Source organism: Ascidiimonas aurantiaca (assembly GCF_037646345.1).
Classification (GTDB): Bacteria; Bacteroidota; Bacteroidia; order Flavobacteriales; family Flavobacteriaceae; genus Ascidiimonas; species Ascidiimonas aurantiaca.
Window position 1 is genome coordinate 1 of sequence record NZ_JBBEWR010000018.1, and the last position, 57,671, is coordinate 57,671.

Genomic DNA, 57,671 nt, shown 5'->3' on the forward strand with positions numbered 1-57,671 from the left:
ATACGTTATTAAAAAGCTTTTGTAGGTGCCGTCTGCCTGCAGACTTACCAGAAGGTTTTCAAGGGCCCCGCTGCTACCCTCTCGCAGTACCTGAAAGGTATAGGAGTGGTAACGGTCGCCCACCGACAGATAGGTAACCTGGTCTGTTAAAACGGTAAACGAAGTGGTATCTCTGGCCGTAGGGCTCTTTTTAAAGGTAGAAAGGGCAAGGGTTACGGCTTCTTTTTCGGGTAAATTATCAAAGATAAACTGCTGTACTTCCAGCCCCGGAAGGCCGGCGGCAGGCTGGGAAGTTTCCGGGGTTTCGGTCAATAAGGTATCTTGCTGGCATTGGGAAAACAGTAATACGGCTACCCAAAGCCCTAATAAACGGATTAGGAATTTAGTATGCATTCTTTTAATTTTTTATGGTTAATGAATGCTTGTATCCGGATGCAAAGCAGGTGCAATATATAAAAAAGAAGGCGCTAAGCTTCAATCAGTTAAAAATTAACTTACCCAAACATAAGATAATTACTATAAATTAAATAGATTTTTACTTCATCTGTCTGATTTTCAAAGGTTTTTAAAGCGTAAAAAAAATGTATTCTCTGCGCAATTGTCTTTGTCTTTTTTTAACCCTGTCTGGGTACTGCCTGATGCCGATTGCCGTAATGAAAAAAGGCTTGTTTTCTAATAAAAAACAGTCTCTTTCTTGCTTAGCCATAAAAAACATATGGGGTAACCACAAATTATAGATTTTGCTACTATTTTTCTTATTTATGCATTTCTTTTTTACGTATTTTGGAGGTTGAATTACAGCTATTTTGTTGATATTTTCTCCTGAAAAACACGAAAGTTGTTTTTATGGTTTTGAGTATTCTGATACCTTTAAGGGGTAATTTTAAAATACCCAAACTATGAAAAAAGCAATTTTAGCTGTAAGCGCCCTAATGATTGCCATAACTGCCTGTACATCGCAAAATGAAAAAGATCAGGAAACCGCATCACTTTATGAAGATGAAAAAATGGTCCGCGTTGCAGTGGATAGAACAAAAATTAGAAAGCCCGGAAGCCAGGGCGGGAACTAGAATTTTTGCATCTCTGTTGATCGCCTTATCCGGTTTGGTACCCATATCGGATAAGTTGATCACCCTTGAGCTTGCCAATACTTTTGGTTTTAGTGATACTTCTACCTTTATATGGTCTCTGTGCCAGACCTTAACCCCCATTTTAATGGCGCTGGGAGCCATGATGAAACCGTATAAGATATCGTATTCGGTACCGGTGTATTTCTACTCTATCCAGCTTTACTGGATCTTCCGGCCAGAACTCAGATTTGACAATGTTTTTACTCATATCTATGCTACAGGATGTGTAGTTGCTTTTGTTTTATTGGTAATTTTTATAAACAATGTTTTTCAAAAAATAGACAGAGCCAAGCATGCCAGGATACATTTCCTTGAAAAAGCATTGGATCTCTCTATTGATTTAAATAAAAGGTCATGAATGGGTTTGGTAACAAATACGAAGAGTTAAATGCATTTGTCACAAATGTAAGAGAGCAGTTGCGCACAGGGCACATTAATCACCGGGAAGCCCGTAAGCTGCTGGAGGTGATCTATGAAGAATACCGGAAACTGGAAGAAGAAGAAAATCGTAAAGAAGTACATGAGCTAAATGCCCGGTTACTGGCTAAATGGATGCTTTCCTGAAGTCACTCTTTACGATCGAGCTTTTTTTGTTCTATGTTTCTGATATGCCCTTCCAGCCCCTCTATATTTTTTAAGAGTTTGGCGCGCGCCAGAGCCTGAAGCATTATCTCTATGCTGTGCTCCAGTTCGCTTACTTTGAGTTCAAGGTCATTTACCTTTACTGATGGGTCTGCACCCTCCAAAAGGTTATGTAACAATTTATTGGTATTTTCCAGGTGTGTAATGCGCCGCTCTTTCTCTGCCAGTATGGCTTTAAAAGAGTTTACATCGGTAAGGGCCTCTTCTACTTGAGAAGTTTCCAATACGCTCCATTCTTTACGGTCTATTTTCCATAAAGGCCGGTTAACCAGATTATCCAGACATATCTCATAGGTATTACAAAGCTGGCTTAGATACTCTACCGGAGGTACCGCCTTTTCTCTTTCATAACTGCTCTGGGTTGCCTGAGTTACTTCCATAAGGCTCCCAAACTCCAATTGTGACAGGCGATGTAATTTTCTCAGGTATTTTATATTTTCTGCAATGGTATGGTTCACAGTCCGGATTTATAGAATTTTATATACTTTTACTAGTTAATTATATAATACAGCCATAATTTTTTTGTAAAAGTGAGATTTTGCTGTATTTTTGATACATAATTTTTGTATTTATGAATATTCTACCCTTCACTTATACTTTTTACCATTTTCCATAAGCCTGCCTCTTTATACAACATGCATCTATATACATTAAACGGAGGCAGGTTTTTTATGTAAGTAAGGTATAGAGGTCAGAATACATACTGCTAAACTACTCGCAATTTAAGAATTTAAAAGTTTTGAAACTAATGATTTACTCTTATGATAACTGATGAACAACGAAATCTTTTAAAGAAATACCTGAAAGGTGTTTATGTACAGGACGTTCAGGAAAAACTGAACCGCAGAGGCATCACGAGCCGCCTGGGCAAACCGTACAGTGACAAGATGATAAGCCATGTACTGAACGGGCGTTATGAGAATGCTTATATTGAAAGAGCTCTTTTTGAGGTATATGAAGAGCGTAAAGCCTGGCAGGAAACTCAGGAAGAAAACCGGAATGAGATCCTGGGCCTGGTTCGCATTTCCCGTAAAAATATTCGAAAACGAAAATATTGATTCTTTATACTTCTCTGTTCCCCCTTTACTTCTTTACTCTTTAGGTGTATATTCTGCACTTTCCTGCAAAACCCAGGCAAAAACACCCGCTCCCAGCTTTACTACGGGCCTGTACAATACTGAATTCTGTATGGTATCTTCATCTGCAAATCCGAATGTATTTTGAGTACGGTCAAAAAAAACCAGTACCGCCCCCAGAATAACCGCTATTTTGAGTGCGCCAAAAACACCCCCCAGTAAACGGTTCAGTATGCCCAGTGCAGCAAAATCTGCTACTTTGGTAAGCAGTTTACCGGCATAGCCTATGGCCAGTACTATGATTATAAAAGTTATGGCAAATGATGCGAGTTGAATGTATTTTTCGTCCCAGGCTACTTTCTGTTCCAGATACCCGCCTGCGATATAGGAAAAGTGAATGGCTCCGTAAATACCCAGAATAAGTGCCAGCAGGGAGGTTACTTCTACAAAGAAGCCTTTAATGAATCCGCGAGCGGCCCCGTATAAAATGAGTCCGCCCAAAATGAGATCAAAGAAATTCATTTCTTCATTTTGACAAATATAAAACTTTGTGGGTAATACCTTTGCAACTTTAAAGCTTTGTATCTTTGCCTTTTAAAAAATGCTATGGCCAGAGATGAAAAACTGAAAGAGCGCTGGACAGAACTGGTAAAAAAGCTATCAGACCAGTTTGCAGACGGAGATCCGCTAGATCTGGATGCCATTATTTACCTTATTGGTGTACAGGAACTCGGGCAACTGCACCGCAATTTTAAGAAAGACGAAAAAGTAAACCTTATGCATATTGCCATATGCCGGCTTCTGGAACCCTACGGGTACTATGAATTTGATTTTTTTGATGAAGACGGTTGGCCCCATTATACGCTTAAAGAGTCGCTCCCTCCCCTCAAAGCCGGTGAACAGTCTGTTTTAATGAAAGAGGCTATTGTACAATACTTTCTTGAAAAAGAATACATTTGTTAACCCGTGTTCCCAAACGATAGTGGCCCCATATACCGCGAAACACTACCCGGAGATTTCCCGGTAGAACCGTGGAATACTTTTAGTAATTTAATATTTCTCTTTATCCTTATTTACTGGTCCCGGCGCATTTACCGGCAACCGCAAAAACAACTGTTCTTAAAAGTAGCTATGCCGGTACTGTTCATAGGTTTTATAGGCGGAACTCTCTATCATGGCACACGAAACCATGAAGTATGGCTGCTTATGGACTGGGTTCCTATTATGCTTTTGTGTATGGCTGCTTCTATTTACTTTTTAAGCAAACTAAAACTCCCGAGAATAGTTTTGATAATTATGGCCATCATTCCGGTTATAGTATGGGCGCTTTTAAGAACCCTTACTTTAGAACCAAATTTAAAAAGTGCTGTCGGGTATAGTTTTACCGCTATTGCTATTGTACTTCCTATAGTAGTGCATTTAAAAAAAGTACATTTTAAAAACAGTCGCTATATGGTACTGGCCGTATGCGCTTTTTCACTTGCTATTTTTTTTAGAAGTATTGATCTCATAGCCAATCCCTCTCTGTTTTATATGGGTACACACTGGCTTTGGCATTTCTTTGGGGGGATCGCCGTACATTTTCTCATAAGTTTTATTTATTACGATGCGCAGGGACCACGCATAATTACCCGTACATAAGCACTCTATAAACTGATAATTGTTTAAATTTGCCCTTCAAATTTTGACCTGATGATAGACAAGATTAAGGAGCATATTGAGGAGGTAGAAAAGTTCTCTGCACAGACCCTGGAGGAGATTGAAGCTTTTCGCATTAAATATCTGGGGAAAAACGGATTGCTGAATGCGTTTTTTGCCGAATTTAAAAATGTAGCTGCAGACCAGAAAAAGGAATTCGGACAAACGATCAATCTCTTAAAAAACACGGCTACCCAAAAGGTAAACCACCTTAAGGAAGCTCTCGAGAACCAGACCGAAGAACAGGGAAAATACGGCGATCTTACACGGCCCGGAGACCCTTTGCCGCTGGGAGCACGGCATCCTATTTCTATTGTAAAAAACCGTATTACCGAAATATTTTCACGTATTGGTTTCAACATATCTGAAGGACCCGAAATAGAAGATGACTGGCATAACTTTACGGCGCTTAATCTTCCCGAGTACCATCCGGCACGTGATATGCAGGACACTTTTTTTATACAGACCGATCCGGATATCCTTCTTCGTACCCACACCTCAACAGTGCAGATACGGTATATGGAAAACAATACCCCACCCATACGTACCATTTCTCCGGGAAGAGTATATCGAAACGAAGCCATATCTGCCCGATCCCATTGTTTTTTTCATCAGGTAGAAGGCCTGTACATAGACAAAGGCGTTTCTTTTGCAGACCTTAAACAAACCCTGCAATACTTCACCACAGAAATGTTCGGTAAGTCTAAAATACGTTTACGCCCTTCGTATTTTCCCTTCACCGAGCCCAGTGCCGAAGTAGATGTGTACTGGGGGCTTGAAACCGAAACCGATTATCGCATTACCAAAGGTACCGGCTGGCTTGAAATTATGGGCTGCGGTATGGTTGATCCCAACGTGCTGGAAAACTGCGGTATCGACTCTAAAGAATACTCAGGTTTTGCTTTTGGTATGGGCATAGACCGTATTACCCTTTTGCTCTATCAAATACCCGATATACGCATGCTAAGTGAGAACGATGTACGTTTTCTGGAACAGTTTAGATCGGTTTTGTAAACCCTGTTTTTCTATTTTTTATTGAGAAAGGATATTGAAATACCGATAGTAAAGGATGTACACGTAGCGGTGGTTTACGAATGGAACAAAGATTTCCTTGCCCGTGAATGGAACGCTTATCTCATTAATAACCGTAAAACCGCTATTGAAATGACCATTGTGGTAAGTAAGGGGTATGACGGTACCGTAAAAACCTCGGTAATGCGGCATGGCCTGGGTACGGTAGCCGCAAAAAGTTTTGTGAAAATAGAACTTCTTCAGGAAGAAGTTCTTGCATTGAACAATGAATTTTACCTCACTTTTTTTGCCGATAATAAACTCTACGAAAAGCGTTTTGTATTTGCAAAAAACACTATTTCCCAAAAAGCCTGTGCTTCACTGCCCGTAATGGAAAGTGAAGGCATACTTTGCCCTGAATAGTTTTCTGTTTACGTAAAAAAATTATACTTTCCCATAGGTAAGCACAATGCTGTTTGAATACTTTTTTTAGACATAAAAAACGTTTGTACTTCTGGGGTACCATACTCCTGATGCTTCTTGTGGCCTATTATTTCTGCCTTCCAAAAACCCTGTTTAACGATCCTGCCGCTACGGTTGCAGAAACACAGGAAGGAGTACTGGTGGGCGCATTGATAGCTGATGACGGACAATGGCGGTTTCCCGCACCTGAGCACCTCCCTGAAAAATTCACCACCTGTATTGTACATTTTGAAGACCGGTATTTTTACCGGCATCCCGGTTTTAACCCTGTTTCTATTGTTAATTCGTTACTCACAAATATAAAGGCTGGAAAAACCATTCGGGGGGGTAGCACCCTTACCCAGCAGGTGATACGTTTGTCCCGAAAAGGGAAAAAACGTACCTACTGGGAAAAACTAAAAGAGCTGGTACTGGCCACGCGACTCGAACTGCGATACTCTAAGGATGATATTCTCACCTTATATGCCACCCATGCTCCTTTTGGTGGGAATGTAGTGGGCCTTGATATGGCTTCCTGGCGGTATTTCGGGGTACCAGCTGATCAGCTTTCCTGGGCCCAAAGTGCTACTCTGGCCGTATTACCCAATGCCCCTTCACTCATTTATCCCGGAAAAAATCAACAATTGCTCCTTCACAAACGCAACCGGCTTTTACAAAAACTCTATGAAAGACAGGAAATAGACTCACTTACCTATAGCCTTGCCCTGCAGGAAAAAGTGCCTCAAAAACCATTTTCCCTGCCACAGCCCGCACCTCATTTTATTCAGCACCTAAAAGCTAACCGGCCCGGCACCCGTATAAAAACCACCATTGATCTCTCTTTACAAAACCGAATTAACCAGATTGTGAAAAAGCACTATGAAACCCTTCAGGGAAACGGTGTGTACAATGCAGCAGTTCTGGTACTTGAGGTACCCACCCGAAAAGTACGTGCCTATGTGGGCAACACACCAACCGACAAGGCCCACGAAAAAGATGTAAATCTCATACGGGCCCCGCGCAGTACCGGAAGCCTGTTAAAACCGTTTTTATATGCCGCTATGCTCGATACGGGAGAACTGCTCCCAGAACAGTTGGTAGCCGATGTCCCTGTAAATATTGACGGGTACCAGCCTAAAAACTTTAGCGAACAATACGATGGTGCCGTGAGTTCCGCAAAGGCCCTTGCCAGATCGCTAAACGTTCCGGCGGTACGCCTTTTGCAGCGCTACGGGTTGCAACGCTTTCGCGACCAATTAACCTATTTTAAGCTAGAACACCTTACCCGGCCTGCCAATCACTACGGACTCTCCCTAATTCTGGGTGGGGCCGAAAGTAACTTGTGGGACCTTTGTAAAACCTACGCAGCTATGGCCTCTACAGTAAACCACTACACACAAAACTCATCGCAGTATTTTAAAAATGAGTTTACCGAACCTACTTTTATCTCAGAACAGCTTCCTGATTTTGGAGCTGCTTCTGCTGAAAAGAACATTTTTGATGCCGGCAGCCTTTACCTCATGTTTGAGGCCATGAAAACAGTAAACCGGCCGGAAGGCAATGAATTCTGGGAGTTTTTTGATTCTTCTAAAGAAATTGCCTGGAAAACAGGTACCAGCTTTGGTAACAGAGATGCCTGGGCCATAGGGGTTACCCCAAAGTACGTAGTAGGCGTATGGGTAGGCAATGCAGACGGAGAGGGCCGTCCCGAGGTAACAGGCCTGCAGGCAGCAGCTCCTGTTATGTTTGATGTTTTTGACGGTTTACCGGCTTCTCCCTGGTTTGAAAAACCCTTTGATGCATTAGTGGAATTGGATGTATGCGCCCAAAGCGGACTCCTTCCATCTCCTATTTGTCCTGAAAAAACTATTTGGGCTCCCCGGGCAGGAAAAAGGGCCTCTACCTGCCCGTACCATAAAGTAATACATCTTGACCCTGAAAAACAGTACCGTGTAAATACCTCCTGCCAGTCTGCAGATGCTATGGTGCCTGCTGTATGGTTCGTTTTGCCGCCACTTATGGAACACTACTATCAAAACCGGCATGCAGATTACCTTACCTTACCTCCTTTAAAACCCGGCTGCTTTCATGAAAATGAGAAGATAATGGATTTTATTTACCCCAAAGAAAATAGCATCGTGACCTTGGCAAAGGATTTTGACGGAGAAACCGGAGGGCTGGTGCTTAAGGTGGCACACTCCACACCCGATACTACTGTATTTTGGTATCTGGATCAACAACTTATAGGACAAACGCGGCAATTTCACGAGTTAAACATCATACCCGAAAAAGGCATACACACCATTACCGTAGTAGATATGCTTGGAAATGAAATAAAACGTAGCATTACGGTAAAATAAAATACAGGGCACCCGGCTCTGCACGCACTACTTAATTACACCGGTAACTTACAGCTATTTAAGCTTACTCCCTTTAGCAGCCCACCAGGGGTGGGTTTCCACCAGTAAGCGGCCTGCCTTTACTGCAGGGTCTTCTTTGGCAAGGCTATCTGCCTCGGCATATGTAGGTGTATTATAGATCACAATTCCTGAGATGGTACCCGCATCTTCAAAAGGTCCTGCTATGCTTATTTTACCTGCCAAATGGAGTTCTTCCAGGTATGCCTGATGGCGCATCTGTATATTGGCTGCGGTTACTGAATCCTGATCACGGTTAGGCCCTTTCTTAAGAAAAACCATAAAATACTTTTGCATGACATACGTAGTATCGCCCTCCTGATAAGAAAATGTTTCCGGTTTTTCTGAAACAGATCTGTTCATTGTTTTTACCTCGGTATCTGCAACCGGTGCCTGTTCCTGTTTTTCAGGCTGCCTGTTACACCCGGTTATGATCCCTAAAATGATAATAAGATGTATTACTTTTTTCATAATAATCTATTTATTTCCATGTAGTATATGGATGTTTGCTTAACTGTGAATTGTAATACCTGATATCTCCGGTTACTTCATTCCCTAACCATTCGGGTGTTGGAAATACGGCTTCTTCACAGGGCAACTCTATTTCTGCCAGTATCAAGCCTTCATTAGCCCCCTTAAACTCATCAACTTCATACCAGTAGGTCCCCAACGGTACTTTATATCTTGTTTTCTCAATTTTCCCTTCTTCACATAACGATAGCAAAGACTCTGCTTCTGCCACAGGTATTTCCTTTTCCCATTCAAAACGGCTCATCCCTGAGGTATTAGACTTTCCTTTTACGGTAATATAGGCCGTATCTCCTGTTATACGTACACGTACGGTACGTTCAGGGTGTGTATTGAGAAACCCCTGAACAATACGTTGTACCAAAGTGGCCTCTTCACGATACTTTGTGGTGGTTACTAAAAACTTTCGTTCAATTTCAATCATAGTTACGGTAATCTGCGAGATGGGTTTTTCTTATATTCATTTTTTTGAGTTAGCAATTCTGTAAATACCATCAGAGGGTATTATTCCCGGGGCCTGGGTCCCGTTTGCCAGCTTTATCATGGCGATCGCTACATCACGCGCGTGAATGGAGCGGTATTTTCTAAGAGGGCCCATTAATAAAAAATTAGCTGCTTTAAAAAGCTGTTTCCCTATCCATTCTCCTATACGCTTTTCATTTCTCTTTCCTTCTATAAGTGAAGGTTGAAGTATAAAAATGCGCTCAGGCCCTTTTTCGAGTACGGCTTTTTCCATTTCTCCTTTAAGCCGATTATAAAATATACGGCTTTGGGTATTGGCCCCTAAAGCAGAGACCACTATAAAAGTGCGTATTCCCCTGGTTTTAGATAAGGCCGCAGTATGTACCGGAATCCCGTAATCAATAGCTTTGTATTGCTCTTTATCTGGGGTTTTGGCTGCCGTAGTACCAATACAACAAAGCACTTCATTGCCTGTAAAATGCTTTTGATAACTTTTTACATCTAAAAGATCACAAAGATATTCTTCCAGTTTGGGGTGCTCGTGTTCTGTTTTTCTCCGGACAAATACTTTTACTTTTTCATAACGGTTATCCTGTAAAAGATTTTCCACCAGATAGTTACCGGTTAGTCCCGTCGCTCCCAATACAATAGCGGTTTTAGACATGAGAGGGTATTTATTGCCTAAATATATAGTAATTTTACCAAATGGCACATGAACTTTCTGAGCGGAAGATCATTCATATAGATATGGACGCTTTCTATGCATCGGTAGAGCAAATGGACCAACCGGAGCTTAGGGGTAAGCCTATTGCCGTAGGTGGTGGTGGCAAGCGTGGTGTGGTAGCTGCTGCGAGTTACGAAGCACGAAAATATGGGGTACGAAGTGCTATGAGCGGAGTGGTGGCACAAAAAAAATGTCCGCATCTTATTTTTGTAAAACACCGCTTTGACCGTTACAAAGAGATCTCGTTGCAAATACGCTCTATTTTTCTGGAATATACAGATCTGGTAGAACCTCTTTCTCTTGATGAAGCGTATTTGGATGTTACCCAAAACAAAAAGGGAAACCCTTCTGCCACGCTCATAGCTACGGAGATCAGAAAACGCATTTATGATGAAATAGGGCTTACTGCCTCTGCAGGGATATCGATCAATAAATTCATTGCTAAAATTGCGAGTGATATCAACAAACCTAACGGACAAAAAACCATCAATCCGGAAGAAGTGGTCTCTTTTCTGGAAGCGCTGGATATCAGGAAGTTTTACGGGGTGGGGAAAGTAACTGCTGAAAAAATGTATAAACTGGGCATTTTTACAGGCAGGGACCTTAAAGCAAGATCACTGGAATTTCTGGAAGAAGCTTTTGGTAAAAATGGTAGTTTTTATTATCAGGTGGTACGAGGTATTCACCATAGTAAAGTAAAGCCCGATCGCATACCTAAGTCTGTAGGTGCCGAACGTACTTTTAGTGAGAACCTGAGTAGTGAAATATTTATGCTTGAACGCCTGGAGCATATAGCAGACGAGCTGGACAAGCGACTCAAAAAAAACAAAATTGCCGGAAAAACGGTTACCCTGAAAATAAAATACAGTGATTTTACTTTACAAACGCGCAGCAAAACACTCAATTATTTTATAGCAGATAAAAGCCTCATTCTAAGCAGCGCCAGAGAATTACTGTACCAGGAGAAACTACAAAACTCGGTAAGGCTCCTGGGCATTTCACTCTCTAACCTCAATACAGACAGTGCGGAAGAGCGCCCGCCTGAAAGTATCTATGTTCAGTTAAAGTTCGATTTTTAAGTTTCACATATTCTTAAATTTGCCTAAGAGTAGCATTCTCAGTATCTGCAATATTTATATTATATGTAACAACTTGTTATCTCTGTAACCCGTAATGTATTTACCATACCCTTATCCTGGATAGGCATAGCCGCAAGGCTTATTAACATATCACCTACTTCCAGAAAGCCTTTCTGGCAGGCTATTCTGTTTACGTCTTCAATAGTTTCGTCGGTACTAACAAACTTATCGTAATAAAATGCTTTCACCCCCCAAAGCAGGCTTAACTGCGCCAATATACGTTTGTTAGAGGTAAATACCAGAATATGGGCCTGGGGCCGCCATGCTGATATTTGAAACGCGGTATAGCCACTATTGGTAAGGGTAGAAATGGCACGTGCTTCTATTTCATTGGCCATAAGTGCTGCGTGGTAACAAACCGATTTGGTAATGTAGCGTTTGGTACGAATATGCGGGGGCTCCTGCGGAACTTTTATAAGCGATGAATGTTCTACACTTTTAATAATACTTGTCATTTTCTCAATAACCTGTACCGGATAACTCCCTACGGAAGTTTCGCCGGACAACATCACGGCATCTGCCCCATCCATCACTGAATTTGCCACATCATTTACCTCTGCTCTTGTGGGTGTAAGGCTCGTGATCATGGTCTCCATCATTTGTGTGGCGATAATCACCGGAATCCTGGCTTTTTTGGCACGTTGCACTAATTGTTTCTGAATAAGGGGTACTTCTTGCGCGGGAACCTCCACACCCAGGTCTCCTCTTGCTACCATGAGCCCGTCACAATAGGCAACGATCTTATCAATATTTTCAACTGCTTCAGGCTTCTCAATTTTGGCAATTATGGGTATTTTTACCTCAGAATGCTTTTTAATAAGCTCCTTCAGATCAATCAGGTCGTCATTGTTCCTTACAAAGGAAAGCGCGATCCAGTCCACTTTTTGCTCAATGGCAAAAATGGCATCTTTCACATCTTTTTCAGTAAGTGCGGGTAAAGAAACATTGGTATTGGGCAGGTTGACGCCTTTTTTGGATTTTAAAGGCCCCCCCTGTATTACTCTGGCCCTGACAGATGTTTTTTTATCGGTAGTAACTACTTCAAAAATAAGTTTTCCGTCATCAAGCAATATCTTTTCCCCGGGGTTTACATCTTTGGGGAAAGCTTTGTAATTCATATACACTTTCTCTGCAGTACCCTCAAACGGTTTTCCTGTAACAAAGGTTATTTCATCACCTTCATTAACCACAACTTCATGTGCCATGACGCCCACACGTAGTTTCGGGCCCTGAAGGTCTGCCAGGATAGCCGTATGGTAATCGAGTTCTTCGCTTAGCTCCCGTATCATTTGAATACGTTCTTTTACGGAATCATAATCGGCATGTGAAAAATTAATACGAAACACATTCACTCCTGCCTGAATCATTTTTTTCAGGATTTCCTTTTTACTGGTAGCCGGCCCGAGGGTAGCTACTATTTTCGTCTTTTTTCTGTTAGGCATTCCTTAAAAAATTAAATTATTTTTGGATTTTAGCTGGTTTGGGTCAATACTGTACGCTGTGGTAATATGGGGTATTCTGAGAATACCCTGTAGTGTTTTCTCTAAATTTTTATGCGTATCATCGTAATCGGCTTTCAAAAAGAAGTCGGCTTTGTTATACTCAGGAACTAAAAAAGTGGTTACTGAAGCAGTGTTTTCTTCAAAAAGCCCGCCATCTTCACTTGCGATACGCTTTTCCGTACGGCTTTTATTGGTTACCAGGTGCCAGGTAGTCTCTTCATAGTGGTCTTCCCACTGATAAATAGAAAATGAAGAATTATTTTCAAAGTCAAGATTGTAGGAAAGCCTTTTAAAGCTGGTTTTAAGGTGTAAATTCAGGAAATAAGCCAACCTGTAATCTTCTAAATAGCTGTGAATAGCAATTAAAGAATAGGTGGATTCATAAAAGTCATCTAATAGTTTATAAACAGCCATATACGGTGGTACATACAATTGTAAATATATAATTCTACAGAAGACTGTACAACTTTTAACTGTTGGTTTAATAGTAATTTAAACACGAAAACGTTTTAGTGTCCCCTAACTTTGATCCGTTTGCTTTATTTGCCTTTGAAATACATAATAGGCGCGTTTGGCTGCCTTTTCTTCTGCTTTCTTTTTTGAAGTACCCCGCGCCTTGGCAATCACTTTATTTTCTATGTATAGTTTTACGGCAAAGTGTTTTACAGGATCGTTACCGTTATCTTCATACACTACAAATTTGAAAGTGTATTTTTCTTTCTGGCACCACTCAATTAGCAGGCTTTTATAGCTTATTACTTTGCCTTCGAGTTTTTCTATATCTACATAGGGCTGTATGACTCTTTTATTGATGAACTTTTCGCAGTATTTAAAACCGAGATCCATATAAATGGCACCTACCAGGGCTTCAAACATATTTCCATGAATGTTTTGCCCAAAATGGTCTCGCGGAATTCTGCTATGTAAAAATCTTATAAGGTCAAGGTCTCTTCCCAATTCATTGAGGTGCTCCCTGCTTACTATTTTAGATCGCATTTTGGTAAGGTACCCTTCGTCTCCGCTGGGCACTTCATTAAAAAGATGGTTGGAAATTACGGCACTGAGCATAGCATCTCCTAAAAATTCGAGCCTTTCGTAATTTAGCGGGTTTCCCTGAACGTCTTTTTTGTTAGCAGAGCGGTGGGTAAATGCTCTTCGGTAAATTTTGGTATTACGCGGCTTAAAGCCCAGTATATTTTTAATTTCTAAAAAAAAATTCCCGTCCTCTTGGGAACGGGAATTTAATATTTTATGAATGAAGCCCATTCAACAGGTCTAATCGTCCAGTTTTTTAAACAGTACACATGCATTGTGCCCTCCAAAGCCAAAAGTATTGCTCATGGCAACTTTTACTTCGCGCTCCTGTGCTTTGTTTAAGGTGAAATTCATTTTAGGGTCAATATTTTCATCATAGGTTTGATGATTTATGGTAGGCGGAACAAGCGAATGTTCCATAGCAAGTATTGAGGCTATGGCTTCTATAGCTCCTGCCGCACCCAGTAAATGGCCCGTCATTGATTTGGTTGAATTAATATTCAATGAATAGGTATGTTCACCAAAAACATCCAGAATGGCTTTTGCTTCTGCCACATCGCCCAGCGGTGTAGATGTACCGTGCATATTAATGGCATCTACATCCTCAGGTGAAAGACCTGCATCTGCAAGGCAATTAAGCATTACTTTTTTAGCTCCCAACCCTTCGGGGTGTGGTGCTGTCATGTGATGTGCATCAGCAGATAATCCACCGCCTGCAACTTCTGCATATATTTTAGCTCCCCGGGCTTTGGCATGTTCATATTCTTCCAGAATAAGTGCACCTGCACCCTCACCCAAAACGAAACCGTCACGGTTTTTATCAAAAGGCCTGGAAGCCGTTTTAGGATCGTCATTTCTGGTAGATAATGCGTGCATGGCATTAAACCCTCCTATACCTGCTGCTGAAACTGCCGCTTCAGATCCTCCGGAAACAATAACGTCTGCATACCCCAGCCGTATATAGTTAAGAGCATCTATCATTGCGTTGGCAGAAGAAGCACAGGCAGAAACCGTTGTAAAATTAGGACCTCGAAAACCGTATTTAATAGAAATAAGTCCGGGAGCTATATCGGCGATCATTTTAGGAATAAAGAAAGGATTAAAACGCGGTGTCCCATCCCCTTTGGCAAAATTGATAACTTCTTCCTGAAATGTTTCCAGACCTCCTATTCCGGCTCCCCACACAACTCCTATACGATCTTTGTCTGCATCTTCTACGTTAAGCTTAGAGTCTTGTATAGCCTCTTCTGCAGCTACCATAGCATACTGTGCAAACTTGTCAAGCCTTCGGGCTTCCTTTCGATCGATAAAATCGGTTACATTGAAGTTTTTTACTTCACAAGCAAATTGTGTTTTGAATTTAGAAGCATCAAAATGAGTAATGGGCGCAGCGCCGCTTACGCCATTTTTTAATCCTTCCCAATACTCTTTCAGATTGTTACCAATAGGCGTCAGGGCTCCTAAACCTGTGACTACAACTCGCCTTAATTTCATATTACATTTATTATTTTGCTCCTTCTATATATTGTATTGCCTGGCCTACTGTAGCAATGTTTTCAGCCTGATCATCAGGAATCTGGATATCAAATTCTTTTTCGAATTCCATGATCAATTCCACAGTGTCTAATGAGTCTGCGCCTAAATCGTTTGTGAAGCTTGCTTCAGGTACTACTTCATTCTCATCAACGCCTAATTTGTCCACGATAATCGCTTTAACTCTTGATGCAATGTCTGACATAATCTTTAGTTTTTAAATTTTAATTGTTGGCAAAAATAAAAAACTTTGTTTGAAAACAATATTTTAATTTAAAATGTGACTGTAATTTACTAAATTTTAGAGCGTATGCTCTTTTTCAATGCCATTATCGATAAATATTCTTTCTTTGCCTCAAAATTAAAATAGGGTTCATGGCACGCATAGTAATTTTTGTTTCGGGTTCAGGCAGTAATGCCGAGAATATAATACAATATTTTGAGAATGATACCCGGGTAACAATAGCCGCCATACTTTCTAATAACAGAAAAGCGGGTATCTGGAACAGAGAATGTATGCAACATACCAGTGGTATTACTTTTAATCGTACTTCATTTTACAAAACGGAGCACATCCTGAAACTTTTAAAGGGTATTGATCCCGATTTGATTGTACTGGCCGGTTTTTTATGGAAGTTCCCGGAAAACCTTCTCCAGGCTTTCCCCAATAAGGTAATAAACATACACCCTGCACTTTTACCTAAATACGGCGGTAAAGGCATGTATGGTATGCACATACACAACGAAGTAATAAAAAATAAAGAGAAAGAAACAGGTATTACCATACATTTTGTAAACGAGCAATACGATGAAGGGAAAATAATTTTTCAGAAATCAATAGAGATTACACCAGAAGATACTCCCGACAGTGTGGCAAAAAGAATACACCAATTGGAATATGCGCATTTTCCGGTAATTATTGAAAAACTTTTGTATGGAACTATATGATGTACATATTTATACCGATGGTGCTGCCAGTGGCAATCCGGGTCCGGGAGGATACGGGATTGTTATGGAATGGGTAGGGAAACCCTATGTTAAAGAGTTTTCTGAAGGTTTTAAAAGAACTACCAATAATCGTATGGAGCTGTTGGCCGTTATTGTAGCTCTGGAAAAACTAAAAAAACCCAATACACGTGTAATGGTGTTTACAGACTCTAAGTACGTAGAGAATGCAGTAAACAAAAGATGGTTGTTTACCTGGGAAAAAAATGCTTTTAAGGGAAAGAAAAATGTGGATCTGTGGATACGCTTCCTCAAAATATACCGAAAACACCAGGTATCTATACAATGGATAAAAGGGCATAATGATCATGCCCAAAATGAGCGTTGCGATCGTCTCGCCGTTGCGGCCAGTAAAAAGGAACAGCTATTAACAGATACAGGCTTTGAGACGGGAGACACACTGTTGTAATATGAAAAGTCATTCGGGCATAGTATCTTTGTAATGTGAACAGATGTTTCCCCCATACATGAAAATACAATTGGTTATTTTATCTTCTTTATGTTTTTGCTTTTTGGCACAAGCCCAGGAATGGGAGTTAAAAAGAGATAAAAACGGTATAAAGGTATATACCCGAAAGCTGGACTCTACCAAAATAAACGAGTATAAAGCATTTACACGGGTTAAAACTACGGCGAAAAAAGCGCTCACTGTTCTTACGGACGGGAACCGGCTATGGAAATGGAATCACAAAACTTCGGAAAGTAAAACCCTTAAAAAAATATCGGATACCGAATTTATTTTTTGGATTAAAAACGATTTGCCCTGGCCACTCAAAAGCAGAGATAATGTAGTGAGGGTTACCGTGTCAGATTATGAATCGTCTGGGTATTACTTAGATCTGTCTCCTGACACTTCAGGCATTTTTCCAGAACAGAAAAACAGCATACGTGTAACCAATTTTAAGGGGCACTGGCTTATTGTTCCCAAAGGAGAATTTGTCGAGATTACCCAACAGCTCTACGGTGATCCCGGCGGAGCGCTTCCTGCCTGGGTACTTAATTCGGTAATTACTACAGCTCCCTATCATTCTTTTGAGGACTTGAAGCTACTTCTTGAAAAGTAACCTATATTTGCAAAAAATTCTTAAATGGGGAAATTATTAATTGTAGGTACCGTTGCATTTGATGCCATTGAAACACCTTTTGGTAAAACAGATAAGATATTGGGCGGTGCCGGCACTTATATAGGCTTATCTGCCTCACATTTCCACGTACCTTCTGCTATTGTTTCAGTAGTGGGAGATGACTTACCGCAGTCGTATTTGAAAATGTTTGAAGATAGAAAAATTGATATATCGGGAATTGAAGTAGTAAAAGGAGGGAAAACCTTTTTCTGGAGCGGTAAATATCATAATGACCTCAATACCAGAGATACCCTGGACACCCAACTCAACGTACTGGCTGACTTTGATCCTGTAGTACCTGAAAATTACAGAGATGCCGATATTCTAATGCTGGGCAACCTGCACCCCAATATTCAGATGGATGTAATTAACCAAATGGACGAACGACCTAAGCTCATAATACTGGATACTATGAATTTCTGGATGACCCATACCTGGAATGAGCTTATAGACGTAATTAAGCAGGTGGATGTGGTAACTATTAATGATGAAGAGGCACGACAACTCACTTCTGAATATTCACTGGTAAGAGCTGCTCAAAAAATTCATGAAATGGGGCCCTCTTATGTAGTGATCAAAAAAGGAGAGAACGGTGCCCTTTTGTTTCATGACAACAATATATTCTTTGCTCCCGCATTGCCATTAGAAGAAGTTTTTGATCCTACCGGAGCAGGAGACACGTTTGCAGGAGGTTTTGCCGGATACCTCGCCAAAACCGAAGATATTACTTTTAACAACATGAAAAAGGCCATTATTTACGGTTCTAACCTAGCTTCTTTCTGTGTTGAGAAATTTGGAACCGAAAGACTGGAAAAACTCAAAGAAGACGAAATACAAAGAAGATTGCAGCAGTTTAAAGAACTAACCCAGTTTGAAATAGAATTATCCTAAGATCGTGCCCTGCTTTTTTCAGGGCATTTTTAATTAAAAGCGCATATGAGCGATCATATAAAACACGAGTGTGGTATTGCCATGATAAGGCTTCTAAAACCACTTGACTATTACAAAAATAAATACGGGAGTGCATTTTACGGTATAAATAAAATGTATCTCATGATGGAAAAACAGCATAATCGCGGACAGGATGGTGCCGGTTTTGCCAGTATTAAGATGGATACTGCACCCGGGGAGCGCTATATAAGCCGTATTCGCTCTAATAAAGGCCAGCCCATACAGGATATTTTTTCACAAATAAACCAGAGAATAAACGAAATACTTGAACAAACACCTTCTATACAGGAAGACCTGGAAGCCCAGAAACGCAAACTTCCTTATTTGGGAGAGCTCTACCTGGGCCATGTACGCTACGGTACCTTTGGTAAAAACAGTATAGAAAGCGTACACCCTTTCCTACGCCAAAACAACTGGATGCACCGAAATTTAATTGTAGCCGGTAACTTTAACATGACCAATGTTAATGAGTTGTTTGACAACCTTGTAAAACTGGGGCAGCACCCCAAAGAAAAAGCCGACACCATTACAGTGATGGAGAAAATAGGGCATTTTCTGGATGATGCTGTGGGAAGGCTTTATAAAGAAATAAAAAGTGAAGGGTACACTAAAATTGAGGCATCCTCAATAATAGCCAAAAGACTTAACGTGGCCAAAATATTAAGAAAGGCAGCCAAAAACTGGGATGGAGGTTACGCTATGGCCGGAATGCTTGGGCATGGAGACGCCTTTGTATTAAGAGATCCTGCAGGTATCAGGCCCGCTTATTATTACAAAGACGATGAGATTGTAGCCATTGCCTCTGAAAGGCCGGTCATACAAACTGTTTTTAATGTAGCGTTCAAAGATGTTAAAGAACTGCAACCCGGTAAGGCCATTATCATAAAAAAGAACGGAAAAACCGCTATCAAGGAAATCCTCGAACCATTGCCGCGTAAAGCCTGTTCTTTTGAGCGTATTTATTTTTCAAGAGGTAGTGATGCCGAAATATATGAAGAACGCAAAATGCTGGGGCGCCTTTTGTTGCCGGAAATACTCGAAAAAGTGAATTACGATCTTGAGAATACCGTTTTTTCATATATCCCTAATACCGCAGAAACATCGTTTTTCGGGCTCGTGAAGGAGGCCCAGAATTACCTTAACCATAAAAAAGAAGAACTTATTCTTAAAGAGGGTAGCGGGATTACTCAGGAACGCTTACGGCACATACTCTCTGTAAGGCCCCGTATAGAAAAAATTGCAATTAAAGATGCAAAACTCAGAACTTTTATAACAGAAGACAGTAGCCGGGATGACCTGGTTGCCCACGTGTATGACGTTACCTATGGCGCGGTGGCACCAACTGATAATCTTGTAATTATAGACGACAGTATTGTAAGAGGCACCACACTTAAGAAGAGTATTTTAAAAATGCTGGACAGGCTAAATCCTAAAACCATCATAGTTGTGTCTTCTGCTCCACAAATACGGTACCCTGACTGTTATGGCATAGATATGGCCAGACTTGAGGATCTCGTTGCCTTTAGAGCTGCTCTCGCGTTACATAAAGAACGAGATACATACCACGTTATAGACAGCGTATATGAAAAATGTGTTTCCCAGAAAGATCTGGACCCTTCAGAAATTGACAATTTCGTAAAAGAAATATACGACCCCTTCACCGATCATGAAATCTCCGAAAAAATTTCAGAGTTATTAAGTGATCCTGAAATTAAATCAGATGTGAGGGTAATTTTCCAGTCGGTTGACAATTTACATAAAGCATGTCCTAAAAATCTTGGGGACTGGTATTTCACAGGCAATTATCCTACTACAGGTGGGAACAGAGTAGCCAATAGGGCGTTTATGAATTTTTATGAAGGAAAAAAAGAGCGGGCTTATTAGTAAGATAAAACTTGTTAAAATGCACTTTATCGGAAAAATTTGCATTTTATCTGATTTTTTATTCTAACAAAACACTTTAGTCTACTTTTAGATCACCATAGCATAAGTAGGTTAAGTTCATGGTAAGATTTGGGGCAAAAAAAGGTGGATTCTTTCCACCTTTTTTTATTATAACACTCTTCTAAAAAGATTCTCTTCTTTTCTGTTTTTAAACTGATTTTTAATAGCTTTGATCCAAAATTTTGTTAAATAACATCTTTTTATTAAGAGTATTTAAAAACAATGTTATATATTTGGATCACCATAGCATAAGTAGGTTAAGTTCATGGTAAGATTTGGGGCAAAAAAGGTGGAATTATTTCCACCTTTTTTATTTTCCATATGTATGCAATGCCTATTTATTAGCAGCATAAAGCTCCGCTACTTTGTTCCAGTTAATTACGTTGTAAAAAGCAGCTATATAGTCTGGTCTTCTGTTTTGATAGTGCAGGTAATATGCATGTTCCCAAACATCAAGTCCCAATACAGGAAAACCTCCACAACCAATACCAGGCATTAAAGGATTATCCTGATTAGGTGTAGAGCATATTTCCAGTTTACCTCCTTTATGAACACAAAGCCATGCCCATCCCGAACCAAAACGGGTAGCTGCCGCGTTGGAAAAAGCCTCTTTAAATGCATCAAAAGAGCCAAAGCTATCATCAATAGCATTAGCTAATTCTCCGGTAGGTACTCCTCCGCCATCAGGAGACATTACTTCCCAAAATAGATTGTGATTATAAAATCCGCCTCCATTATTTCGTAGAGCCGCGTTTTTCATATCGAGCCCTTCCAAAATATCTTCAATAGATTTTCCTTCCAGGTCGGTATTGGCAACTGCATCGTTAAGTTTAGTAGTATAACCATTGTGGTGCTTGGTATGGTGTATTTCCATCGTACGAGCGTCCACATGCGGTTCCAGCGCGTCGTAAGCATATGATAGCTTAGGTAATTCGAATGCCATAATTATTTATTTTAAGTTTTAATTAATACTAATGTTGAACAAAATTACGAACATTCTTAAACAATGCATAATAATTAATTGTTAAGAACCCATATAGATTATTTATCTTGCCATTAAATACAAATACCTTTGCAACCTTTTACTATTTATAATGCTTCAGCCGGTTCAGGCAAAACTTTTACCCTGGTAAAAGAATATTTAAAAATTATATTGGGAAGCCCGTATCCAGATCATTTTAAGAGTGTTCTCGCCATTACATTTACCAATAAAGCCGTAAATGAAATGAAAGAACGTATTCTCATGAACCTTAAATCTTTTAGTACCATTAAAGAAGGGGTTCCGGGGAATACTATGTTCGATGCCGTGGCAAACGACCTAAAAATATCCGATACAGAACTAAGTTCACGTGCCACCCGAGCCTTAAACAAAATACTACATCATTACGCACTTTTTGATATTGTAACCATTGATAAATTTAACCATCGCCTGTTAAGAACTTTTGCCCACGACCTTAAACTTCCCATAAATTTTGAAGTGGTTCTGGACACAGCCCTGCTATTACAGGAAGCTACCGATATGCTGCTTTTTCAGGCAGGTGAAGATGCCCTGCTAACAAAAGTATTATTAGATTTTGCACTGGAAAAAGCAGATGACGATAAAAGCTGGGACATTGGGAGAGACCTTTTCAATATGTCAAAATTGCTTCTCAATGAGAACCATACCCAACCGCTTACTCAATTGCAAAATATTTCTTTAGAAGATTTTCACAGCACGGGCGAAACTCTTAGAAAACAGATACGTGAAAATGAATTGCGTATTAAAAATGAGGCAAAAAAAGCACTGGAATGCATTGAGAACCGGCAAATACCATTTAACAGTTTTACGCGTGGCTCTCTCCCCAACTTCTTCAAAAAATTAGCTGAAGGTACCCTTCAGGTAAGCTTTGGATTAAAATGGCAGGAAAATATTGCCGGTGAACCCCTTTATCCTAAAAAAACCGATCTCGATACGGCCGCTCAAATAGAAAGCATACAACCGGAACTGGCACACTATTTTGAAACGGTTAAGGCACTGTTCTACAAAATACGATTCCTGCGCAACCTTACCGGTAACCTCACCCCCTTATCGCTGCTAAACACCATACAACAACATTTACAGATCATTAAAAATGAACGTAACCTTTTAATGATCTCAGAGTTTAACCAGTTAATATCAAACGAGATCGCTTTGCAACCCGCCCCGTTTATATACGAGCGTATTGGTGAAAAGTACAGACATTATTTTATAGATGAGTTTCAGGATACCTCTGCATTACAATGGCAAAACCTGGTACCACTCATAGGCAATGCATTAGAGAGTGAAACCCTGTCGGGGCAAAGAGGTACCCTTATGCTGGTAGGAGATGCCAAACAGGCTATATACCGCTGGCGCGGTGGTGAAGCAGAACAATTTATTAATCTCTATCAATGCCATAACCCTTTTCAGGTAGAAGAAAAAACAGTATTGAACCTCCCTAAAAACTTTCGAAGCTGCCGGGAGATCATTGAGTTTAACAATCGGTTTTTCCGTCATATCGCTCCCCTGCTTACAGAGCCGTCATATAAGGATCTTTTTTTAAACAGCCATCAGGATATTAATAACAGAGAGAACGGATATGTGCATTTTGATTTTATTGAAAAGAACCAGGTTGCTGATGAAGCTATTGCCTATTGCGAGAAAGTAGTAGCGCACATACGGCGATCTGTAGAAGAAGGATGGCAATACAGTGACATCTGCATTTTAACACGACGAAAAAAGGAAGGTAGTATCCTGGCCTCTTACCTTACCGAGCATCATATTCCCGTAGTTTCTTCAGAGTCCTTGTTGGTGTATAAAGACCCAGGGGTACACTTTCTTATAAACATCCTGCAATGGTGCACCCAGCCGCAAAATAAAGAGATCACTTTTTCCTTACTCCTGTATCTCTCGCAAAATAATGAGGTTCCTGTGCATACTTGTATCCAGGAGTATCTCAATAATCCTGTAAAGCTTTTTGAGACCTATAGCTTCTCTCCGGATGCTTTCAGGCAATTACCACTTTTTGAAGCCTTTGAATATGCAGTATTTTGCTTTGTGCTCGGCGAATCTTCAAATGCACATATTCACTATTTTATGGATGAAGTGCTTGAGTTTTCAGTACGTGCCGGTAGCTATAGCGAAGACTTCCTCTCTTATTGGGAAAAGAAAAAAGAAAACCTCAGCATTGTATCTCCACAGGACAGCAATGCCGTAAAGATCATGACCATTCACAAATCAAAAGGTCTTGAGTTCCCCATTGTTATTTATCCGTTCGCCAACACACGTATTAAAGATGAAATAGATGCCAGACTATGGCTTCCTGTTCATGATGAGACCCTGAACCTTCCGGCAGCACTTTTTTCTAAAAATAAGGACCTCGCAGAGTATCATGAAGATTATAAAAAAAGTATTCAAACCTATGAAGCCCAGCAGGAGCTGGATCAATACAACCTGCTGTATGTAGCACTTACCCGTGCCGTATCACAATTATACATAGTATCAGACTACAGTGTGAACAATAAAGGGGAGGAAACCACCAATACATTTTCAGGGTTGTTCATAAACTATCTAAAAATCACACCGGTATGGAACGACTCCCAGCGCTCTTTTCATTTTGGTGAAAAGCCTTTACCCAAGAAACCAGCCTCGGCACCCACGGCAGAAGTGCTTACGTTTTCTTCTAAAAACCCCCTGAACCCGGTCTTTAAAACCATTACCAAAGGAGGTGCGCTCTGGGAAACCTCACTTGAAACCGCCAGAGAAAAAGGCAATTTGTACCATTTGCTGCTTTCAAGAGTACAGTACCACAACGAGCTAGACGATATGCTTGAAGAAGCCGAAAAGGAAGGTATTATTGCCAACGAACGGCCATCCCTTTTTGAAACTTTGAGCAAAGTGATCTATCGCGAAGAGTTGGCGCCCTATTTTAGCCAGCCCTATACCATATACAATGAGCATGATATTTATACGGCTTCGGGAGACGTACTCAGGCCAGATCGTATAGCTATTGACAACCGGGGAAATGCTACGATCCTCGATTATAAAACCGGTAAGTTCTCAGACACCTATACACATCAACTGCAAATGTATGAGGCAGCCCTTACCGAGATGGGGTACTGTGTTAAAAATAAGATATTGGTTTTTATAGGGCCCGAAATAGAAGTACAGTACGTATAAACTTTACTATTTTTGCAAAAAATATTTTTTATGTACGGCAAACTGAAAGAACATCTTCAAAAAGAAATTGAGGAAATAAAAGAAAACGGCTTATTTAAAAAAGAGCGTATTATTACCTCTAAGCAGGATGCGGTTATTAAAATTGCATCCGGCCAAGAAGTTATTAACTTCTGTGCCAACAACTATCTGGGCCTCTCTTCCCATCCGGAGGTTATTAAGGCGGCAAAAGATACGCTGGACAGCCATGGATTTGGTATGTCATCCGTACGATTTATTTGCGGCACACAGGATATTCACAAAACACTCGAGCAAAAGATCGCAGATTTTTATGAAACCGAAGATACCATTTTATACGCTGCAGCTTTTGATGCCAACGGAGGTGTTTTTGAACCCCTTTTTACCGCAGAAGATGCCATTATTTCAGATTCTCTTAACCACGCTTCTATTATTGATGGTGTGCGTTTGTGCAAAGCCAAAAGATATCGTTATCAAAATAACGATATGAATGATCTGGAAAAACAGCTACAGACCGCTAATGAAGACGGGGCCCGGTTCAAGATCATCGTGACCGATGGTGTATTTTCTATGGATGGACTGGTGGCTCCGCTCGATAAAATATGTGACCTGGCAGAAAAGTATGAAGCCCTTGTAATGGTAGATGAATGCCACGCCGCAGGATTTCTAGGTGATACCGGCAAAGGGACACCCGAACTGAAAAACGTAATGGGCCGTGTTGATATTGTTACCGGTACCCTGGGCAAAGCCCTGGGAGGTGCCATGGGAGGCTATACCACAGGTAAAAAAGAAATTATAGAAATATTGAGGCAGCGATCCAGGCCCTATCTTTTCTCAAACTCCCTCGCTCCCAGCATTGTAGGCGCTTCTATTAAAGTATTTGAAATGCTTTCTGAGAATACATCACTCAAAGATAAGCTCCAGTGGAATACCCGTTATTTTAAAGACGGACTCAAAAAAGCCGGATTTGATATAATAGATGGTGATTCGGCTATAGTTCCCGTAATGTTATACGATGCCAAACTTTCTCAGGTAATGGCAGACAAATTACTCGAAAAAGAAATTTATGTAATAGGCTTTTTCTATCCGGTAGTACCTAAAGGTAAAGCCAGAATAAGAGTACAGCTTTCCGCAGCTCATGAGAAAGCGCACCTCGATAAAGCCCTGGATGCTTTTACCACTGTTGGTAAGGAACTTGGCGTTATCTAAAAGGTTTGCGGTTTTACGGTCAAATCAAAAAAATTAATATATTTGTTTTTGTTAATAAAATTTAACAACTTACATTTGTCGTTAATTAACACTTAAAATTAAATAATTAAACATGAAACATCTTAGCAAATTATTAGTTGCTGCGTTACTCTTTGTAGGACTTGGCAATATGCAAGCTCAAGACCAAAACAATCCCTGGCTTGTTAGTTTTGGTATGAACGCTATAGACGTTTATCCTACAAATCAGCCCGGATTAGGAAAATGGTTTGATGAGTATTTCAATGCTAACGATCACTGGAATATCATCCCTACCATTTCTCAGATATCTGTATCACGTTATGTAGGAGACGGTTTCTCTGTGGGCGTTCGAGGGTCATTAAACCAAATTGATAAACTGGGTGATACCCGTGTAGATGATCTTTCTCACTACGCTATTGACGGTACCATTAAATACAACTTAAACGAGTTCCTTAAATTAGGAAAGTTTGATCCTTATGTAGAAGTTGGTGGTGGTTATACCTGGGTAGATGAGATTGGTGCAGGAACTATTAACGGTGGTATTGGTTTCAACTACTGGCTAAGTGAAAACATAGGTCTTAACGTACAAACTTCTTATAAGCATGCTTTCGAAGATTACGGAGTTGAGCATTTCCAGCACCTTGCCGGAATCGCTATTAAGTTTGGCGGTACCGATACTGATGGTGACGGTATTTATGACAAAGACGATGCCTGTCCTGAAGTTGCCGGTCTTCCTGCATTTAACGGTTGTCCTGATTCTGACGGTGACGGTATAGAAGATGGGAAAGATTCCTGTCCTAATGCTGCCGGTCCTGCAGAATTAAACGGTTGTCCTGATGCTGACGGTGACGGTATTGCCGATAAAGATGATGCTTGTCCTAACGAAGCAGGTTCTGCACAATTAAACGGATGTCCTGATGCTGACGGTGACGGTATTGCCGATAAAGATGACAACTGTCCTAACGAAGCAGGTCCTTCTGCTAACAAAGGATGTCCTTACCAGGATAGAGATAAAGACGGAGTTCTTGACAAAGACGATCAGTGTCCTGACATTGCCGGAACAGTTGCTAACAAAGGTTGTCCTGAAGTGACTGAAGAAGTACAGAAACAACTTAACGAATATGCGAAAACTATTCTTTTCGATACCGGAAAAGCCAGCATTAAAAAAGAATCTGAGCAGGTACTTTCTGATATAGTTGCCATCCTTAACGAGTATCCTAATGCCAAATTCTCAATAGATGGTCACACAGACAGCGTTGGTAGTGAAAAACTAAACCAAAAGCTTTCTGATGCCAGAGCAAATTCAGTGAAAAGTTATCTTGTTGAAAATGGTATCAATGAGTTCAGACTTTCTTCAATGGGTTATGGTGAGTCTAAGCCTATCGCTTCAAACAATACCAAAGCCGGAAGACAGCAAAACAGAAGGGTAGAAATTAACTTAGTTAAAGACTAATTTATAAATACCCAAATACCTTATAGAAAAACGCACCGGAAATCCGGTGCGTTTTTTATTTTTATACAATGAAGCCTTTTTTACAGCAAATAGCAGAGACCCTTGTTACCCAATATACACAACTTAGTGATCTGGTACTTGTACTTCCCAGTAAAAGAGCAGGGTTGTTTCTTCGTGATCAATTACTACAACATAACCAGAAAACAGGATTTGGCCCTTCCCTTTACAGTATTGAAACCTTTGTGAAAGAACTCTCCGGGCTTAAAACCGCAGATACTACCGTTCTCCTCTTTGAACTTTACGATACCTACCGGCAACTCACCCCTGAAAAAGAAGCAGAAAGCTTCCATTCTTTTGCCAAATGGGGAACAATGCTGCTACAGGATTTTAACGAGATTGACCGGTATCTTATTGACTCTCAAAACTTCTTTACCTATCTCTCCTCCATCAAAGAACTCAATCACTGGTACCTCAAGGAGGAAAAAACAACACTTCAAAAAAACTATATCCGGTTCTGGCAACGTTTTGGCAATTATTATCAAAAGTTTACAGAACGGCTTCTCGAAAAACAAACCGGTTACCAGGGCCTTCTATACCGGGAAGCCGTAGCCAATATTGAACATTATCTTCAAAATCATTCCGGAAAAAACTTTGTGTTCATAGGCTTCAATGCTTTAAACAAAGCCGAATCTGTTATTATTCAGGAATTTCTTGAATTTGGAAATACCCGCATTTTCTGGGATATCGATCCTTATTTTATTTCAAACCCCGAGCACGATGCCGGCTTTTTTATACGAAAATATCTCAAGGAGTGGAAATACTTTAAAAAGCATCCTCCTGCACTGCCCGAAAGCACTTTTACCCAAGCTAAAAACATTCAGATTACCGGTATTCCCAAAAATGTGGGACAGGCAAAGTACGTAGGGCAGCTTATCCAAAAATGGCAGGAACAGGGTAAAACACTTCAAAATACGGCTATTATATTAGGCAATGAGTTGCTTCTTGCACCGGTTCTCAATGCCTTACCTTCCTCCGTTACCCGGGTGAATATTACCGGAGGGTATCCCCTTTTCCTTACACCCGTAGCATCCTTTTTCAATGCCTGGTTTGAGCTTATTGCCAATCATTCCGCACAGGGACACTATTATCAACATTTGGTAAACTTCCTGTCGCACCCTATGGGAAAAATGGCCCTTTTACACGAAAAAACCGATTATGCCACCAAACTCCTTCAAAGAATACACCATGAAAATCTTGTTTTTGTAGATAGTGACACCCTTACCCGGCATTTTGCAGCAAATACCACTGCGGTTGTAGAGGCTATTTTCCTCACTAACGAAAAAACTCCGGTAAGCAAGATCATACAAAACGCATCATCCCTTATCGCCCATTTAAAAGAAGTGTACCAGACCACCCAAAAGCAACCATTATATCTGGAATACTTATACCGGTTGTACCGGATATTTAACCAAATAGCACTTCTCAACACACAGTATAACCATATTGGCGACCTTAAAGGGCTTAGGCACGTTTTCAAAGAACTCATACACCAGGAAACCATAGATTTTCAGGGAGAGCCTTTACAGGGCCTGCAGGTAATGGGAGTGCTTGAAAGCCGTAATCTGGATTTCGAAAATATTATAGTTACTTCAGTTAACGAGGGCATCCTCCCGTCGGGGAAAACAGATGCTTCTTTCATTCCGTTTGATCTTAAAACCGCCTACGGTATCCCGACCTATAAAGAAAAAGATGCCGTCTATACCTATCACTTTTACCATTTGTTGCAAAAAGCCAAAAACATATGTTTGCTGTACAATACAGAACCCGATGTGCTGGAAGGTAGTGAAAAAAGCCGTTTTTTGTTACAGCTTACCCTTTCCAGGATGCCCATGCATCACATTACAGAAACCACCGTAGCCCCCGAAGTGCATATTGCTACCCCGCCTCCCGTATCCGTAGAAAAAAATCCTTCCTTACTATCCAGGCTTTCAGAAATAGCCGAAAAAGGCTTTTCTCCTACCGCCCTTACCACTTTTATAAGGAATCCGTTAGATTTTTATATGCAATCGGTTTTGGGCATACGCAACGAAGCAGAACTGGAAGAAACCGTAGCGGCCAATACCCTGGGAACCGTAGTACACGATACTCTGGAAGCTTTGTATAAACCTTTTGAAGGGCATTTTCTCCATGCCGATACGCTTTTAGAAACTACACAAAACATAGTAACAGAAGTAAAAAAGAATTTTACAAAAACCTATAGAGGCGGTGATATGAGCCGTGGTAAAAACCTGCTCGTTTTCAATATTGCCGTACGGTATGTAGAAAAATTTCTGGAAATGGAAATAGCAGATCTCCGTGCCGGGGCCTCCATACAAATTATACATCTGGAACAATCTCTTAAAACTCCCGTTCCTGTTCCCGAACTGGATTTTCCGGTATATATTCAGGGCAAAGCAGATCGTATTGACAAAAGGAACGGTACCTTGCGGATCATTGATTATAAAACAGGAAAAGTGCAGCAAAACGAACTGGAACTGTATGACTGGAACCTCCTGACTACCGACTATAAGTACAGCAAGGCTTTTCAGGTACTGGCCTATGCCTATATGCTACAAGACTTATTGGGAACGCACGATACTGAAGCCGGTATCATTTCTTTTAAGAACTACCAGGGAGGCTTTCTCAGATTTGCCGTTAAAGAAGGGCCCAGGGCCCGTGAAAAACACTATGGGATCACTACCGAAACCCTGGAAAACTTCCGGTTACAGTTACAACAGCTTATTTTAGAGATATGCCACCCCCAAACCCCCTTTATTGAAAAAGAAATATCCTGATGAAAAACTACCAAAACCAAATACTGCAAAGAGAAAATAAAAAACCCATATTGTATGATCTCTATCATCCGGGAGATAAAAAAGCGGTGCCTCTGGTGATTTTTTGTCATGGCTACAAAGGTTTTAAAGACTGGGGTACCTGGCATCTGGTGGCACAGGCTTTTGCCAATAACAGATTTTGCTTTGTGAAATTCAATTTTTCACACAATGGGGGTACCGTAGAACAACCAATCGATTTTCCTGATCTGGACGCTTTCGGACAAAATAACTACAGTAAAGAACTGGCAGACCTCGAGGACCTCATAAACCATATTCAAAACACCTATGCAACTCTTACCCATTGCCAGAATATTACATTAATAGGGCATTCCCGCGGTGGCGGTATCGTAACCCTTTACGGGGCCGAAGATGCACGGGTTAGCACCGTAGTGAGCTGGGCCGGGGTTAGTGATTTTAAGAAGCGGTTTCCCACAGGAGACCTTTTTGATACCTGGCAGGAAAAAGGAGTTAGTTATATTACCAATGCGCGTACTCAACAACAAATGCCACATTATTTTCAGTTTTGGGAAGACTTCGCTGCCAATGAAACACGTCTTACCATTTCCCGCGCTGCTGCAGAGCTTACTCATAAAAACCACCTTATCGTGCACGGCACCCGGGACACATCAGTTACTTTTGATGAAGCCGAAAACCTGCACCAATGGAACCCGAAAAGTGAATTGTATATACTGGAAGGAGCCGATCATGTTTTTGGCGCCAGACACCCGTGGAACGAAGATACGCTACCCCCTTTCCTTAAAGATACCGTTAAAAAAACCATTGATTTTATAAAACAGAAAACATCCCGGTCTAAATAAAACAACACACTTCACAGATCTTTCGTGTCCCTTTTTTGACACAGGCTAAAAAAAGTTTGCCACATCTTGCAAACAAAGCAAACATACCCTCTAAAAGTGAGGTATTATAAAGATAATTGAAAAAATATAAGAATTATCATACAGAATAATACCTGTTTTTATATAGGTTTTTTACTACATACAATAAGATTTCGTAAATTGGTATCATTACCACGCATCTCCTCACAGAACGAATGTGTAAATAGCATAGCTATTGCAATGTGAGTATGACACTTGCAGAAGTATATAAAAATCATTATAACTCTAAATCTGATACTATGGCAAAACAAACAGACAAAAACCTTTCAAATCGCTCAGACAACGATTGCGATATTACCAGAGACACCATTCTGGACAAAATGATTGAACGTGGTGTGCGCTCAGAAGAAATATATAATCCCTCCTGGCCACTTCCGTCCTGGTTCTTAAAAGCAGGGGTTGGTATTAGTATCTCCAAACTTGCCGAACGAATTACGGCTAGCCTCCAGAATTCCAATTCCAGAATGGTACATAACCGGGAAAACGCCCAAGGTAACATCAGCGCTGATGTAAAACTGGGTGCGATAGAGCTCAAAGCTACCAAAGACGGCCATATTAACTTTGCTGCTACACTGGAAGGTAGCATTACATACGACCAAAAGAAGATTACCGGTAAATTTAAAATGAAATTTAACCTCGCCGGTATCGATCTGGGTATCTTTAAGTTAGAATCGCGTGATACTGGCCAGCAAATGGTCTATGACCTGAGACTCAACCTAGAAGGGAAAAACATAGACTGGGTATTTTCCAAAATTACTGTGGTTATTCCAAATAAAATAAAAGATGCCCTTATCAGCATTCTTTCCCGTTTCTTTGATACAGAGATCCTGTTACATTCCATGAGTTTTGACAAAAACATGGATATGCCTTCTTTGGACGAAGGAAAATCGGTTACCATAAAATCGCCGTTACCAAAAGCTAAAAACATTCATTATACCACAAATGCCTATTACAACACCCTTATTATCGGGTGGACAGCAGGAACCTCAGGTATGCGTAATGATGATATAAAGCGTATAAGTAAAAATGTATATAAGTCCGGTAGATTCATGCAGGTTGTTTTCTCACCTAACTTTCTGTACGATGAGATATCCGAAGTTTTTAAAGCCTTTTTTGGCCATTTCCCGCTCTTACATCCCGTAAATGCAAAGACGGTATTAATTGGAGGTGGCAATGTATATGGTGTTTCAGTAAATGATGTTAAGTTTAAAGGAACAGATATTGAACTTATTAAAGCCCTTTTTACGTCCAAAGACGCACAATTGGCTGCTTTGGCTCAAGTAAAAGGAAAAAAGTTTGACGTGCATGCTGACCTCGGGTTTTGTATTGATTTCAACATAGGGCCCCTTAAAGGTCAAAAACAGGAAATAAGTGTTCATATTGTAGAAGGCTATGAGCATATACAACTGGCTTGGTGGCAAAAAGCGATCATTGCTGTTTTCTCGGGAGTATTTTTCCCAATAGCTCTGGCCATTGTAGGAGCGTTGGTACACAAAAAACTGGCAGATCTTCGTGACAATACGGTTACTTTTGAATATACCCTTACCGACTATGCCTTACTAAAAGATATTAGTGTAACGCCTACTCCGCACTTTCTGAAAAACTCATACTGGATAGCCGTTAACTTTGATGCTCCCTGATACGGTTCAAAACCACTTACATACAAAGTAAAGCCCCTTAAAGGGGCTTTGTTTTTATAATTCTAACCAACAAATATTTTATAACCAAAACATTAGTAAAACCACCTTATCTTAGCAATTTTAAAAGCTCTGTGGAAACCAAACCTCATGAAAAAAATACTTTTTATTTTGGGCTTAGTGGCCTATAATACCGTATCTCTGGCGCAACAGACCCCCGACCAGATGACTTCGCTGTTCTTTGAGAAATACGAAACCGATACCGATGGCGCCTTTGATTATATTTTTGCTACCAACCCGTGGATGCAAAAGAATAAAGATGGTTCTGAAAAAGTAAAATTTCAAATTCGGGAGTTTAAAACCATTTCGGGAGCCTATACCGGATTTGAAAAAATAAGAGAAACCCGGCTGGGAGAAGGTTTTAAAGTAGATGTATATCTGGTAAAATATGAACGGCAACCCCTGCGTTTCATCTTCAAATATTACAAGGCAAAAGATATATGGGTATTGTACAATCTGAAATTTGACGACAAGATTGACGAAGAGCTTGATAAAGCAAATACCAGTCAGCCATCCTACCGTAACCACTAAGGCCACTATTCTCTCCTCGTAAAACAATGTTGGATGTAAACCATACATACCGGTTATCACCTTACCAAAAAACTTTCATAAGGTGATTACCGTATCCGTTTTTACTATTTGAGGTCGGGACGTGTAGGGCGCACTTCTACTTTGCTGGGGAGTGTACGCGGGTGCATACGCAGTAAATCGGCAATAAGCTGCCCAATATCTTCCGGTTGTATTTTCCAGGCATCGGCCTCAGAAGGGGTGTGGTCATTAAAATGACTCGCTACTGATCCCGGCATGATCACTGTAGTTTTAATATCATACGGCCGAAGGTCCAGCATGGCTGCCTGCGTAAACCCTACCACACCAAACTTAGATGCGTTGTATCCGGCACCTTTGGGAAAGAAATTGGCACCCGCCAGGCTGGCCAGTGTCATATAGTACCCTTTAGAAGCCTTTAGGGCCTCTACCGAGGCTTTTAAGGTATAAAACACCCCGGTAAGATTGGTGTCTATCATTTGCTGCCATTGTGCAGGCGTCATCTCATCTATGGGCGCGAAATGCCCCAGTCCGGCATTGGCCAGCACCACATCCAGTTGCCCCCAGGTATCCAAAATAGCTTGTACTGCTGCCTGTTCTTCTTTCAGTTGGGTTACATCACTGCCCAATCCCAATACTCGCGAAGCATTATCCGTAAGCTGGCGTGCAGCCGTTTCTGCATCTTTCCGGTTACGTCCGCTAATCGCTACCCGCATGCCGGCATCCAATAATACTTTGGCTACCCCAAAACCAATACCTTTGGTGCCTCCGGTTATATAGACTACTTTGTTCTCTAATGCCATGATCTTGTTTTTGTGATAAAGGTAAGGAAATCGTAAAATAAAATCCTCCCCGTGTTGGGAGAGGGTTGGTAGGTGTGTTTTTAGAAATGGGCAAAGAAGAGCCGGGTAAAGGTAGGGGTGGCTTTAATAGCTGCTTTTTGAAATAAACATCATGTTAAAATGCAGCTATTGCTATTACTATTTTGTTGGAATTGTTGGTAACCCGCAGGGTTATCAATGATTTCAATAAAACCATAGTTCAGGAACTACAAATCAACAACACTTTATATTTCTACTTCCTCAGTACCTTCCTCAATATCTTCGTCCTCATCATCTTCTTCATCCAATGGGTTTTCTTCTTGCTCTCGGCTACAAATACTGGAATACGTCTTTCTTGATTGTTCATCCCAAAAGATCAACCGCTCTTTCTTGAATTCCTTAATTATGTCAAAATAGGATGTTATCATTTTTTTACTCACTGCGATCACCAATACATTTGTAGTACGCGTAAGTATGGTGTAGACAAATTCCTCAACTTCATTAGTAGTATTGACAGGGGCTAACGTATCCCAAGTAACAAAGGGTTTCTCCATACCCTTAATTTTTTGGACAATATGTCCTTCCCTTTGTAAGCCAACCTTAAACAATGACAATAAAAAGTTTGACCGCTTTTCCATAACATCCACTTTTTCAATACGGTTATCGTAACTCTTATAGGCTTCAAAGACCTCTTTGATCTTTAAAGCAAGTTCACGTGGTTCTTTGTTATAAATGAAGATAGGTCTAGACCCTGGTGGTGCACCTTTGTAAGGAATGATTTCAAAAACCTCAGTGTTTTCAGCATTCGCGAACTTTTCTTTAATTCTTTCTGAAAGAGGCTTAATGCATTCTCCTACTCTAAAAGGCAAGCGAAATGATCCTCTCAAGAGAATTCTATTAAAGCGTCTCATTTCTTTCTCTCTTGGACGGGGTGGAGTGCGGGCTGTTGTTCCTATGTTGATTGACTGCGCTAAGTCACCAGCTACAGTCAGTCTATTGGGATTCTCGAGCAATGCATAAAATATATCGTAATCAGCGCGGCAACAATCCTGTAATTCATCTACTAAAACATGCGTGAACTTGCCAGCTCCGCCATTGCCTTTATTTAACTTATTGAGAAATCGTTCTCTCCTGATGATGAAGGATTCGCATTGATCTCCGGCTAATAAGGATTTATACCTTCTGAAAATATTAACTACAATTTCCCTTCTTTTCTTGCCACGTTGTAGTTGGGGCTTGGCACCTCGTCCTGTCCTAGGCACCTGTAGATATGTTTTATTCGTATGACATTGCATACCGTACTTTACACGGTGGTATTCTTCCAGTAAGAACTCCTCATCTAGAATACTCTTATATTTACCAGTAGCAAGTCGTTTTTCCTTTGTTATAAGTTGAGCAGCTTCTCTCATTTTTCCTAAATGATATTGCTCATAATCATCTCCTTTCCAGGGTTTTTTGCCGACAACACCACCTATTTTTGTGGGTAAAACATCAAAATGCATGATCGTGATGTTGGGTCTGTTTGATCCTTTAAAAGTGAAGTAACTATGCTGAGAAGCTTTACCTTTCCAGTAATCATAACCTCTGTCGAATTTGGTTTTGTCAGAAAGGATGGCTTCCAGCCAATCACCCAAATATTTTACAAGGTCTTTATTGAATGTGGTCAGCAAAATATTGAGCTTGGGGTTGAATTCATTTCCCTTCTGTTCTACAATATTTTTAACTTTTTCGGTAAGTACTACACTCTTTCCACATCCAGCCGGGCCAATAATTACGACTGGGCTCCGACTAATGGCAGCAGCTCTTTCTTGTTCATCGGTAAGCTGTATTTTCTTTCGGTCTTTTTCTGCTTTTTGATAAATGTCATATTTTTTGGGAAAAGCAAGACCCAAGCCTATTTGTTTCGGTTCTAAAACTCTACCATGCCAAGCTTTATCATCCCATTTGGGTAGGCCATAGAAACGTAGACCTTTCTCATTAAATCTGTTTCGAATATTTCGGACGTCAGTCATTTGTCCCGAAAAAATGGCTTTTGAAAAATCGTTACTTCTTATATTATATTCTTCTTCAGCAAGGCTATCAGCTACTTTATCAATGAGGTGTCGTTTCTGCCAGTTCCCTAGCAGTATAATCTTTTGCGGTTTGTATTTCTCAGCAAGTTCCTTAAATGCATCGGCTATTAATTCCTGATTTTCAGAATGATCGAATAAATAGCTGGCACAAAGCCACACATTATTGAATTCTCTATCCTCTGTATTTACCCACGATATCAATTTATAATCAACATCAATATCTTTTGCATTCGGATAGGCATTGACGAATTGAGGCCATAGGTAATCACGACTGTAAGCCAGCATGAACGGACTAGAATCAATGTTAATTATCTTGACTTGTGGCACGGTTAGCCTCAATGCTTTCATGGCAAGATATGCTAACCCTACTGCCCATTGAATGGCTCCTGTACCAGCACCCAAGTCAAAAACCTCTAATCGTTTCTCATTTTTTGACTCAAGGAGTAAGCGGATATAAAAATCAAGCATGCCGTTCAAGCGCCTACCATGATACCATAGAGAATATGAAAACCCGATAGTCGGCCGATCATAACAAAGGTCACCACCTTTGCTTAATATGCCCATTTCCGAAATTGTCTCATTGACATCAAACGTGAAATAGGGTAAGGATTTATGGTCTTTATAATATTCCTTTGCAGCATTAGCAATGCATTGGTCAAGCAAAGCTTGCTCCCCAAGAATCCATCTTTTTATATCATTATATCCGCTGCTCATATTGGGGCGAAACCTTCTTTTCCAATACCTATTTCAGGGATATGTTTTCGCATCACTTCTAATACGTCCCGGTATTTTTGATCATTCCAACTGAAGTGCTCAATGATCTTCATGGCTTCCTCCCGTGTGCCTGCTACAAACTTTCCCTTTTCGGCATGAAAGGGTTGTATGATGAAACGCTTTACTCCGGTTGCTTTTAATGCCTGGGCAAACGTTTCTGCATCTTCCACGGGAAGCAGGGGGGTTAAAGTAATGCAGGATTGAATACCAGCTTCGGCTAATTCTGAGATAGCTTTTAATCTAATTTTATTAGATGGGCATTGCGGTTCAAAAGCTTTCCTTACTGATTCGCTGTCGGTAGTAATCGTCATATTGACCTGAAGAGTTGAAAACTTACTGAATAGATCAATATCCCTTGTCACCATAGGGCTACGTGTTTGTATTACTAATCGGGGTTCATGATAAGCAGCCAATTCTTTCAACAAGCTCCGAGTCAATTCCAATTCCTTTTCAACAGGCTGATAGGGATCGGTTACACTACCTAGGTAAATGGATTTATTTTTTAAGGGTCGTTTTCTCTTTTTGATGAGCATAGCCAGTGCATTCTCCTTTACATTTACCCATTGCCCCCATTGCTCTTTCAGAGTGTTATCACGAGCGAAGAAAGCCGCATAGCAATATGTACAACCGAAAGAACAACCGGAATAAGGATTCATAGTGAAATCATAATCACCCATAAAACCACTGGCCTTTGTTAGAATGCTCGAAACAGTTTTGTAATGGACATTTGCCTTTCCTATTCGAGATCGCTTAGATTCGTTTTCTTCATCAAACAGACCTCTTTGAATTGGCTCTGAATCCGGCTCCTTGGAATTTTTATGAGGTCTCTTTTTCTCTTTCATGAATGCACAATAGGAATTATTTAGATATAGTACCGAAACTGTCTCATTTCAGACTGCCATTCAGATGTAGCCGTCAGGATGTTTCCAATAAGATCCGAGAAACGAAGTGTTACGGGTAACCCATCACCATAAACGCAAGCATTGTAATTGAGCTTTGTGAGTGCGAGAACATCCTTCAATACAGTCTTTATATCCTCATTCCCTCTGTTGATCTCTACGTACAAAGGGTTAGCAATTTCCAAGTGGTTGGTTGAATCAATACGTGGAATATAGCCTCTCGTAAACAGGTATGCGCTCTGGTCGTCCACAATCCAGCCCAAGCCTCTCATTACTCCGTATTCACACTTCTGTCCATTAGTATCCTTAAACAGCTTCAAACGTTTTCTTGGGTCGCTACGGGTATCCTTTATGACAATTCCATTCAGGCTTGTTTCCGCCCCTCTAATGTCAACGGCATTTTGAAAGCCCCGCCATTCCTCATCATTAAACCTAACTTTTCCATGAACGAATAATTGAGCCGGATAACTTCCACGTTTATCTTTAAAATCATCCAGAGCCATGCCCAGCAAGTGTTCCGCATTGGTCGCATCTAAATGGTAATCAGGGCTATTCTCGCTTTTAAACAAGCCAATATTTCCTCTGAAAATTGTCCCGTCCCCATCCTTTAAGAACATTTGGGCAGCACTGCACACACTGGAATTTTCAGCCTTTTCACTTATACGCTTGAACACTAACCCCACATAGCAGACCTCATCCCGGATGGAATTTAAAGCCCACGGTAATTTGCCCAACTTATAATAAACAGCCACAGATTGTGTCCATGCCAAATGCGCTTTAATGTCATCTGTGTATTTCTTGTTTAGTAGCTTATCTCGAAAATTCAGGGTAGTTTCTACAATAACCTGTATCGGTGTTTCCACCCGCTCCTGCAATAGTCGCGCCTTTAATAAATTGTGGAAATCAGAGGAATCATCTTTTAGCGCATCCAGTTCACGCAATTCATCATCAAAATCCTGAAACATTCCTATCTGCCCTTGATTCAGCGCGTCAATTTTGCTTTGAAGTTTCTTTGAAATATCCAGCCCTTTTGAGCCAAATCGACAATGCAGGTAAATGTCTCTCGGTACGACCACAAACCATATATCAAGCCGCACATCTTCATCCTTTCGAGCCTTGAGAACCTTGGAAGCGTATAACTCTACAATCTTGTTTGTCCGTTTCTTTTTTACCTTTTCCTTCAGCAGATCAGCCAATTCTTTGTCGTCAATCTGGATGGATAGTTCAGGAGTTGGGTTCCACTTTACGCCAAAAGTCGCTTCAAAGCCTGGAAAACTTGGCCGCTGACTTTCAATCTCAATCTCATTCCCGTACATCTTCTTTTTTGAGATCATAGGGGATTGTAAAGATTTGACGAACTCTGAATAACTGGTTATTCCTTCTTTCGTTCCAATTACCCCCGCTTTAAGCGATAAGCTATCAAACTTCTCGTTTGGGCCAAACAAAAGAAGCCCGTCCCTCGGGTCGTCTGCCTTTTGCCCACTGCCGAAAGTCAGCTCCGGCTCTGTCATATAAACCAGGTTACTAACTTTCTTCATAAGTGTGTCTTGACCGGAATGTTACCGGTCTAATGTCTATTACAATGTTTTCCCTTCCAGCCGGAACGATCAGTTCCAAGTCATTTGAAAAGCCAGAAGCCAGATAAAGGGATGCAAGTATTCTTTCATACCAATCTCGGTTAAACCACTCCTTTGGAATAGATCGTCTGGCCTTTATTTGGGCATCTTTATCAAGAAGTCCATTTTCATCAGATACCACCAAATGGTAATGAGTTAACAAATGCGGGAATGGGTGCAACTGAAAAAGGAAGCTAAGGCCAAAACGCCATTTCTGTTTTCCAGCTTTTGAATAAATACGTCTTCCACGCTTTTTAAATGGCTTCAACGAAATATACGCGTCCTTTTTTTCGCCATATTTTGGATAGAATATTTTCTTCTTGCCAGACCCTCTGTAACATCCGAAGTTCTCCAACTGCTCAAAGTGGTCATTAATTGAATAATTGAGTAGCCGTACCAGCTTCTGCGGTGCATCTTTAATCTCATGGCCATCACCGAGGGTGATTGTTTCAAACTCGCCAAAGTCTTTTGTTTCAACAGCTTCTGAATAGCTGTACTTAAAGTCTAAACCCGCATCTAAGAAGAACCCCAAAATGTAATCACCATCTCTCACAAAAGGGAAAGGAATTAGCTTATACAAGCTCTTTTCCTCACCCAGAAACTTGTAAACAAATACGGTTTGGGGGTAAGTCACTCGAAACCAATTCGAGCCATAATATTCATCCCTCTTGATAACCTTGCCCTGAATTTTCTGGTACTCATGCCACTGTTTCAGGACATTGTCGTCTGATACTCCTTTCTCAACTCCCTGTTCCTCCAACTCGCTGGTTAACTCTTGTAACCCCTCGCCCCAATTCTTACTAAAGTCGATGGTGTCCAATGGCAAAATATTCAACGGAAAGTCGTCATAACTGGAATCATCTATTTTGATTGGAAGTATATACTTGTCTATTTGCTTCGACAAAGTTTTGGCCAAAGTAACTTCGCTGTAAACCCCGGTATTCCGGTTGCGCGATTTGTCAATGTAGGTTTGCGAAACAAGCGCAATGAACCGTATCGAATCATCACGCATCTTTAACTCTATTTCATTCCAAAAACTGCTGCCCGCCCGAAGGTTCTTTACATCTACCCATACTTCATAGCCCAACAGCCGCAGCTTTGACGCAAGCCAACCCGCCAAATAATTATCCTCGGGTGCTGCATGACTAATGAACAGAAGTTTTTTGGACATATTTTAAGCTCAATCTCATATTAATTGGGGCGTGCCCCTCGTTCCTCGGGTCGGGCTTTCCGCTATATCTTTTGCTTTCGCAAAAGGATGCCGCTGCAATCCCTATCGTAGGTATCAGCCTTTAGTAGGCACTAACAATTCTCGAATATCTACATCGAGTGCCAAAGCAATTTCACGAAGTCGTTTTAAGGCCAGCTGACTATCATTATTGTAAACTTTTGCAATGGTGATAGGAGCCTTTTCAACCATTTCAGTTAATTATTTAACAAAGTTTTTCCTATAAGTGTCTTTGGCCTTATTTTAACTACATTACGACTTTTTGCAACTACATGTAGTTCAAAACTTTTACTTTTTTTAGCAATCCTCTTTTTATGATAATTTCTTTTCTCTTAAATAATAAAATTTTTACAAAATAATAATTTCTTGTATTATCAAAAAACTATTTGTTGATTAATGCTGATTTAAGCAAAATAATCACTTCCGTTCAATTAAAAAACTTTAATTCACACATACTTTTCATTAGAAAGATAATAAAAAAACCCTCCCGTGTCGGGAGGGTTTTGGTGGAGCATAACGGATTCGAACCCCTGCCTTGCCGGCAGGCAGGGATGACCTCCTGTTTAGAAAACAGAAACTCTAAACTAAATTAGTTAGTGCCTATGTAAGTTACGGGCCCGCCACTCACGGCCCGCACCCGATTTTAAATACTTTTCACGTTTTCGGGCTTCCTGCCTGCTTTCATATACCTCTGAATATATTAATTTCCACGGCCGGAATGCTTTTGTAGATTTGGAAGCGCCTGCATTGTGTTGTTGTAACCGACGTTCAATATCGGTACACATACCTACATAGTACTTGTCAAAATCGTTACTGTAAAGAATATATACCATATACATAAAGCAGAAGGTTTTTCTTTAATAAAAAAACCCTCCCGTGTGGGGAGGGTTTTGGTGGAGCATAACGGATTCGAACCGATGACCTCTACGCTGCCAGCGTAGCGCTCTAGCCAGCTGAGCTAATGCCCCTTTTATAGGTTACATTTTACCACGCAATACCAGTACCGGTACATTGCAGTGGAATTCGCGCTTCAAAATTATATTTTTTTCCCAAAGTTTGGTAAAAAAACCGCGTTTTCTTCTAAAAACACATAACATTTCGGGTTTTTGCACCTGAAAATGTTCCAATACTCCCTGAAACGTCGTAGCATTTTCGGTAGTGGTTAATTTTTCGCTTAACCCTTTCAGGTCTTCATTCAGTAAGAGATCTTCCTCTTTATGTTTGGGTGTTTTTACAAACAACAAATGTACTTCGGCATTAAATATCCTGCTCAACTGCTTTAAAGGTTCCAATACCCATTTTCGTTTCATGATCCCGCTTCTAAAAGCGGTTAATATGGTTTTTGGAACTTTAAATGTATAATTTTCGGGAACTATCAATGCCGGTACTTCCATTTGCTTAATAATACTACCGGAAACCGCACCGAGATAGTTCTCATTTTTAATATCACTATTGGAAGAGACCACTACAAGATCAATATCCAGTTCTTTACTTAAACTGCCAATAAGATCATTAAGGTTTCCTTTGGCGGTTACGGTAATTACCTGTACATCCCGCCTGTTCACCTGCTCGGTAAAACTTTTGGCATATTCTTTGGTTTCGCGCTCTATAATGGCCTCTACCTTTAAAATGCTGCCGGCACGGGAAACCACATTATAATCTGCCAGTACATATACGTTCCCCTTGATAACCTCTGCAAGGTCTATGGCATACTGAAGGGTATGCTGCGGATTTTGTGAAGCTGCCAGGGGTACCAGTATATTTTTCATTACCAGAGATGGTTTTTTTTACTTTTACGAGGCCAAAAATACATAAAAAGAATCAAATAACATACAGATAAAAAAGGCGTAGGTAAAAGATGTTCCCCATTATTCTCACCATGAGAAAACCGGCAACTAAAGGCTATTTTTCTTCCCCCACAAAGCACCCCCATTTTTGTTTGTTATAAAAAAATACTTGCTTCTTAACGGTATTCGGGATTTTCAAAGTTCCACCGGGCACCATCGTCCCAGTCTGTACGTGAATTACCGTAGCTGGGATATCCTCCGTGGCTTTTAAGCATATGTGCCAGGTGCAGCAGGTTATAGGTCATAAAAGTAAGGTTGCGATTGGTAAAATCATTTTCGCGCCCTCCGGAGCCTTCATCCAGATAACTGGGGCCAGGGCCTATTTCTCCCAGCCATCCGCAATCGGCCTGGGGAGGTACCGTATATCCTATATGCTGTAAGGCGTATAAAAGGCCCATAGCACAATGTTTTACCCCATCTTCATTTCCGGTGATCACACAACCCCCTGCTTTCCCATAATACAAATACTGCCCTTTTTCATTGAGTTTTCCGCTCATGCTGTACAAACGCTCTATTAGTTGCGTAGCAATGGATGAACGCTCTCCCAGCCAGATAGGGGTGCCGATTACAAGAATATCGGCCGCAAAGATCCTCTTGAACAATACGGGCCATTCATCTTTTTCCCAACCATGTGCCGTCATATCCGGATACACCCCAAAAGCTACTTCGTGATCTGCCAGGCGAATAGTGTCTATCTGAACTCCTTCTTTTTCCATGATATTTACAGAAAGTTGCATAAGGCCTTCGGTATGGCTCAATTGAGGTGACTTTTTAAGAGTGCAGTTTACGAATACGGCACTCAGACCGGAGAAATCGTGTTTTTGCATGATGGTTTGTTTTCGAGTTAGTTTATCGATTTCTAAAAGTCTTACTTTTTTTCCAAAAAGGCAAATATGCCAACCTCATCTAAAAAGACGGGGTATCTGAAAACCAAAAACAAAACCTTCCCCCGTAGTATCACCCACCAGGGAAGGTATATTACAAGAGTTGCTGTTTAAAAATGATTAGTAAGCACCTACCTTAGCAGGTTTTGCAAGGCGGTATAATTCTTTTTGCTGACTCTGCTCAAACGTAAAGTTGTCTGAATTAAGGCGCCATTGTGTGATGACGTGATAACCGCCCTTTACTGCCTCGGTATATGCCTGTTGCGCAGTTTGATAATCACTTTCAAATTTGGCACCGTAGGCCAACAGTTCTTTCTTAATGCCTGCATTAATAAAAAGATTGGCAGGGGAGAACCCGGAATACAACTGTACATTTACAAAGTCAAAATACGTATTTACCGTTTGGGCATCCAGACGCCCTACTTCGGCAGGAGAAAGAGTGAGATAGTACTTTTTACCTTGCTTTTTAAACTGTTCGCCAATAGCGGTAAACAATAACTTGAACTGATGCTGTGTAATGGAACCGGAAATAGGCGATTCCCAGTCAATGTCAAACCCGTCAAGGTCATATGCCTTCATATAGGCTATAAGGTTGGCTGCAAAATGATCAGCATTCTCCTGATCGGTATATGATGTATTAGAAAAAATATCTGAAAGTACATTTGGGTTACCCCATTCTAACGTCACGGCAATTTTAATATTTGGGTTGTTCTGGCGGGCATCATGAAGAATATAGTCCATATAATCCTGATTGGTAAGCCCGCCCGGATGACTGCCGTCACCCATACGAATGGTATATGAATTTCCATTCCCTGCCGGTACAGTTTTGAGTCCGGTAGGAGTGGTGGTCACAAAACACAGGTAGAGAATATCTACCGCTTTATATACATTATTAGTGATAAGTTCCTGATAGCTGCTACCGGGATCCTTATAGCTAAGACGATGACCGTTTACGACGGGTTCATCTTCATTGAGAAAGATCCATGCATTCACCAGATCAATTGATGTTTTCATAAGAATTTAGGTTTTTATAGTTACGGGCCCTGCTTACAGGGCCCGGTTTGTTTTGGAAATTTCTGATAAAAGGTATCCTGTTAAGGGATACTCTTATACCTTTCGGGGTTCCCGTTATCGTTTCCCGTGAGAAGGCTGTACTCCTTTTCTAATTCGTTCCTGTATTTGTTCCTGATCGGGAATATGTCTTGTAAATACATCCTTATTGACCAATGTAGATTTCCAGTCGCTACTCACCTCGGTTTCCTGAGTAAGCAGCCAGGTGGTGACAATGATCTCTTCGCCGTCAATACTTTGATATTGTCCACTCCAGGTGGTGACAGATTTTGAATTTCCGTAATCATTTTGCCAGACCACTACAAAACCTACTGCCTGGCTCCCGCCACTTTGCGCATCTGTTCTCCCTACAAGGTTGTAAGTGCCTGAGGCATCACCTACAGCAGTTTGGTATGTTCCGGTTATAGAATTCCCGTTGGTAGTAAGGGTCATACACGACCCCAGTTCATTAAACCATTCTCCATCTAAGCTCATGATATATACAATTATTTAATAATTCTTTTTACAAGAAACTATTCAAATATATTTATATTTTTTCTTACAAATAAGCGTATAAATACCTGATTCATAAAACATCTTTGGGTAAGTATATGCTTTTCTATTGCCAAAGAGCGGTATTTAAGAAAACCATTTTATATTTATACACTGCTTTTTTAAGAAAGCCAGTATAAATTCTTTACATCTGTAAAACACACTAATTATTAAACATATATACTTTATGCCACTAGTTACACCTTTAACGCCTGATCATGACCCGGATACACGGGCCCTTGCCGAATTTTTTAATGAGACCCTGGGGTTCTGCCCTAATTCTGTATTGACTATGCAGCGCAGGCCGGCTATTTCCCGGGCCTTCATTAATCTTAACAAAGCAGTAATGGCCAATGAGGGCAGAGTAACGTCTTCCCTTAAGCGTATGATCGCCTGGGTAAGCAGCAATGCTACCGGTTGCCGGTATTGCCAGGCTCATGCCATACGTGCAGCAGAACGATACGGTGCCGAACAGGAGCAACTGGACCATATTTGGGAATACAAAACCCATCCTGCATTTTCAGATGCTGAGCGTGCCGCTCTGGACTTTTCACTGGCGGCTTCGGTAGTTCCCAATCAGGTAGATGAAACTATAAAAGCCGAGCTTTACAAATACTGGAACGAAGGAGAAGTAGTAGAAATGCTGGGAGTGATCGCCTTGTTTGGGTATCTGAACCGCTGGAACGACAGTATGGGTACCACTCTGGAAGAAGGCGCTATTGAAAGCGGAGAAAAGTACCTGGGTAAAGGTGGCTGGGAAGTGGGTAAACATCAGTAAATCTTTATTTTTTTCCGGCTACTACCAGTACCAGTTCTCCTTTTGGCGGGTATTCCTCAAAATGGGTAAGCATCTCAGCTACCGTACCTCTCAGGGTTTCTTCATGAAGTTTGGTGAGTTCGCGGGAAACGGCCATTTTGCGGTCTTCTCCCATACAAACCGCAAGATCTTTTAGGGTTTTTACCAGCTTATGGGGCGATTCGTAAAAAATCAGGGTACGCGTTTCTTCGGCCAAAAATGTAAGACGGGTCTGGCGACCTTTTTTTACAGGAAGGAACCCTTCAAAAACAAAGCGGTCATTAGGCAGGCCACTGTTTACCAGTGCAGGTACAAAAGCTGTAGCTCCGGGAAGACAATCTACAGTTACACCTGCTTCTATACAGGCACGGGTAAGTAAAAACCCCGGGTCTGAAATGGCAGGTGTACCGGCATCACTAATAAGGGCCAGGGTTTCCCCACTGGTTATACGTGCTACCAGTGATGCCACGGTTTTATGCTCATTATGCATATGGTGGCTCTGCATAGGGGTATCAATATCAAAATGCTTTAAAAGTTTTCCGCTTTTTCGGGTGTCTTCGGCCAGGATCAGATCGGCCTCTTTTAAAACGCGAATGCCCCTCAGGGTCATATCTTCCAAATTACCAACAGGGGTAGGTACCAGATAGAGTTTAGCCATTTACGAACGTACTTTTTTTCCTAAAAAACAGGAAATGAGCAGAAGAATAAGAGCTACGAGTGCCGGCCGTTACTCTGCTTTGTCCTATGGTTTCGTGTGCAAAACACGCCAGTACAAAATCAAAGAAAAAACCGGTATAGACCCATTCTTTAAGTGCTTTCCACTTAGGGTACCATATTACCGGAAGCCCCGGCATCTTGGCAACTGCCAGCGGATAAATAATATAAACCGGATAGCCCATATTGGTAAAGGCTTCGGGAACAGCAGCGTGATCACTAAAATACATGAATACCGAAAAAAGCATAAACAGAGTAAACAGGCCGGTAGCCAGCCGGTATATTATACGTTGTAGCTTCATGTTCTATAGTTTAAACCGGGATAGAAAAGCAACTGAAGCATTATTTCCCTGTGTTATGAAAACTTATTTTGTACGATCTCCAGAAAACGCTCTTCGTAAATATCTTTATTCTGCCAGTGATTGTAATCGGGCTTTACCATCGTATTAATAAAAGTAAGAGCTTCTTCCAGGTTTTGTTTAGTATTCAATTGAGAGATCACCCGGTTGTAATCTTCCATACTTTCATTAAACAGGTGTTTTACAAAAGCAATACGGTCGTTCAAACCAATATTAAGACTTTGATTAAGTGTATCGTTTAACGAACGGGTCTTAGTTTCAGTTATGGTATCCCGCTTCGTAAAATCGGGCGTAATGATCTGGGATTCCCGCTTTACAAAAGTAGGTTCCGGAAGAATATCAGATAGAATGTCCTGCAATGATTCTTCGCGAGGCATTTCAGCTACCATATCTTTTATCGTATCCATTACCGGAATAATAATATCTTCTTCATGCGGATTGTTCTCCGGTACCCGCTTGTTACTGTCCATAACCTTATTGGCCAGTTCTTCAAATTTTGAGATCACCTCACTTTTACCCACCAGGGGTTTCAGGTCACCAAAATGCTCTTCTACAAACCTCAGGATAGTGAGTTGTTCATATACCTTTTTGGCTTCTTCCTGTAACGCAATAATGTCTTCTCTTCCTTTAAGCCTCAGAATTTTATGGGCTATACTTACTAATTGGGATTCCAGTTTCTTTTTCATGTATTTTTAAGATTTGGCACAGGCCCTTTTGTTTTATATCTGTATTTTCTAAACTGCTCTACGTATCGTCAAAAACCGTTCCGAAGTTTACCCCTTTTTGCTTTTAAATATTTTAGCGCCTTCCCTACATTTGTAACGAATTTAACTTATGTTTGTTTAAAAGATGTAGAGAAAACAAAGCTGTTTCTGTTTACGTCCTGAAAATTACGAAATGTTTCTCGAAAATACGGTAAATCATAAAGAGCAATTTGGCTGGATTGAGGTTATTTGCGGATCTATGTTCTCCGGAAAGACCGAAGAGCTTATTCGCAGGCTCAAACGCGCTCAGTTTGCCCGTCAGAAAGTGGAGATCTTTAAACCCGCTCTCGATGTGAGGTATGACGATGACCTGGTAGTTTCTCACGATGCGAACGAAATTCGTTCTACCCCCGTACCTGCAGCGGCCAACATCCCTATTCTGGCAGATAGCTGCGATGTGGTAGGCATTGATGAGGCCCAGTTTTTTGACGATGAGATCGTTTCAGTTTGTAATGATCTTGCCAATAAAGGCATACGGGTTATTGTAGCAGGGCTCGATATGGATTTTAAAGGCAATCCTTTTGGCCCCATGCCGGCACTTATGGCCACAGCAGAATACGTAACCAAAGTACATGCCGTGTGTACCCGTACCGGAAACCTGGCACATTACAGTTATCGAAAAGCCAATACCGACAAGCTGGTACTTCTCGGGGAAACCGAAGCGTATGAGCCGTTGAGCCGGGCCGCATTTTACAAAGCCATGCTTCGGGACCGGGTACGTAAAATACAGGTAAATGACCCGGAAGACGTTCCTTCTAAAAAGGATAAATAACCTTTGTATATGCCCGGAGTAACCGAAACCGTTCTTGAAATAAACCTGAAGGCACTTAAGCACAATCTCGATTTTCTGAGATCGCACCTTGCCCCCGATACCCTTTTTATGGCCGTAGTAAAAGCTGCTGCGTACGGTAATGATGCCGTTACTATTGCCCGGTATCTGGAAAACCAGGGAGTGCATTATTTTTCTGTGGCTTACGTGAGTGAAGGAGTTATCCTTAGAAAAGCCGGGATCACCACACCCATACTGGTATTGCACCCGCAAGAAACACATCTGGAAAGCCTGTTGGAGCACTGCCTGGAACCGGGTATTTACAGTTGGCGTATTCTTGAGGCATTTGCAGAACTTGCCCGTATAAAAAACCAAAAAAGCTACCCGGTACACTTCAAGTTCAATACAGGATTAAACCGCCTCGGGTTTTCTGAAAACGACACACCCGAACTGGCAAAATTTATAAAAAGCAATACACAAATAGCAGTAAAATCACTTTTCTCGCATCTTGCTGCTTCTGAAGATCCTTCAGAAAAAGAGTTTACGTTAGGACAAATACACCTGTTTAAAAATATCGCGGTACAATTTGAAAAAGAAACGGGTTTTATGCCCATACTGCACCAAACCAATACCTCGGGAATACTCAATTACCCTGAAGCTCATTTTGATATGGTGCGTAGTGGTATTGGCCTTTACGGATATGGCAACCAGCCCGAAAAGGATCGTTTCTTAAAGCCGGTTACCTCTCTGAAAACCGTGATCTCTCAAATACACAAAATAAAGCCAGGTGAAAGTGTAGGTTACAATCGGGCGTTTATCGCTAAAGAACCGGTTACCATAGCCACCCTGCCACTGGGTCATGCCGATGGTATTGGCCGCCAGTACGGGCATGAAAAAGGGTTTGTTACCCTGCATGGGAAAAAGGCTCCCATTGTAGGCAATGTTTGTATGGATATGCTTATGGTAAACGTTACCGGAATACCCTGTAAAGAAGGAGATGAAGTATTGGTTTTTGGCGAAAACCCCTCTGCCCATACCTTTGCCGCAACTGCCAACACCATCTCCTACGAACTTATTACCGGAATTAGTGCCCGGGTTAAGCGCTTATTTATCAGTTAATTTCTTTTGGTAATCTTATTAAGATTTCTTTAACATTTAAGTTTTTTGTTTAAATTAGCCTAACTAACTTAAAACTATAATATTATGGGTTTTTTTAAGGATTTCAAGTCTTTCCTTTTAAAAGGAGATATTGTAAACCTGGCCACTGCCGTAATTGTGGGAGGGGCCTTTGGCAAGATCGTTACCTCCCTTACCAAAGATATTTTAATGCCGCCTATTGGAGTATTGCTGGGCGGGGTAGAATTTACCGAACTGAAGCTTACCGTACAGGAAGCTACGACCAATGCCGCCGGTGAAGCTGTTGAAGCGGTTACTATAAACTACGGTAGTTTTATACAAACTATTTTGGATTTTGTAATTATCGGATTTTGTATTTTTATAGTATTAAAAGCCTACGAAAAAACACAGAAAAAAGAAGAAGAGGCCCCTGCAGCTCCCAAAGGACCCACTCAGGAAGAGCTTCTTACCGAAATACGCGACCTGTTAAAAAAATAACACGCTACACTGCATATTCTAATTTTGTTAAACTTAACCACCTTTCTAAAGGTGGTTTTTTTATGGAAAATAGTTTTTATTTGGCCTATAAGTACTCGTATAATCAGTAGCCAAATAACCCGGCAAGGCCTGACAAATAGATATAAGGCCTACAGGCCGTATTAAGAGGCTTATTGTAAATATAAATTATTGATAATCAAATTAAAAACTCACGCTTTTCTGTAAAGTACTTGTTTGGGGCATTACCCTTGAGAGCAAGATATTAGACCGGCAAGGATAAAGGAAAATATTATAATCTTATTTATCATCTATTACAATCTTTATCTGGCTTCCTTCAGATAAGTTATGTACTTGTTTTGCAATACTGGCATTAAACGAAAGATTTTCCTTGTAATCTTTAAGAACTAAATTAATCATACTATAATCACCTCCTAAAATAAAAGGGTATTTGGGACAAAGTCTTTTTTCCTTAACTAACTTTTTCCTATCATTATCATTTAAATCATATGCTAAAGATTCTCCATTATAATAATCCAAATCTTTATACAATAAATCTAGCCACTCTTTAAAACTATCTGCTAAAACCTCTTTTTGAGCAGATTCTATATTGAAAAAAATGATTTTTGTATTCTCAAACGCAAAAGCATTTCCAAAAATATCTTGACCAAAATAATGAAGCCCATTAGCTAAGTTTTGATAATATTTTTTAAAAAGCTCATTCATATGAATAATGTTAAACTGGCTTTCCTGATCGCTAAAGCCAAATAAAACCATTGAATTGTGATAAAAATACCCCCCATTATGTACTTTTATAAAATTTAAATACAACTCGTCAGTAATATTGTTAAGCTGATTGCTATAAATAAAATCTTTTCGTTCTACTTTAAAACTTTCATTTTGCATTAATTCATCGTATTTCATTTATCTACTGTGTTTTATCAAAATTTTTTGGTACGATTCTAATTTTATCTCCTGGTTTTATATCCATTCTTTTTCAATTGTTACCCTAAAGAACCTCCTGCGCCTCTATTGAGAGCTTATTCATTTTATAATACAATGTTCAATAACTTATTAAGTGCTTTTTTAAAGTGCCTAGTCATTGCCTAAAAAAATCTAAGAGCTGGTTAGCATTATATAATCTCCCCATTGAATACTTAAAATTATCTTTCTTATTATCTTCAAAAAAACTTGCGCTTATACCTTCTTCATCATGACCCTTTATATTAACAAGATAATTGTTTTCACTAGTAAATAAAGTAACATTACAAATAGTTTTGGCTCCGTGAAGTCTTTTACCTTTTATTAGCATATAGCTATCAAAACTTTCAAGATAAGTTTTCAGCTCATTTATTGACTTATCATCTAATGAATAAGTATTTGCAGGAGCCTTATACTTAACTATTACACTATCTATTTTGATACCCTTAAAAGGATATTGTTTTTTAATATGATCTGTCTCTTGTGTTTTGCAATGATTAAATATCAAAACAAACATGGATAAAAAAATAAAAAATTTCATATATACTATTATTAAATCTAAATATTTCTCTAGGTTGCCCCATCCCCCTTTCAATACGGAGTTTACTTTCTGTATACTAGCACCATCGCCATGAAGCCTTACCCTTTTTACACAAGCATCAAATAAAAAATATTCCTATTTATCCCATTTACTTGATTCCATCCATTTGGTTTTCCATTCTGTCGGAAAGTATTTGCTATTTCTTGTCTCATATGAAAGTTTTGTATAAAAAATTTTATCCCTTACACCTTCAGGAGTAATTAAAAAAACAAAGTTTTCGTTCTTTGGTTTGATAATACTATCGCCTTTATTTGCTCTATTGACAATTTCTTGATTAGGGCTTATTTTGATTTCTTCACCTCCCATTACTTTTATTCTTAAATGAGTAGGAGGTGTATTTCTCACAGAGAATTTTTCTATAATTACTCCACGATACTCTTCTCTTATTTCCGCAACTTTTAATCTTATATTTCCTTTTTCTTTCAATAATGGAAAAATAAAAAAGCCACCCACAAAGAATACAATTGCAATAAAAAAAACTGACAAAACTATTTTATTTATCTTTCTCACTATGAATTAGTGTTTTTATAATACACTAGCTTTCAATAACTAATTATACACTTTTTTTAAAAAGGACCCATTTACTTAAACTGCTATATTATCTAGTACAAAGCTTGCCTTCCATCGAACTTTCCTCTCCATTTATAGATAAAGTTGAAACATAATAATGACACTTACCCTCTATTCTTACTATTCGAGTCAATACTCCACCATTCTCATTAATAATTTTTTGTGTGTCCGATAGTTCCATTTTTGTTTCGTCATATTTCAAACGGTAGGTACAATCATCAATCCATTCTATAATTTCATGAAGTGAATTAGTTGAAAAATTAATTTCTTTAGCAACCTCGGGTAACTCAACCACTTCTTCAACTTGCTGATATCTTTTTCTGGTTACTTTCCACTTCATAATGACTGGTTTTGAGATTTCGGCATAGAACACACCGTCTCTAAAATTGCTACAATCCAATTCTTGCCCATAAATGCTGGAACTTAGAGATAATAGCAAAAAAAACAACAAAATATTTATCCGATTAAAATAAAACAATTGATTCTTCAAAACTTCTTTTTTCATTTTGATTAAACGATTTTCATAAATTCTATAATAACTAGGTAGCAGCCAATAGCGACTAATCCAAAGCAGAATGTAATGAATTTAAAAGTAAACCCCCCTAAATTATGCTTCCTTCTGTACTCACCATACTTGATAAAAATTACCAATCCTGCTGCAATTAAAGCAAACCCTAGCAATAGATTAAGTGTGTCAATCATTTTATTCTTTTTTCTCTTGAACTTTCTTGTCAATCTTTGGTACAACTACCTGCTCATAAAAAAGTATATGCGAATCAATTACAGATTCTGCAAACTCATTAACATGAGGACTCTGCCTTGCTAATGAACTCAAACCAAAACTTATCCCTTCTATAATAGTCCTTTTTGCAGCACTTCTAACATCGCCCTCTAATAAATCCATAGTGATATTAGTACCCGTACCCAGAGTTGAAATTATTTCACCTGTTCCTGCAACCGCAGGTGCTGCCGGACCTGTAGCCACTGAACTTACTACCATTAAATCACCTGTCAATTCAGCAGCGTCAGCAGTATTTCTCAAATCTTGCTTACCTGGTAAAGCTTGATCAACTTGGGCGGCACCCTCCAATACCACTTCAAAATTAGTATCTATTTGTAGCCCCTGTACCTCGTTACTTTGCGTATTATTCTGTATTTCTCTTGCAGCCATATTGCCACTCATCGCATCATTGAGCATATTTGAACCTCCTGTTACCATTTTATCCGAACCACCAAAAAATTGCGATGCCCTAATAATTAAATCTTGGGCAAACTGTTGGCCTAATAATTCTGCGCCTTCGAGTTCAATTCCCATTCCAAGTTTATTCTCTTGGAACGCATACGTAGAGTTATATACATAATCTTTTGCCAACGGATCTACCTGCCAGAACCTTCCGATGGAGGGGTCGCTCATACGGTACTTCCACTCGTGCGTGTTCAGTCCCAGATCCTCGATGAACTCCTGTCCTTGATAGGTCTTCAGATCGTTCTTTACTCCGCTGATATTCGAGTTGTACCCTTTGTGCTGCAACCCGAAAGGATAGTAGTTCTGCTCCCTGAGTATCTCTGTCGCGGGGTCGATATTGCCGTCATTGTTGTCATCTGAGTAGGTCAACCTTGTGTTGCCCCATACATCAATATAACGGTACACATAGTTGTACCCGCCCTGTTCGTCCGGCTCGACATAGCCCTCTGGGTGGGTTATCTGTTTCAGGTTTCCTCCCTCATAAACGAAGTTCCCCACATAGTCCGTGGTAGTTCCATTGCTGTTCACTTTTTGGAGTTTCGTCCTGTCAGCGGCATAAATATAGTCCAACGTGCCAGCATTACTGCCCATTACGGTTACTTGCATGGGTAAATTGAGATGGTTATAACTTATGTTTACAATATCTTTATTATCATCCCGGGTCATGTTCCCGTTACCATCGTACCAGTACTCGGTAGTGGCTTCGGCTCCATCTCTAAAACCGGTCACTGCACTGGCCCCTATGGCATCATCTACGGCCTGTAACCGGTTGCCCTGGTAGCTATACGTTAGATCATCCATCAATCCAAAACTCAAAGCACTTACGTCCCGATGGCCATTCCTTGTCAGCTTTGTGATATTACCCATTTTGTCGTATTGCACTAAGCCCAGAGTATAGTTGGGATTCGAGTGATTCGCGCTTACCAACCGATTCAACGCATCATATTCATAGCGATAATGTTTCAAAGAACTGTCATCATTGGCGGTACGCCAATGGGTCTCACTAATGTTACAGTTATAAAGCGGGGTGGCCCCAGTCTGCGGGTCGTTATACCCAATGCTAAATTGAAGTTTAGCTTTGATTTATTTCAATGAGTCATCATAAGCCTCTTTTAGAGGTTTATTATAAATATAAGTTATTGATAATCAAATTAAAAAATCAAGCTTTTCTGTAAAGCACCCGTTTGGGACACTACCCATCTGTGCTATTTGCTCTAACTTTCACAATGTTACCTTCAGTAGTGATACCTTGACGGCCAATAACATCTCCATGCTTATTTTTTAGTTCGATCACGTCATCCAATTGTAATCCATCAAAATCATTATTAGCCATATCAAAATCACCATTTTCTTTTCTAAAAATATCAGTATTTCCTTTTGTTGATCTTTCTTTTACCGCTCCATCTATAATATCATCAAAAGACTTAACAACATTATCACAGTTTTTTCAATAGCTCTTTAAATTCATTACTAATATTATCACTTATTTTAATTGTTGTACTTGTGTGTTTGAAATTTAATTTTTCAATTAAAACTGTCTGTTTAAAAACACTGTCATTGATTTGTTCTAAAGACACTATGAAATTTCCTGAAGGGTTACTGATTTTACCTTTATTTCTAAGGACATTGAATTCATAAATTACATAGGAACAATCATCGATCCATTTGAGTTTTTCTATAAACTTAATCCCTAATGTTTCATTTTCTTCCAGTTGAATACTATGGTTGCGTTGGATAGTAGTTTTTCCGGCAAGACTATCCACGGAAATAAATGTCCCTGTTTTTATATTATTACATTGAGAATATGCCTTTGCAGCAAAAATCGACAATGTAATCAGTATCAATAAAGACTTCTTCATTTCAAATAATTTTAGCAAGTTCTTTTGCGATTAAATAAAAACCTATAATAATAAATCCTATCCCGCCACTCCTTAACTTAAATGATAATCCCCCTGAACCATGTTTGCTTTTAAACCTTTCATATCCTACAACTAATGCAATTCCAACAAGTAGTAAAAGAAACCCTATTACTGTATTTAATAAATTCATTAATTCTTAATTTTCCTTTTTCTCATTGACTTTATTTTCAACCATGGGAACTACAACATTTTCATAAAATATAATATGTGTATCTATCACTTGTTCCGCAAACTCGTTCACATGAGGGCTTTGCTTACCTAATGAACTCAATCCTCCACTAATAACTTCTATTATAGCTCTCTTTGCTGCACCTTGAACATTACCTTCACTTAAGTCAAGAACTATGTTTGCCCCTGTGCCAATGGTCGAGATAACCTCTCCGGATCCTGCAACCGCTGGTGCAGCAGGCCCAGTAGCAGGCGAACCGATAACCATTACATCACCGGTCACTTCCATACCATTGGCAACTTCTCTTACTGTTGGTGCACCAGGAATGGCATCATCTACGGCCTGTAACCGGTTGCCCTAATAACTATAGGTAAGATCATCCATCAATCCAAAACTCGAAGCACTTACGTCCCGGTGGCCGTTCCTTGTCAGTTTTGTGATGTTCCCCATTTTGTCATAGGTAATACCACTTACATTATAGTTCCCGGTATTATCGGTAGCCCCGGTAATCCGGTTGAGCGCATCATACGTATAGCGATAATGTTTCAAAGAACTGTCGGTATTGGCGGTATGCCAATGGGTCTCACTAATATTCCCGTTATAAAGCGGGGTGGCCCCAGTCTGCGGGTCGTTATACCTAATGCTAAATTGAAGTATAGCTTTGATTTATTTCAATGAGTCATCATAAGCCTCTTTTAAGAGGTTTATTATAAATATAAATTATTGATAATCAAATTAAAAACTCACGCTTTTCTGTAAAGCACCCGTTTGGAACACTACTATCCTTTTTAAAAGAACCCGTTTTAAACATTACTTTACATATTTTTCTATCAAAACCTTTTTTAAATCTGGAAGAGATAAATAAATTAACTCTGTATCAAAACCACAGGATTTTATAAAATACTTTAGATTTTCTTGATTTATGTCATCCTCTTTTGGGTTGTCCGGGTCAGCTATTAACCCAGTGAATGCTATAAAAAGATAAATATCATTTATCTTTTCTTCAGGTTTATCACAAGCTACAGTAAAGTTGTACAAGAGCTTCCAAAAACTTCCTTTAAAATCAAAAACTTCAGGTTTATCTCTTAAGTACTCTAACCAAGCATTTGCTCTAACTATATCTACACTCTGAACATGTTCAAAAGCATATTTAACGAAGTCGTAGAACTTGGGGGTGTTCTCAAACTGTGTACGAGTAACATTCAACTTAGTATTATTTATTAGTACAATCATGGGAGCCATATCTTTCTTATCTTCAAAACTTAACGAATAAGCTATATCCTTGTAATTCTTAAGTTTTTCGTAAAATGTTTGATTTAACATTGCAATTACAAGATTATTAGACTCTTCATCAAGAAAATAAGAATTTAAAGAATTACTATCATTCTTCAAAAAATGGATTGTAATGTTTATCGTATTCTCAACTTCACTAACAACAACTTCATTATGTAACCCCCAACCATATAGCTCTTTTGCTACTTCATTTTCAAAATTAGTTATTTCTTTTTTTGCACATTGATTACAGCTTGTAGATAATATAATTAGTAAGACTAAAAAGTAATTTGTCATATTTAGATTAAATTTATTCATTGCTTATTATTGTTGGACACCTTTTTTTCTTAAAAATTCATTTCTGCCAGGTATCGTTTTGTCGTTTACTGCCCGTTTTATAGAGTCCTCAGTAGTCATTGGTTTCGCGGTAAAAGTATTCATAGATGCTGAGCCAGAAAAGCATATTCCTCCTAAAAAAAGCCACGACCCTTTTAAAGGTGTGGCTTGTGTTTTAGTGGTTTTTCTTTTTCAATAATTTTCAGATAAAGAAAATATATATTATTATGGAACCTATTGCATAAAGAAAAACCAAAAACCCTCTCAAAACCCATTGCTTTCTGTTTTTTTTACCTTCTATAAATTCAGATTCTATCTTTAAATACTTCTTATTGTGTTCAAATAAAAAGTAATGTCCAATTAAAATTAGAAAGACAAAACCAAGTGATATGTAAAGATTGTCAAATGGGGAAGGCAAAGCTAAACTGAATAGTTTTTCAATAAAAAATTGTACAGAAAAAATTATAGCAATAAGACTAAACGTAATTGCCAAGGTGCTATTAAAAGCCGCCATTTCTTTGTTTTTCCATAGATATCTATTCCACATATATATC

62 protein-coding genes and 1 tRNA gene are annotated in these 57,671 nt (G+C 39.9%); 26 read left to right on the plus strand and 37 right to left on the minus strand.

What is annotated here, in order from left to right; all coding sequences use genetic code 11:
- The coding region (locus tag WAO84_RS15820; protein WP_340067033.1) for a hypothetical protein at window positions 1-393 on the minus strand (393 nt) is incomplete at its 3' end.
- A 506-nt stretch (window positions 394-899) separates the two neighbouring features.
- On the opposite strand from WAO84_RS15820, the gene WAO84_RS15825 reads away from it, so the two are divergent.
- Genes WAO84_RS15825 through WAO84_RS15835 form a run of 3 tightly spaced genes read left to right on the plus strand, consistent with a single transcriptional unit; the run spans window position 900 to window position 1,694 of the window.
- Window positions 900-1,070, plus strand: a complete 171-nt coding sequence (locus WAO84_RS15825) for a hypothetical protein (protein WP_340067034.1) — start codon at window positions 900-902, stop codon at window positions 1,068-1,070.
- A complete protein-coding gene (locus tag WAO84_RS15830) occupies window positions 1,018-1,488 on the plus strand; it encodes a hypothetical protein (RefSeq protein WP_340067035.1) in 471 nt (156 codons plus the stop codon). The genes WAO84_RS15825 and WAO84_RS15830 overlap by 53 nt, the downstream gene beginning before the upstream one ends.
- Entirely contained in the window at window positions 1,485-1,694 is a 210-nt protein-coding gene (locus tag WAO84_RS15835) for a hypothetical protein (RefSeq protein ID WP_340067036.1), read from the plus strand. The genes WAO84_RS15830 and WAO84_RS15835 overlap by 4 nt, the downstream gene beginning before the upstream one ends.
- A gap of 2 nt (window positions 1,695-1,696) precedes the next feature.
- On the opposite strand, the gene WAO84_RS15840 is transcribed toward WAO84_RS15835, so the two are convergent.
- Window positions 1,697-2,230 (minus strand): helix-turn-helix transcriptional regulator, encoded by a 534-nt coding sequence (locus WAO84_RS15840; protein ID WP_340067038.1) that lies wholly within the window; start codon window positions 2,228-2,230, stop codon window positions 1,697-1,699.
- 303 nt (window positions 2,231-2,533) lie between these two features.
- On the opposite strand from WAO84_RS15840, the gene WAO84_RS15845 reads away from it, so the two are divergent.
- Entirely contained in the window at window positions 2,534-2,830 is a 297-nt protein-coding gene (locus tag WAO84_RS15845; protein ID WP_340067039.1) for a hypothetical protein, read from the plus strand.
- Between the two features lie 33 nt (window positions 2,831-2,863).
- Here WAO84_RS15845 and WAO84_RS15850 read toward each other — a convergent pair whose 3' ends face one another.
- On the minus strand, window positions 2,864-3,370 hold the full coding sequence (locus WAO84_RS15850) for a CvpA family protein (protein WP_340067040.1): 507 nt from the start codon (window positions 3,368-3,370) through the stop codon (window positions 2,864-2,866).
- Between the two features lie 84 nt (window positions 3,371-3,454).
- On the opposite strand from WAO84_RS15850, the gene WAO84_RS15855 reads away from it, so the two are divergent.
- The 5 genes from WAO84_RS15855 to pbpC all read left to right on the plus strand — a co-directional run bounded on the left by WAO84_RS15855 (window position 3,455) and on the right by pbpC (window position 8,379).
- The gene (locus WAO84_RS15855) at window positions 3,455-3,811 is read left to right on the plus strand and encodes a hypothetical protein (protein ID WP_340067042.1); all 357 of its coding nucleotides are present in this window, start codon (window positions 3,455-3,457) and stop codon (window positions 3,809-3,811) included.
- Between the two features lie 3 nt (window positions 3,812-3,814).
- The gene (locus tag WAO84_RS15860) at window positions 3,815-4,489 is read left to right on the plus strand and encodes a ceramidase domain-containing protein (RefSeq protein ID WP_340067043.1); all 675 of its coding nucleotides are present in this window, start codon (window positions 3,815-3,817) and stop codon (window positions 4,487-4,489) included.
- 51 nt (window positions 4,490-4,540) lie between these two features.
- The gene (gene pheS, locus WAO84_RS15865; protein WP_340067044.1) at window positions 4,541-5,560 is read left to right on the plus strand and encodes a phenylalanine--tRNA ligase subunit alpha; all 1,020 of its coding nucleotides are present in this window, start codon (window positions 4,541-4,543) and stop codon (window positions 5,558-5,560) included.
- Between the two features lie 21 nt (window positions 5,561-5,581).
- Complete coding sequence (locus WAO84_RS15870) at window positions 5,582-5,980, plus strand: hypothetical protein (protein ID WP_340067045.1); 399 nt, start codon at window positions 5,582-5,584, stop codon at window positions 5,978-5,980.
- 110 nt (window positions 5,981-6,090) lie between these two features.
- Window positions 6,091-8,379 (plus strand): penicillin-binding protein 1C, encoded by a 2,289-nt coding sequence (pbpC, locus tag WAO84_RS15875; protein ID WP_422614495.1) that lies wholly within the window; start codon window positions 6,091-6,093, stop codon window positions 8,377-8,379.
- 54 nt (window positions 8,380-8,433) lie between these two features.
- On the opposite strand, the gene WAO84_RS15880 is transcribed toward pbpC, so the two are convergent.
- The 3 genes from WAO84_RS15880 to WAO84_RS15890 are packed head-to-tail and all read right to left on the minus strand — an operon-like array spanning window position 8,434 to window position 10,090.
- On the minus strand, window positions 8,434-8,907 hold the full coding sequence (locus WAO84_RS15880) for a YciI family protein (protein WP_340067049.1): 474 nt from the start codon (window positions 8,905-8,907) through the stop codon (window positions 8,434-8,436).
- A 10-nt stretch (window positions 8,908-8,917) separates the two neighbouring features.
- Window positions 8,918-9,388: a CYTH domain-containing protein gene (locus WAO84_RS15885; protein ID WP_340067050.1), complete on the minus strand. Its 471-nt coding sequence runs from the start codon at window positions 9,386-9,388 to the stop codon at window positions 8,918-8,920.
- 36 nt (window positions 9,389-9,424) lie between these two features.
- Window positions 9,425-10,090, minus strand: coding sequence for an NAD(P)H-binding protein (locus tag WAO84_RS15890; protein WP_340067052.1), 666 nt, complete (start codon window positions 10,088-10,090; stop codon window positions 9,425-9,427).
- A gap of 41 nt (window positions 10,091-10,131) precedes the next feature.
- Here WAO84_RS15890 and dinB point away from each other — a divergent pair, with 41 nt between their 5' ends.
- The gene (gene dinB, locus WAO84_RS15895) at window positions 10,132-11,229 is read left to right on the plus strand and encodes a DNA polymerase IV (protein WP_340067053.1); all 1,098 of its coding nucleotides are present in this window, start codon (window positions 10,132-10,134) and stop codon (window positions 11,227-11,229) included.
- A gap of 59 nt (window positions 11,230-11,288) precedes the next feature.
- Here dinB and pyk read toward each other — a convergent pair whose 3' ends face one another.
- The 5 genes from pyk to WAO84_RS15920 form a co-directional block, all read right to left on the minus strand.
- Window positions 11,289-12,731 (minus strand): pyruvate kinase, encoded by a 1,443-nt coding sequence (pyk, locus tag WAO84_RS15900; RefSeq protein ID WP_340067054.1) that lies wholly within the window; start codon window positions 12,729-12,731, stop codon window positions 11,289-11,291.
- A 3-nt stretch (window positions 12,732-12,734) separates the two neighbouring features.
- The gene (locus tag WAO84_RS15905; RefSeq protein ID WP_340067055.1) at window positions 12,735-13,205 is read right to left on the minus strand and encodes an IPExxxVDY family protein; all 471 of its coding nucleotides are present in this window, start codon (window positions 13,203-13,205) and stop codon (window positions 12,735-12,737) included.
- 105 nt (window positions 13,206-13,310) lie between these two features.
- Entirely contained in the window at window positions 13,311-14,057 is a 747-nt protein-coding gene (rnc, locus tag WAO84_RS15910; RefSeq protein ID WP_340067056.1) for a ribonuclease III, read from the minus strand.
- A gap of 9 nt (window positions 14,058-14,066) precedes the next feature.
- The gene (gene fabF / locus WAO84_RS15915; protein WP_340067057.1) at window positions 14,067-15,320 is read right to left on the minus strand and encodes a beta-ketoacyl-ACP synthase II; all 1,254 of its coding nucleotides are present in this window, start codon (window positions 15,318-15,320) and stop codon (window positions 14,067-14,069) included.
- Between the two features lie 10 nt (window positions 15,321-15,330).
- Window positions 15,331-15,564, minus strand: a complete 234-nt coding sequence (locus WAO84_RS15920) for an acyl carrier protein (RefSeq protein ID WP_340067058.1) — start codon at window positions 15,562-15,564, stop codon at window positions 15,331-15,333.
- Window positions 15,565-15,734: 170 nt separating this feature from the next.
- On the opposite strand from WAO84_RS15920, the gene purN reads away from it, so the two are divergent.
- Genes purN through WAO84_RS15945 form a run of 5 tightly spaced genes read left to right on the plus strand, consistent with a single transcriptional unit; the run spans window position 15,735 to window position 20,323 of the window.
- Window positions 15,735-16,307 (plus strand): phosphoribosylglycinamide formyltransferase, encoded by a 573-nt coding sequence (gene purN, locus WAO84_RS15925; RefSeq protein ID WP_340067059.1) that lies wholly within the window; start codon window positions 15,735-15,737, stop codon window positions 16,305-16,307.
- Window positions 16,294-16,773, plus strand: coding sequence for a ribonuclease HI (gene rnhA / locus WAO84_RS15930; RefSeq protein ID WP_340067060.1), 480 nt, complete (start codon window positions 16,294-16,296; stop codon window positions 16,771-16,773). Before purN ends, rnhA begins: the two co-directional genes overlap by 14 nt.
- Window positions 16,774-16,831: 58 nt before the next feature.
- The gene (locus WAO84_RS15935; RefSeq protein WP_340067061.1) at window positions 16,832-17,428 is read left to right on the plus strand and encodes an START domain-containing protein; all 597 of its coding nucleotides are present in this window, start codon (window positions 16,832-16,834) and stop codon (window positions 17,426-17,428) included.
- Window positions 17,429-17,452: 24 nt separating this feature from the next.
- Window positions 17,453-18,379: a PfkB family carbohydrate kinase gene (locus WAO84_RS15940; RefSeq protein ID WP_340067062.1), complete on the plus strand. Its 927-nt coding sequence runs from the start codon at window positions 17,453-17,455 to the stop codon at window positions 18,377-18,379.
- A gap of 45 nt (window positions 18,380-18,424) precedes the next feature.
- Window positions 18,425-20,323, plus strand: a complete 1,899-nt coding sequence (locus tag WAO84_RS15945) for an amidophosphoribosyltransferase (protein ID WP_340067063.1) — start codon at window positions 18,425-18,427, stop codon at window positions 20,321-20,323.
- Window positions 20,324-20,717: 394 nt separating this feature from the next.
- Here WAO84_RS15945 and WAO84_RS15950 read toward each other — a convergent pair whose 3' ends face one another.
- The gene (locus WAO84_RS15950; protein WP_340067064.1) at window positions 20,718-21,326 is read right to left on the minus strand and encodes a superoxide dismutase; all 609 of its coding nucleotides are present in this window, start codon (window positions 21,324-21,326) and stop codon (window positions 20,718-20,720) included.
- A 129-nt stretch (window positions 21,327-21,455) separates the two neighbouring features.
- Here WAO84_RS15950 and WAO84_RS15955 point away from each other — a divergent pair, with 129 nt between their 5' ends.
- The 7 genes from WAO84_RS15955 to WAO84_RS15985 all read left to right on the plus strand — a co-directional run bounded on the left by WAO84_RS15955 (window position 21,456) and on the right by WAO84_RS15985 (window position 33,252).
- The gene (locus WAO84_RS15955) at window positions 21,456-24,560 is read left to right on the plus strand and encodes a UvrD-helicase domain-containing protein (RefSeq protein ID WP_340067065.1); all 3,105 of its coding nucleotides are present in this window, start codon (window positions 21,456-21,458) and stop codon (window positions 24,558-24,560) included.
- A 30-nt stretch (window positions 24,561-24,590) separates the two neighbouring features.
- A complete protein-coding gene (kbl, locus tag WAO84_RS15960) occupies window positions 24,591-25,784 on the plus strand; it encodes a glycine C-acetyltransferase (protein WP_340067066.1) in 1,194 nt (397 codons plus the stop codon).
- A 112-nt stretch (window positions 25,785-25,896) separates the two neighbouring features.
- On the plus strand, window positions 25,897-27,255 hold the full coding sequence (locus WAO84_RS15965; protein ID WP_340067068.1) for an OmpA family protein: 1,359 nt from the start codon (window positions 25,897-25,899) through the stop codon (window positions 27,253-27,255).
- A 68-nt stretch (window positions 27,256-27,323) separates the two neighbouring features.
- Complete coding sequence (locus WAO84_RS15970; protein ID WP_340067070.1) at window positions 27,324-30,089, plus strand: PD-(D/E)XK nuclease family protein; 2,766 nt, start codon at window positions 27,324-27,326, stop codon at window positions 30,087-30,089.
- Window positions 30,089-30,946, plus strand: coding sequence for an alpha/beta hydrolase family protein (locus WAO84_RS15975; RefSeq protein ID WP_340067072.1), 858 nt, complete (start codon window positions 30,089-30,091; stop codon window positions 30,944-30,946). Before WAO84_RS15970 ends, WAO84_RS15975 begins: the two co-directional genes overlap by 1 nt.
- Window positions 30,947-31,263: 317 nt before the next feature.
- The gene (locus WAO84_RS15980; protein ID WP_340067073.1) at window positions 31,264-32,664 is read left to right on the plus strand and encodes a hypothetical protein; all 1,401 of its coding nucleotides are present in this window, start codon (window positions 31,264-31,266) and stop codon (window positions 32,662-32,664) included.
- 147 nt (window positions 32,665-32,811) lie between these two features.
- On the plus strand, window positions 32,812-33,252 hold the full coding sequence (locus WAO84_RS15985) for a hypothetical protein (RefSeq protein WP_340067074.1): 441 nt from the start codon (window positions 32,812-32,814) through the stop codon (window positions 33,250-33,252).
- A 104-nt stretch (window positions 33,253-33,356) separates the two neighbouring features.
- Here the strand turns inward: WAO84_RS15985 and WAO84_RS15990 are convergent, their stop codons facing one another.
- The 11 genes from WAO84_RS15990 to WAO84_RS16040 all read right to left on the minus strand — a co-directional run bounded on the left by WAO84_RS15990 (window position 33,357) and on the right by WAO84_RS16040 (window position 44,953).
- Window positions 33,357-34,070: an SDR family oxidoreductase gene (locus WAO84_RS15990; RefSeq protein ID WP_340067075.1), complete on the minus strand. Its 714-nt coding sequence runs from the start codon at window positions 34,068-34,070 to the stop codon at window positions 33,357-33,359.
- 263 nt (window positions 34,071-34,333) lie between these two features.
- The gene (locus WAO84_RS15995; protein ID WP_340067076.1) at window positions 34,334-36,874 is read right to left on the minus strand and encodes a UvrD-helicase domain-containing protein; all 2,541 of its coding nucleotides are present in this window, start codon (window positions 36,872-36,874) and stop codon (window positions 34,334-34,336) included.
- Window positions 36,871-37,776 (minus strand): SPL family radical SAM protein, encoded by a 906-nt coding sequence (locus WAO84_RS16000; RefSeq protein WP_340067077.1) that lies wholly within the window; start codon window positions 37,774-37,776, stop codon window positions 36,871-36,873. The genes WAO84_RS15995 and WAO84_RS16000 overlap by 4 nt, the downstream gene beginning before the upstream one ends.
- 20 nt (window positions 37,777-37,796) lie before the next feature.
- Entirely contained in the window at window positions 37,797-39,371 is a 1,575-nt protein-coding gene (locus WAO84_RS16005; RefSeq protein ID WP_340067078.1) for an argonaute/piwi family protein, read from the minus strand.
- Window positions 39,358-40,620 carry a toll/interleukin-1 receptor domain-containing protein gene (locus WAO84_RS16010; RefSeq protein ID WP_340067080.1) on the minus strand — a complete coding sequence of 421 codons (1,263 nt, stop codon included), beginning with the start codon at window positions 40,618-40,620 and terminating at the stop codon, window positions 39,358-39,360. The genes WAO84_RS16005 and WAO84_RS16010 overlap by 14 nt, the downstream gene beginning before the upstream one ends.
- Before the next feature lie 650 nt (window positions 40,621-41,270).
- Complete coding sequence (locus tag WAO84_RS16015; RefSeq protein ID WP_340067081.1) at window positions 41,271-41,510, minus strand: GIY-YIG nuclease family protein; 240 nt, start codon at window positions 41,508-41,510, stop codon at window positions 41,271-41,273.
- A gap of 58 nt (window positions 41,511-41,568) precedes the next feature.
- Window positions 41,569-41,645 (minus strand) — tRNA-Ala (locus WAO84_RS16020).
- A 9-nt stretch (window positions 41,646-41,654) separates the two neighbouring features.
- Window positions 41,655-42,446, minus strand: coding sequence for a universal stress protein (locus tag WAO84_RS16025; protein ID WP_340067083.1), 792 nt, complete (start codon window positions 42,444-42,446; stop codon window positions 41,655-41,657).
- Between the two features lie 194 nt (window positions 42,447-42,640).
- Entirely contained in the window at window positions 42,641-43,351 is a 711-nt protein-coding gene (locus WAO84_RS16030) for a flavodoxin family protein (RefSeq protein WP_340067086.1), read from the minus strand.
- Window positions 43,352-43,528: 177 nt separating this feature from the next.
- Window positions 43,529-44,422 carry a glycoside hydrolase family 18 protein gene (locus WAO84_RS16035; RefSeq protein ID WP_340067087.1) on the minus strand — a complete coding sequence of 298 codons (894 nt, stop codon included), beginning with the start codon at window positions 44,420-44,422 and terminating at the stop codon, window positions 43,529-43,531.
- Between the two features lie 114 nt (window positions 44,423-44,536).
- Window positions 44,537-44,953, minus strand: a complete 417-nt coding sequence (locus WAO84_RS16040) for an avidin/streptavidin family protein (protein WP_340067088.1) — start codon at window positions 44,951-44,953, stop codon at window positions 44,537-44,539.
- 244 nt (window positions 44,954-45,197) lie between these two features.
- Here WAO84_RS16040 and WAO84_RS16045 point away from each other — a divergent pair, with 244 nt between their 5' ends.
- Complete coding sequence (locus tag WAO84_RS16045; protein ID WP_340067089.1) at window positions 45,198-45,788, plus strand: carboxymuconolactone decarboxylase family protein; 591 nt, start codon at window positions 45,198-45,200, stop codon at window positions 45,786-45,788.
- A 4-nt stretch (window positions 45,789-45,792) separates the two neighbouring features.
- Here WAO84_RS16045 and rsmI read toward each other — a convergent pair whose 3' ends face one another.
- Genes rsmI through WAO84_RS16060 form a run of 3 tightly spaced genes read right to left on the minus strand, consistent with a single transcriptional unit; the run spans window position 45,793 to window position 47,565 of the window.
- Window positions 45,793-46,464 carry a 16S rRNA (cytidine(1402)-2'-O)-methyltransferase gene (rsmI, locus tag WAO84_RS16050; protein ID WP_340067090.1) on the minus strand — a complete coding sequence of 224 codons (672 nt, stop codon included), beginning with the start codon at window positions 46,462-46,464 and terminating at the stop codon, window positions 45,793-45,795.
- The gene (locus tag WAO84_RS16055; RefSeq protein ID WP_340067092.1) at window positions 46,457-46,822 is read right to left on the minus strand and encodes a DoxX family protein; all 366 of its coding nucleotides are present in this window, start codon (window positions 46,820-46,822) and stop codon (window positions 46,457-46,459) included. The genes rsmI and WAO84_RS16055 overlap by 8 nt, the downstream gene beginning before the upstream one ends.
- 53 nt (window positions 46,823-46,875) lie before the next feature.
- Window positions 46,876-47,565 carry a hypothetical protein gene (locus tag WAO84_RS16060; RefSeq protein WP_340067093.1) on the minus strand — a complete coding sequence of 230 codons (690 nt, stop codon included), beginning with the start codon at window positions 47,563-47,565 and terminating at the stop codon, window positions 46,876-46,878.
- Between the two features lie 211 nt (window positions 47,566-47,776).
- On the opposite strand from WAO84_RS16060, the gene WAO84_RS16065 reads away from it, so the two are divergent.
- From WAO84_RS16065 to mscL, 3 genes are all read left to right on the plus strand, one after another.
- Window positions 47,777-48,415, plus strand: coding sequence for a thymidine kinase (locus tag WAO84_RS16065; RefSeq protein ID WP_340067094.1), 639 nt, complete (start codon window positions 47,777-47,779; stop codon window positions 48,413-48,415).
- 9 nt (window positions 48,416-48,424) lie between these two features.
- Entirely contained in the window at window positions 48,425-49,531 is a 1,107-nt protein-coding gene (gene alr, locus WAO84_RS16070) for an alanine racemase (protein ID WP_340067095.1), read from the plus strand.
- 84 nt (window positions 49,532-49,615) lie between these two features.
- Window positions 49,616-50,026, plus strand: a complete 411-nt coding sequence (gene mscL / locus WAO84_RS16075) for a large-conductance mechanosensitive channel protein MscL (RefSeq protein WP_340067097.1) — start codon at window positions 49,616-49,618, stop codon at window positions 50,024-50,026.
- Window positions 50,027-50,323: 297 nt separating this feature from the next.
- Here the strand turns inward: mscL and WAO84_RS16080 are convergent, their stop codons facing one another.
- The 11 genes from WAO84_RS16080 to WAO84_RS16130 form a co-directional block, all read right to left on the minus strand.
- Complete coding sequence (locus tag WAO84_RS16080; RefSeq protein WP_340067099.1) at window positions 50,324-50,947, minus strand: SMI1/KNR4 family protein; 624 nt, start codon at window positions 50,945-50,947, stop codon at window positions 50,324-50,326.
- 175 nt (window positions 50,948-51,122) lie between these two features.
- A complete protein-coding gene (locus WAO84_RS16085) occupies window positions 51,123-51,545 on the minus strand; it encodes a hypothetical protein (protein WP_340067100.1) in 423 nt (140 codons plus the stop codon).
- Window positions 51,546-51,680: 135 nt separating this feature from the next.
- Window positions 51,681-52,115, minus strand: coding sequence for a hypothetical protein (locus WAO84_RS16090; RefSeq protein WP_340067101.1), 435 nt, complete (start codon window positions 52,113-52,115; stop codon window positions 51,681-51,683).
- An 88-nt stretch (window positions 52,116-52,203) separates the two neighbouring features.
- On the minus strand, window positions 52,204-52,680 hold the full coding sequence (locus tag WAO84_RS16095) for a hypothetical protein (protein WP_340067102.1): 477 nt from the start codon (window positions 52,678-52,680) through the stop codon (window positions 52,204-52,206).
- Window positions 52,681-52,878: 198 nt separating this feature from the next.
- Window positions 52,879-54,387 (minus strand): RHS repeat domain-containing protein, encoded by a 1,509-nt coding sequence (locus WAO84_RS16100; protein ID WP_340067103.1) that lies wholly within the window; start codon window positions 54,385-54,387, stop codon window positions 52,879-52,881.
- 226 nt (window positions 54,388-54,613) lie between these two features.
- Window positions 54,614-54,754, minus strand: a complete 141-nt coding sequence (locus tag WAO84_RS16105; RefSeq protein WP_340067104.1) for a hypothetical protein — start codon at window positions 54,752-54,754, stop codon at window positions 54,614-54,616.
- A 103-nt stretch (window positions 54,755-54,857) separates the two neighbouring features.
- Window positions 54,858-55,280 carry a hypothetical protein gene (locus tag WAO84_RS16110; protein ID WP_340067105.1) on the minus strand — a complete coding sequence of 141 codons (423 nt, stop codon included), beginning with the start codon at window positions 55,278-55,280 and terminating at the stop codon, window positions 54,858-54,860.
- A 1-nt stretch (window position 55,281) separates the two neighbouring features.
- Window positions 55,282-55,470, minus strand: a complete 189-nt coding sequence (locus WAO84_RS16115; RefSeq protein WP_340067107.1) for a hypothetical protein — start codon at window positions 55,468-55,470, stop codon at window positions 55,282-55,284.
- A gap of 6 nt (window positions 55,471-55,476) precedes the next feature.
- Window positions 55,477-55,797, minus strand: a complete 321-nt coding sequence (locus WAO84_RS16120) for a hypothetical protein (RefSeq protein ID WP_340067108.1) — start codon at window positions 55,795-55,797, stop codon at window positions 55,477-55,479.
- A gap of 69 nt (window positions 55,798-55,866) precedes the next feature.
- Window positions 55,867-56,058 carry a hypothetical protein gene (locus tag WAO84_RS16125; RefSeq protein ID WP_340067109.1) on the minus strand — a complete coding sequence of 64 codons (192 nt, stop codon included), beginning with the start codon at window positions 56,056-56,058 and terminating at the stop codon, window positions 55,867-55,869.
- Window positions 56,059-56,319: 261 nt separating this feature from the next.
- On the minus strand, window positions 56,320-57,099 hold the full coding sequence (locus WAO84_RS16130) for a hypothetical protein (RefSeq protein ID WP_340067110.1): 780 nt from the start codon (window positions 57,097-57,099) through the stop codon (window positions 56,320-56,322).
- Between the last annotated feature and the right edge of the window lie 572 nt (window positions 57,100-57,671).

Coding starts and splice junctions, on each gene's coding strand:
- WAO84_RS15825 (WP_340067034.1), top strand. CDS start 900: ATGAAAAAAGCAATTTTAGCTGTAAGCGCCCTAATGATTGCCATAACT.
- WAO84_RS15835 (WP_340067036.1), top strand. CDS start 1,485: ATGAATGGGTTTGGTAACAAATACGAAGAGTTAAATGCATTTGTCACA.
- WAO84_RS15845 (WP_340067039.1), top strand. CDS start 2,534: ATGATAACTGATGAACAACGAAATCTTTTAAAGAAATACCTGAAAGGT.
- WAO84_RS15850 (WP_340067040.1), bottom strand. CDS start 3,370: ATGAATTTCTTTGATCTCATTTTGGGCGGACTCATTTTATACGGGGCC.
- WAO84_RS15855 (WP_340067042.1), top strand. CDS start 3,455: ATGGCCAGAGATGAAAAACTGAAAGAGCGCTGGACAGAACTGGTAAAA.
- pheS (WP_340067044.1), top strand. CDS start 4,541: ATGATAGACAAGATTAAGGAGCATATTGAGGAGGTAGAAAAGTTCTCT.
- pbpC (WP_422614495.1), top strand. CDS start 6,091: ATGCTTCTTGTGGCCTATTATTTCTGCCTTCCAAAAACCCTGTTTAAC.
- WAO84_RS15880 (WP_340067049.1), bottom strand. CDS start 8,907: ATGAAAAAAGTAATACATCTTATTATCATTTTAGGGATCATAACCGGG.
- WAO84_RS15885 (WP_340067050.1), bottom strand. CDS start 9,388: ATGATTGAAATTGAACGAAAGTTTTTAGTAACCACCACAAAGTATCGT.
- WAO84_RS15890 (WP_340067052.1), bottom strand. CDS start 10,090: ATGTCTAAAACCGCTATTGTATTGGGAGCGACGGGACTAACCGGTAAC.
- dinB (WP_340067053.1), top strand. CDS start 10,132: ATGGCACATGAACTTTCTGAGCGGAAGATCATTCATATAGATATGGAC.
- pyk (WP_340067054.1), bottom strand. CDS start 12,731: ATGCCTAACAGAAAAAAGACGAAAATAGTAGCTACCCTCGGGCCGGCT.
- WAO84_RS15905 (WP_340067055.1), bottom strand. CDS start 13,205: ATGGCTGTTTATAAACTATTAGATGACTTTTATGAATCCACCTATTCT.
- rnc (WP_340067056.1), bottom strand. CDS start 14,057: ATGGGCTTCATTCATAAAATATTAAATTCCCGTTCCCAAGAGGACGGG.
- fabF (WP_340067057.1), bottom strand. CDS start 15,320: ATGAAATTAAGGCGAGTTGTAGTCACAGGTTTAGGAGCCCTGACGCCT.
- WAO84_RS15920 (WP_340067058.1), bottom strand. CDS start 15,564: ATGTCAGACATTGCATCAAGAGTTAAAGCGATTATCGTGGACAAATTA.
- purN (WP_340067059.1), top strand. CDS start 15,735: ATGGCACGCATAGTAATTTTTGTTTCGGGTTCAGGCAGTAATGCCGAG.
- rnhA (WP_340067060.1), top strand. CDS start 16,294: ATGGAACTATATGATGTACATATTTATACCGATGGTGCTGCCAGTGGC.
- WAO84_RS15935 (WP_340067061.1), top strand. CDS start 16,832: ATGAAAATACAATTGGTTATTTTATCTTCTTTATGTTTTTGCTTTTTG.
- WAO84_RS15940 (WP_340067062.1), top strand. CDS start 17,453: ATGGGGAAATTATTAATTGTAGGTACCGTTGCATTTGATGCCATTGAA.
- WAO84_RS15945 (WP_340067063.1), top strand. CDS start 18,425: ATGAGCGATCATATAAAACACGAGTGTGGTATTGCCATGATAAGGCTT.
- WAO84_RS15950 (WP_340067064.1), bottom strand. CDS start 21,326: ATGGCATTCGAATTACCTAAGCTATCATATGCTTACGACGCGCTGGAA.
- kbl (WP_340067066.1), top strand. CDS start 24,591: ATGTACGGCAAACTGAAAGAACATCTTCAAAAAGAAATTGAGGAAATA.
- WAO84_RS15965 (WP_340067068.1), top strand. CDS start 25,897: ATGAAACATCTTAGCAAATTATTAGTTGCTGCGTTACTCTTTGTAGGA.
- WAO84_RS15970 (WP_340067070.1), top strand. CDS start 27,324: ATGAAGCCTTTTTTACAGCAAATAGCAGAGACCCTTGTTACCCAATAT.
- WAO84_RS15975 (WP_340067072.1), top strand. CDS start 30,089: ATGAAAAACTACCAAAACCAAATACTGCAAAGAGAAAATAAAAAACCC.
- WAO84_RS15980 (WP_340067073.1), top strand. CDS start 31,264: ATGGCAAAACAAACAGACAAAAACCTTTCAAATCGCTCAGACAACGAT.
- WAO84_RS15985 (WP_340067074.1), top strand. CDS start 32,812: ATGAAAAAAATACTTTTTATTTTGGGCTTAGTGGCCTATAATACCGTA.
- WAO84_RS15990 (WP_340067075.1), bottom strand. CDS start 34,070: ATGGCATTAGAGAACAAAGTAGTCTATATAACCGGAGGCACCAAAGGT.
- WAO84_RS15995 (WP_340067076.1), bottom strand. CDS start 36,874: ATGAGCAGCGGATATAATGATATAAAAAGATGGATTCTTGGGGAGCAA.
- WAO84_RS16000 (WP_340067077.1), bottom strand. CDS start 37,776: ATGAAAGAGAAAAAGAGACCTCATAAAAATTCCAAGGAGCCGGATTCA.
- WAO84_RS16005 (WP_340067078.1), bottom strand. CDS start 39,371: ATGAAGAAAGTTAGTAACCTGGTTTATATGACAGAGCCGGAGCTGACT.
- WAO84_RS16010 (WP_340067080.1), bottom strand. CDS start 40,620: ATGTCCAAAAAACTTCTGTTCATTAGTCATGCAGCACCCGAGGATAAT.
- WAO84_RS16015 (WP_340067081.1), bottom strand. CDS start 41,510: ATGGTATATATTCTTTACAGTAACGATTTTGACAAGTACTATGTAGGT.
- WAO84_RS16025 (WP_340067083.1), bottom strand. CDS start 42,446: ATGAAAAATATACTGGTACCCCTGGCAGCTTCACAAAATCCGCAGCAT.
- WAO84_RS16030 (WP_340067086.1), bottom strand. CDS start 43,351: ATGCAAAAACACGATTTCTCCGGTCTGAGTGCCGTATTCGTAAACTGC.
- WAO84_RS16035 (WP_340067087.1), bottom strand. CDS start 44,422: ATGAAAACATCAATTGATCTGGTGAATGCATGGATCTTTCTCAATGAA.
- WAO84_RS16040 (WP_340067088.1), bottom strand. CDS start 44,953: ATGAGCTTAGATGGAGAATGGTTTAATGAACTGGGGTCGTGTATGACC.
- WAO84_RS16045 (WP_340067089.1), top strand. CDS start 45,198: ATGCCACTAGTTACACCTTTAACGCCTGATCATGACCCGGATACACGG.
- rsmI (WP_340067090.1), bottom strand. CDS start 46,464: ATGGCTAAACTCTATCTGGTACCTACCCCTGTTGGTAATTTGGAAGAT.
- WAO84_RS16055 (WP_340067092.1), bottom strand. CDS start 46,822: ATGAAGCTACAACGTATAATATACCGGCTGGCTACCGGCCTGTTTACT.
- WAO84_RS16060 (WP_340067093.1), bottom strand. CDS start 47,565: ATGAAAAAGAAACTGGAATCCCAATTAGTAAGTATAGCCCATAAAATT.
- WAO84_RS16065 (WP_340067094.1), top strand. CDS start 47,777: ATGTTTCTCGAAAATACGGTAAATCATAAAGAGCAATTTGGCTGGATT.
- alr (WP_340067095.1), top strand. CDS start 48,425: ATGCCCGGAGTAACCGAAACCGTTCTTGAAATAAACCTGAAGGCACTT.
- mscL (WP_340067097.1), top strand. CDS start 49,616: ATGGGTTTTTTTAAGGATTTCAAGTCTTTCCTTTTAAAAGGAGATATT.
- WAO84_RS16080 (WP_340067099.1), bottom strand. CDS start 50,947: ATGAAATACGATGAATTAATGCAAAATGAAAGTTTTAAAGTAGAACGA.
- WAO84_RS16085 (WP_340067100.1), bottom strand. CDS start 51,545: ATGAAATTTTTTATTTTTTTATCCATGTTTGTTTTGATATTTAATCAT.
- WAO84_RS16095 (WP_340067102.1), bottom strand. CDS start 52,680: ATGAAAAAAGAAGTTTTGAAGAATCAATTGTTTTATTTTAATCGGATA.
- WAO84_RS16105 (WP_340067104.1), bottom strand. CDS start 54,754: ATGGCTAATAATGATTTTGATGGATTACAATTGGATGACGTGATCGAA.
- WAO84_RS16110 (WP_340067105.1), bottom strand. CDS start 55,280: ATGAAGAAGTCTTTATTGATACTGATTACATTGTCGATTTTTGCTGCA.
- WAO84_RS16115 (WP_340067107.1), bottom strand. CDS start 55,470: ATGAATTTATTAAATACAGTAATAGGGTTTCTTTTACTACTTGTTGGA.
- WAO84_RS16120 (WP_340067108.1), bottom strand. CDS start 55,797: ATGGAAGTGACCGGTGATGTAATGGTTATCGGTTCGCCTGCTACTGGG.
- WAO84_RS16130 (WP_340067110.1), bottom strand. CDS start 57,099: ATGAATAAATTTAATCTAAATATGACAAATTACTTTTTAGTCTTACTA.